This window comes from Micromonospora sp. NPDC005174 (genome assembly GCF_040608495.1).
Lineage (GTDB): Bacteria > Actinomycetota > Actinomycetes > Mycobacteriales > Micromonosporaceae > Micromonospora.
This window is the reverse complement of record NZ_JBEXIJ010000034.1, coordinates 1-56,114: the sequence shown is the minus strand read 5'-3', so window position 1 is coordinate 56,114 and position 56,114 is coordinate 1. Positions and strand designations below refer to the sequence as shown.

The following is a 56,114-nucleotide window of genomic DNA, read 5'->3' as shown; positions in this document are numbered from 1 at the left end:
GACCTTCCGATTTTCAGTCGGACGCTCGTACCAACTGAGCTACCTGGCCGTATTGCTCGGCTCATGCTACCCGTCAGCAGATCGAACTGCTGACAGGATCACACGCTCCGATACGCAGAACGCCGCGCTATGCGCGGCGTCAGCGCTGCGGTCCTGACGGGACTTGAACCCGCGACCTCCGCCTTGACAGGGCGGCGAGCACTCCAACTGCTCCACAGGACCTAGCTTGTGTTGCTCCGACTTGCGCCGGTCGTGCCCCCAACGGGATTCGAACCCGTGCTACCGCCTTGAAAGGGCGGCGTCCTGGGCCGCTAGACGATGAGGGCGGCCCCGCCATCATTGCACATTCGCAACTTCAAGCGGACTTGCTCCCATCCGGCCCCGCCGGAGGCTTGGAAAGCATACGTGATGCCTGGTCGGTCGACAAAACCGGTATGGCCGGGGTCGTCGTGGACCGGATAAACGCAGGTCAGGGTGCATCTACTTGAGGCGGGTGATGCCGTAGCGGTGCTTCAGGTCGGCGATCAGGTGGGGGCAGGCGGCGAGCGTCGCGGCCCGGTTACCGCCCCCGTCGTGCAGCAGCACGATGGAGCCGGGACGTGCCGCGTTGTGGACCCGCTTGGCGATCGTGGTGGCGGTGGGCTTGTCCCAGTCCTGCGGGTCGACGGCCCAGTGCAGCGGGCGCATGCCGAGCTCCTTGGCGACGTTGAGGACCTCCTGCGTCCACCGACCGCCGGGCTGGCGGTAGAAGGACACCGGGGTGCCCGGCGCGGCCGTCTGGATGGCCTTGTTGGTGCGGGCCAGATCGGCCTTGATGTCGGCGACCGGCCGGCGGGCGAGGTCGAGGTCGTGACGCCAACTGTGGTTGCACAGTTGGTGGCCCTCCCGGACGATCCGCCGGATCAGCTCGGGGTGTCGTTGGGCTTCGAGGCCCACCACGCAGAAGGTGGCCGTGACGTGGGCCGCCTTCAGTTGGTCGAGCACCTTCGGCGTCCACGCCGGGCTGGGCCCGTCGTCGAAGGTCAGCGCCACGGGTCGTACGCCGGTGTTGCGCCGCAGCCCGGCTGGCAGCTTCGTCGGCAGGGGCCGCAGCGGTGGCTTTGTGGGCTTGGCATGGGTGGCACTGGGTGACGGGGTGGGCTTCGGAGTGGGTCCGCTGGTCGACTGAACGGGCTGCGGTCGGCCGGCGGCGTGGATGGCGCTGTCTGGCTGAGCGCAACCGGACAAGACCAGCACCACGGCGAGGACGGACGCCAGGGCGGCGCGGGCTTGCATCTGTTCGCTCCCGGAGGGTCGGGGTGGGCGGACCTCTCGACGGTAGTGGACGCCCCCGGGGAGCCGACAGGTCGGTCAGGCCTCCCGCGACTGGTCCAGCGAATCACGGACCGCCACCGCCAGCGAGACCGCCTCGGCCAGGTCGACCGGCCGGACCACCCCGGCGGGCAGGCCCTCGGCTCGCCAGCCTGGGCCGGCGGCGAGGATCAGCAGCGGGCGGCGGGGCGCGGCGAGGAGGGCGCTGAGCTGGGCCGGGTCGGCGGTGGCCCTGGAGTGTGACCAGAGCACCACCGCGGCGGGCCCGGTCCGGTTGACCGCCTCGACGAGGGCTGCCACCGGCATACGGGCACCCAGCATCCGGTAGCTCACCCCGGCCTCGGCGAGCGCGGCGGCAAGTGCTTCCAGGGGGAGGGTGTGCTGCTCCTCGTCCGCGCAGGAGAGCAGTATCCGGGCGGGTCCGGCGGGCGCGGTGGCCCGGCCGGCCGCGGCGAACGCCTCCGACACGCACCGGGAGACCAGATGTTCCACCTCGATGAGGCCGGAGGTGGCGACATGTCGGTCACCGATGCCGGCCAGCACGGGCCGCAGCAGGGTCTCCCAGGTGGCGACGACTCCGCTGGTGGCGATGGTGTGCGCGATCGTGTCGTTGATCGCCGCCGCGTCCAGCCGCATGGCGGCGCGGGCCAGGCCCCGGGCCGCCGGGCCGGCGCGTCCCACCGGGATCGCGCCGCCGCCGTCGCGGCTCGACGGTCGGGTCCGACCCCGGGCGACGGAGTCCACGGACGTCCGGTCCGGTGCCTGCCGGGCCCACCGGGCCGCCTCGGCGGGGCTGACGCCCTCGGCGGTCAACCGCCGCATCGTTTCGAGGCGAGCCAGGTCGGCCGGCGTGTACCGGCGGTGATGGCCGGGCACGTGCTCGCTGGGCCCGAGCCCGTAGCGCTGGTGCCAGGTACGCAGCGTGGTGACCGCGACCCCCAGCCGGCGCGCGACGGCGCCCGCGCTCAGCGCCTCATCGGCCACCCGACCGCTCCGCCGCGTCGTCCGCCGGCGATCCGGGCGGGGCCATGGTGGAGCCGGGCACGTCCGACGGAGAACCCGAGGGCCGCAGCAGACGGTTCACCACCCCGCCCAGCCAGGGTGCGTACGACCGGGGGTCTCGGTCGAGTTCGGTTTCCAGGGTGGCCGGATCGGCCCAGCGCAGTTCGGCCACCTCGTCCGGGTCGGGCTCGAGCGGCGCGCCGGGCAGGAACTCGCCGCGCAGCACGTGGTCGTACTCGAACTCGACGCGACCGGTGGCCGGGTCCTCGGCGTAGTAGACGTAGACGCCCACCTCGGTCAGCTCGGCCGGACCGGTGCCCAACTCCTCGCGCAGCCGCCGGTTGGCCGCCTCGGTGAGTGACTCGCCCGGCCGAGGGTGGCCGCAGCAGGAGTTCGCCCACCGCAGCGGAAAGCGGGTCTTGACCGCGGCCCGTCGTTGCAGCAGCACCTGGCCGTCCGGGTCGACGAGCACCACCGAGAAGGCCCGGTGCAGTTGCCCCGGCGGCTGGTGGGCTTCGGCGACGGTGGTGTCACCGTGGGCCTGCCCGGCGTCGTCGACCAGCTCGACGAGATGGTCCTCGCGGGTGCTCATCGTCCCTCTCCCGTGATCCGGCCGGCGGCCAGCTTGCCGGAGATCAACACCATCGGTACGCCCACGCCGGGTTGGGTTCCCGAGCCGACGAAGACGACGTTCGACAGACGGCGGTGCAGGTTCGACGGGCGGAACGGCCCGGTCTGGAAGAGCGTGTGCGCGGCGGCGAACGGCGTCCCGGCGGCCATGCCCTGCTCGGCCCACTCGGCGGGGGTGATCGCCTGCAACACCTCCACGCCGGCGCCGAAGCCGACGTACCCGCGCTCCTCCAGGGTGCCGATGAGCTGGTCGCCGTAGCGCTGGGTCAGGTCGCCGCGCCACTCGAAGGGCGCTCGAGCGAGGTTCGGCACGGGCGCGAGCACGTAGTAGGTGTGCCGGTCCGGTGGCGCCACCGACGGGTCGGTGCGGCTGGGATTGGTGACCAGCAGCGACGGATCGGTCATCAACTCGCCCCTGCGGATGACCTCATCGAAGGTGCCCTTCCACGCGCGTCCGAAGTGGATGTTGTGGTGGGCGATCTTCGCATAGCCCTGCCGCGAGCCGACGTGCAGGACGACGCAGGACGGCGAGTAGGTGAGGCGTCGTGCGGGCGCGGCGGGGAGCAGGTCCCGGTAGGCGACCGGCAGGTCCGGGTTGAGCACCACCACGTCCGCGGGCACCAGTTCGCCGTCGGCGGTGAGCACGCCGGTGGCCCGGCCGTTGGCGGTCTCCACCCGGGTCACCGTGGTGTCGTACCGGATCTGCACGCCGTGCTTCTCGGCCGCGCCGGCCATCGCCCGGGAGACCGCGTGGATGCCGCCCCGGGGGAAGTAGACCCCGGCCACCGAGTCGAGGTACGCGATGACCGCGTAGATGGCCAGCGCGTCGTGCGGCGCGAGGCCGGCGTACATCGCCTGGAAGGAGAAGATCCGCTGGGTACGAGGGTCCCGGAAGAACTGGTTGATCTTGGTCTGGAGGCGGCGGAAGGCCCCGCCGGTGAGCAGCTTGAGCAGGTTGCCGGTGAGCAGGTCGGTCGGCGCGTCCAGGTTGCGCTCGATGAAGTCGGCCCGCTCCATCCTCCACAGCTCCCGCGCGTAGTCGACGAAGCGCAGGTAACCGTCGGCCTCGCGGGGACCGCAGACCCGGGAGATCTCGGCCGCCATCCGGGTGGTGTCGGTGAGTACGTCGAGGGTCGATCCGTCCGGGTAGTACGCCCGGTAGGCCGGGTCCAGCGGAGTGAGGTCGAGCCAGTCGTGCAGCTCCTCGCCGACCGCTCCGAGCGCCTCGGCGATGAGGTCGGGCATGGTGAGCACGGTCGGGCCGGTGTCGAACTCGTAGCCGCCGACCGCGAGCCGTCCGGCGCGCCCGCCGGGGACCGGCTCGCGTTCCAGTACCGTCACCTGTCGGCCGCTGCCGGCGAGGTGCAGCGCGCAGGCGAGCCCGCCCAGCCCGGCGCCCACGACAACGACCCGGTCCGTCCGTCCGGTCACCGTGCGCACGTGACCACCTCCTCGAGATTTTCGGTCATCAGGCCCGCCGGCTCGTGGCAGCGGTGGCCAGTCCGGTCAGCGCGGTACGCGCTGTGTGGTCCACGGGCGCGCTGTCGAGCGCGGCCAGGGCGTCGCCCACCCGCTCGGCGATCATCCGCTCCACCCGGGCCACCGCACCGGTCTCGGCGACCAGGTCGGCGAGCCGTTCGGCCGGCTCGCCGTCCGTCTGCTCCAGAGCGCGGAGCTGGCCGGGCGTGGCCAGCTGCCGGGCGAGCATGAGCAGCGTGGTCGGCTTGCCGGTGCGGAGGTCGTCGCCGGCCGGCTTGCCGGTCGCCGCGGGGTCGCCGTAGACGCCGAGCAGGTCGTCGCGGAGCTGGAACGCCTCGCCGACGGCCAGGCCGTAGCGGGTGTACGCGGTGACCAGCGCGACGTCGGCCGTGACCCCGGCCAGGCAGGCGCCGAAGAGCAGCGGGCGCTGCACGGTGTAGCTGGCGGTCTTGTAGCGGGCCACGCGCAGTGCCCGGTCGACCGACCAGCTGTCGGGGTCGTTCTCGCCGAGTACGTCGAGGTACTGACCGGCGACCGTCTCGACCCGCATCTGGTCGTAGCAGCGACGGACCTCGAACAGCCGGGCCGGGGTGATGGTGGCGCGGGCGAGCAGCTTGTCGGCCCAGACCATGCAGAGGTCGCCGATCAGGACGGCGGCTGCCTCGCCGAACCGGTCGGGGTCGCCCCGGTGGCCGGCGGCGACGTGCTGGGCGGCGAGCGCGACGTGTGCGGTGGGCCGGCCGCGACGGGTGGTGGAGGCGTCCATCACGTCGTCGTGGACCAGCGCGAAGGTGTGCAGCAGTTCGAGGGCGGCCAGCGCGGGCAGTACCGGTGCGAGCGGCTCGTTGCCGTCGACCGCGCCGCGCCAGCCCCAGTAGGCGAACGTGGACCGGATCCGCTTGCCGCCGGAGAGCGCTGCCGCGCGTGCGGCGGACGCGAATCCGCCCATGGCTGCGTCGATCTCGCTGAGCGCGTCGACCTCGGCGGTGAGGAATGTGGAGAGCGTCTCGTCGACTGCCGTGACCAGGTCCTGGGTGTACGCGGCCAGGACGGCGCGGACCGGATCGTCCCGCTCGCCCGGGCCCGCCGGTGCCACACGTACCGCGTTGCCCGCAACTGCGTCGTTGGCCATGTGGGCGAGCGTACCCTAGGGTACGAGTTGCGTCGATTGGTGCGTCGATATTTGAGGAGGGCCGGTGGACACTGATCTCACCGCTGCCTATGACCGGTGCCGTGAGCTGCACAAACGCCATGGCCGCACCTACTATCTCGCCACCCGGCTGCTTCCCGCGTGGAAACGACGACATGTGCACGCTCTCTACGGATTCACGCGGTACGCCGACGAGATCGTCGACAGCACCGAGGACCTGCCGCCGGCCGAGCGGGCCGCCCTGCTCGACGACTGGGCCAGCAGGTTCGTGGCCGGCCTGCACGGCGCGCCGGTCGACGACGAATTGCTGCCGGCCGTGCTGCACACGATCGCCATCTTCGATCTCGACCGGGACGACTTCGCGTCGTTTCTCAAGAGCATGGCGATGGACCTGACGGTCACCTCGTACCCGACGTACGACCACCTGCTCGACTACATGGAGGGCTCGGCGGCGGTCATCGGGACGATGATGCTGCCGATCCTGGGCAGCACCGACCCGGCCGCGGCCCGTGAACCGGCCCGGCAGCTCGGCTTCGCCTTCCAGCTCACCAACTTCATCCGGGACGTCGCCGAGGACCTCGACCGGGGCCGCACCTACCTCCCCGACGAGGACCTGGCGAAGTTCGGCGTCACCCGCGAGGAGCTGCTCGAGGCCCGCGAGCGGGGGCGCGGCACGCCCCGCACGCGCGAGCTGATCGAGTACGAGGTGACCCGCGCCCAGGCGCACTACGCCGCCGCCGCGCCCGGCATCACCATGCTCGCTCCCGCCTCGCAGGCGTGCATGCGCACCGCGTACGCGCTCTACGGCGGCATCCTCGACGAGGTGGCCGCCCAGGACTACGACGTCTTCGCCCGTCGAGCCCTGGTACCGCAGCGGCGACGGATGGCTGTTGCCGCCCGCGCTCTGCTGACGTCGACGGGTACCCCGGTCACCATCCCGGGCCCGACGGTCCAGCCGGTGGCCCGGTGACCGGGGGCACCGCGGTCGTGCTCTTCACCCGCGACCTGCGGGTGCACGACCACCCGGCGCTGGCCACCACCTGCGCGGCGTTCGACCGGGTGGTGCCGTTGTACGTGCTCGATCCGGCCCTGGCCGGGTTGTCGGCCAACCGCACCCGGTTCCTGCATCAGGCGCTCGCCGACCTGCGCGACGCGCTGCGCGAGCGCGGCGGCGACCTGGTGGTGCGGCGCGGCGACCCGGTGGCGGAGACGATCCGGCTGGCCGGCAAGGTCGGTGCCACCGCCGTGGCGCTCTCCGCCGACGTCAGCCGCTATGCCCACCGGCGGGAGAGTCGGTTGCGTGCCGAGTGCGAGCGGCACCGGCTGCACCTGCGGCTCTTTCCGGGGCTGACGGTCATCGAGCCGGGCGCATTGCGGCCCGGCGGTGGAGGCGACCACTACCGGGTGTTCAGCCCGTACCACCGCGCGTGGGCCGCCGCGCAGTGGCGCGAGGAGTTGGCCGCGCCCCGCCGGGTCGCGCTGCCCGACGGGGTGAGCGTGGGTCGGTTGCCGGCCCCGCCGGTCGGGGAGTCACCGGACGCGGCCGTCGGCGGCGAACGTGTCGCCCGGCAGCGGCTCACCGACTGGCTGCCCGAGCTGGGCCGGTACGACGACCAGCACGACGACATGGCCGGCGACGACACCTCCCGGCTCAGCCCGTACCTGCGTTTCGGCTGCGTGTCGCCGCTGTCGGTCGCCAACCGCGCCGGCGACCGGTCCGGGCCGTTCGTGCGGCAGATCTGCTGGCGCGACTTCTACTACCAGGTCACCGCAGCCTTCCCGCAGATCTCCACGGCCGCCTACCGCACAGGCGTCACCGAAGAGTGGCGCTACGACGACGACGCTCTCGCCGCCTGGGCCGAGGGCCGCACGGGCATGCCGATCGTGGACGCCGGGATGCGGCAGATGCGGGCACAGGGTTGGCAGCACAATCGGGCCCGGCTGATCACCGCCGGCTACCTGACCAAGCACCTGAGGCAGGACTGGCGGCTCGGCGTGCAGGTCTTCTTCCGCTGGCTCCTCGACGGGGACGTGGCCAACAACTCGGGCAACTGGCAGTGGGTCGCCGGCACCGGCAACGACACCAAGCCGTACCGGGGGTTCAACCCGGTCCGGCAGGCCGAGCGGTACGACCCGGCCGGTGACTACGTCCGACGGTGGGTGCCGGAGCTGGCGCAGGTGGCGGGCAAGGCCATCCACCAGCCGTGGAAGCTGCCGGACGACCTCCGTCGCACGCTGGACTATCCGCCGCCGCTCTCCGTGCCCGGCACCGACCCGGTCTGGCTGCGCTGATCAGAGGCAGGAGTGCAGCACCTCGGCCAGCTCGTCGACCCGGTCGTGCTCGGCGAGCTGCGCCGTGACGTAGGCGAGCGCGTAGCCGCGTTCCGGGTCGGCCCACGCGCTGCTGCCGCCGAGGCCGCCCATGCCCCAACTGCCGTCCGGCTCCCACTGCATGCCCAGCGTCCACCGGACCCGGCGGTCGAGCAGCATGTCCGGGCCGTCGTACTGGACCCGGGTCGCCTCGTCGAGAAGGCCGGGGCTGAACAGCCGTACGCCGTCCAGGACACCGCCGGCCAGCAGACCCGCGTAGAGCCGGCCCAGGCCGACGGACGTGGCGTGCAGGTTGACCGCCGGCATCTGGGCGCCCCGCCACAGGGGGCTGTTCAGCACGGCGAGGTCCAGCCCGCCGGCCGGGTTGCCCAGCGCCCTCGCGCGTAGCGATTCCGGCTCGCCGAGCTTGCGGATCGGCCACTGCGGGTCGCCGTAGCGCAGGTGCGCGCAACGCCGCTGGTCCGCCTCGGTCAGCCCGAACCCGAGGTCGAGCTGCCACGGGCCGGCTATCTCGTCGGCCAGGAAGCGGCCCACGCTCCGGCCGTCCACCCGGCGGACCAGCTCGCCCACCAGGTGGCCGTACGTCCAGGCGTGCTCGGCGGCCAGCGTTCCCGGCGGCCATTCGGGGTCGGCGGCGGCCAGGTCGCCGACGAGCAGCGCCCAGTCCGCGATCGCGGTGGCCGGCCGGGGCACCGGGAAGGCCGGCAGCCCGGCGGTGTGCGACAGGACCTGTCGCACGGTGGCCGGGGTGCGGAACTCCGGCCAGTACTCCGCGACGGGCGAGTCCAGGTCGACGCGCCCCCGGTCGACGAGCAGCAGCAGGCACAGCGCGGCCACCGGCTTGCCGACCGAGTAGACGTTGACCAGGGTGTCCGGTCGCCACGGCTGACCGGACGGGCCGTCGCCGCTGCGGAATCCGCCGACCAGGTCGAGCACCTGCTGGCCGTCGTACCAGATGGTGAGGCTGGCACCGGTCTCCCGGCCGGAGGCCAGCAGGTCGTGGAAGCAGTCCCGGACGGGCGCGAAGCGTGCGTGCATCCGCTCACCGTAGGTGCTGCGGTGCCGTGACCCCGCCGACTTTCCCGGACCCCGGTGGTCGGGGTGGGGCCGCTGGGGGATGCTGTCGGGGTGGCAGAGCCGGAGCTGGTGGATGTTGTCGTGGTGGGGCTCGGGGTCGGCGGCGAGGAGGTGGCCGAACGGCTCGCCGAGGCCGGCCTGAGCGTCGTCGGCGTCGAACGGGACCTCGTCGGCGGCGAGTGCCCGTACTGGGGCTGCATCCCGAGCAAGATGATGATCAGGGCCGCGAACGCGCTGGCCGAGGCGCGCCGGGTCGACGGACTCGCGGGCACCGCGCAGGTGCAGCCGGACTGGGCGTCGGTGGCGAAGCGCATCCGCGAGGAAGCCACCGACAGTTGGGACGACAAGGTCGCGGTCGACCGGTTCACCGGCAAGGGCGGCCGGTTCGTCCGCGGCAGTGGCCGGCTCGACGGTCCGGGGCGTGTCCGAGTCGGTGACCAGGTGTTCCAGGCCCGGCACGGCGTCGTCCTGGGCACCGGCACCCGGCCGTCGGTGCCACCGATCGACGGTTTGGCCGACACGCCGTACTGGACCAACCACCAGGCGATCGAGGTCGAGGAACTGCCGGAGTCGCTGCTGGTGCTCGGCGGTGGCGCGATCGGACTGGAACTGGCCCAGGTCTTCGCGCGCTTCGGCGTCCGCGTCACGGTGGTGGAGGCGTTGGACCGGGTGCTGGCCGTGGAGGAGCCGGAGGCGTCCGAGGTGGCCGCCACCGCGCTCCGCGCCGACGGCGTCGAGATCCACACCGGTGTACGCGCCGAGCGGGTCGAGCACGACGGCGACCGTTTCACGCTGCACGGCGGTGGTGGGTCCGAGTTCACCGCCGAGCGACTGCTCGTGGTGACCGGCCGTCGGGCGCACCTGGAGGAGTTGGGGCTGGACACCGTCGGTGTGGACGCCACCCAGCGTTACCTGCCGGTCGACGACCGGATGCACGTCACCAGCGGCATCTGGGCAGTGGGCGACCTGACCGGCGAGGGAGCGTTCACCCATATCGCCATGTACCAGGCGGCCATCGTGGTCTCCGACGTGCTCGCCCACTACCGGCAGGCGACGGCCGGCCCGGACGCCAGCGGGACCGCCAGCGTCGTCGGCGGCGCGATGGGCTCCTCCAGTTCGCTGGCCGCCAGCGGATCGAGCGGGTCGGCCGGTACCGTCCCGCGCGCCGACTACCGCGCGCTGCCCCGGGTGACCTTCACCGATCCCGAGGTGGGTGCCGTGGGGTTGACCGAGCGGCAGGCCCGCGATCGCGGCATCAACGTGCAGGTCGGGTTCACCAAGCTGGGCAGCTCGACCCGGGGCTGGATCCACCGGGTGGGTGACGAGGGCTTCATCAAGCTCATCGCGGACGCCGACCAGGGCGTGCTGATCGGCGCGACGTCGGTCGGCCCGGCCGGTGGTGAGGTGCTGTCCGCGTTGGTGGTGGCGGTGCACGCGGCGGTGCCACTGAGCCAACTGCGGCACATGATCTACGCGTATCCGACCTTCCACCGCGCCATCGAGGACGCGCTGCGCGATCTGTCCTGACTGTCGGACGCCGAGCAGGAAGCGACAGTCGGGCCGCAAATCTTGCCCCAATCGCGGTTCATTTCTTTCAATCGTGTGACGTACGATTGCGGCCGTGACCAAGCGGTTGACTGAAGTTGCCAAGAAGGCGGGCGTCAGCGAGGCCACCGTCAGCCGGGTGCTCAACGGTCGGGACGGCGTCTCCGAGGCGACCCGCACGGCCGTGCTGACCGCGCTGGACGTGCTCGGCTACGAGCGGCCGACCAAGCTGCGCGGGGAGCGTGCCCGGCTGGTCGGCCTGGTGCTGCCCGAGTTGCAGAACCCGATCTTCCCGGCGCTCGCCGAGGTGGTCACCGGGACCCTCGCCCAGCGCGGCTACACGCCGGCGCTCTGCGCCCGCACCATCGGCGGCGTGTCCGAGATGGACTACGTGGAGATGCTCCTCGACCACCAGGTGTCCGGCGTGATCTTCGCCGGCGGCTCGTACGCGCTTGCCGACGCCCGGCACGACCACTACCGGCGGCTGACCGATCGGGGCCTTCCGGTGGTGCTGGTCAACGCCGGTGTGGACGAGTTGGGCTTTCCCCGGGTGTCGACCGACGACGCGGTGGCGGTGGAGCAGGCGTACGGACACCTGCGCTCCCTCGGCCACGAGCGGATCGGGATGGTGCTCGGCCCGGAGGGGCACGTGCCGTCCCGCCGCAAGCTGGACGCGATGGTCCAGGCCGCGGACTGGGGTGACGCCGAGCGGGAGTGCGTCGAGCGGTCCAGTTTCTCGATGGAGGGCGCGCGGGTCGCCGCGACCAAACTGGTCGAGCGCGGCGTCACCGGCATCATCTGCGCCAGCGATGTCCTGGCCCTGGGCACGATCCGGGCCGCCCGGCGCCTGGGTCGCGCGGTGCCGACGGACATCTCGGTGGTGGGCTTCGACGACTCCGCGTTCATGACCTGTACCGATCCGCCGCTGACCACCGTTCGGCAGCCGATCGAGACGATGGGACAGGCTGCGGTGGACCTGCTGGTGACCCAGATCGAGGGTGCCGGCGTCCTCCAGGACGAGCTGCTGTTCGAGCCCGAACTGGTGGTCCGCGGCTCCACCGCGCCCGCGCCCGGCCGCTGACCGTGCTCCCGACGTACTGATCGACCGCCTTCGAGGCCGTCGACCGCTCTCGCGGTCGGCGGCCTTTTTGGTGCTCAAGTCCGGACATACAGCACCCAATCCCTAGCTCTGTCGCCCCCTGCCGTCAGTCTGTCGTGTCTTTTCAGAACACGGTCGACACCTTGCTGAAATGAGTCGTCCTCGTTACAGTGACTCCACTCACACCTGGCTCCGGCGCAGCTACAGGGCGTCAGGTCGCATCACCGCAGATCAGCGCATCTCATGGAGACACCCGTTCCCGAAGGGATGGACAGATGTCCGTACCGCAATACCGAAGGGCTGCGACGCTGGCGCTCGTGGCCGGCCTGGGGCTCAGCCTCACGGCATGCTCCACGAAGAGTGACGACAAGGACACGTCCGTCGGCGGCAAGGTCACCATCACCGTGGACTGCCAGCCGGTCGGCGCCCAGAAAGAGCTGCTGAAGAACTGGAACGACGATGTCGCCGAGTTCCAGAAGCAGAACCCGGACATCACCATCAAGAGCGTGAGCGTCGGCGAGCAGTGCAACAACCCGCCGGACTTCACCGCCCGCCTGGCCGGCGGCACCGTGACCGACGTGTTCTACGGCTACATGACGGATCTGCAACAGGTGCTCGACTCCGGTCAGGCGATGGACATCTCCCAGTACGTCAACAAGGACACGATCTCCACCTGGGACAGCGTCGACCCGGCGCTCAAGGAGGTCTTCACCGACGGCGGCAAGCTCTACGCCGTACCGGTGAAGAACTACTCGATGGGCCTCGTCTACAACAAGGTCCTGTTCCAGAAGGCCGGGCTGGACGTCAACAGCCCGCCCAAGACCTGGGGCGAGGTCCGGACCGCCGCCAAGAAGATCTCCGGCCTCGGCAACGGCATCGCCGGTTACTCGGAGTACAGCGCCGGCAACACCGGTGGCTGGCACTTCACCTCGCTGCTCTACTCGCAGGGCGGTCAGGTGCTCACGGCCGACGGCAAGAAGGCCGACTTCAACAACCCGATGGGCAAGCAGGTCCTGCAGAACATCAAGGACATGCGGTACGGCGACAACAGCATGGGCTCCCGCCAGCTGCTCCAGTGGGGTGACCTGCTCACCAACGCCGGCGCGGGCAAGGTCGGCATGTTCATCGGCGCACCGGACGCCACCCAGGCGATCGTCAGCCAGTTCCAGGGCAAGTTCCAGGACTGGGCGATGAGCCCGCTGCCCGGCCAGGACGGTCCGGCGAAGGGCACGCTCGGCGGCGGCGAGGGTTACTTCTTCAAGAAGGGCCTGTCTCCCGAGCAGGTCAAGGCCGGTCTGAAGTGGATCGCCTACCAGAAGCTGACCCCGGGCAAGGGCCAGTTCGACTACGTGCGGGCCAAGCCGCAGAACTACCCGGTGGGTCTGCCGCAGCCGCTGCTGTTCGCCAACGGCAGTGAGGTCCAGAAGCAGGAACTCGAACTGCGCAAGGCCAACGCCAACGTCGACACCACCAACTTCGCGCTCTTCGAGGCGACCCCGGTGCCGATCAAGGGTGAGCCGCGCAACGCCCAGGCGGTCTACGCGGTGCTCGACGCCGCGATGTCCGGGGTGCTGACGAACCCGAACGCGAACATCGACGCGCTGCTCAAGACGGCCGAAGAGAAGGTCAACCAGCTCCTGGCCGCGGAGAGCTGATCCGCAGGTGTGGGGGCCGTCGCACCGGCCCCCACACCCCGCGCCGCACCGTCCGCCTCACCGACCTGCGCAGGAGTGTGTCGTGGCGATCACCGCCGCCCCCCAGGCCCCCGGGAAGCCGGGTCGCCCGATGCCGTCGTACGCGGCAGCGCCGAAGCGTACGAGCCTCGGCCGTAAGGTACGGGACAATCTCACCGGGCACGCCTTCCTGATCGGCGCCGTGCTCTGCTTCGTGGTCTTCTCCTGGTATCCGATGGTCCGCGGCGTCGTCATGAGCTTCCAGCGGACCAGGCGCGGCGAGACGACCTGGGTGGGCTGGGACAACTACTCCCGTCTCATCGCCGACCCCAGCTTCTGGCCCGCGTGGAAGAACACGTTCTACTTCACGCTGCTCGCGCTCGTGCTCGGGTACGCGGTGCCGTTCTTCGTGGCGATCCTGCTCAACGAGTTCCGACACGCCAAGGGCTACCTGCGAATCCTGGTCTACCTGCCGGTGATGCTGCCGCCGGCCTCGGCTCTCTACCTCTTCAAGTTCTACGCGTACGACCCCAGCGAGGCGGGGCTGTTCAACGCGATCCTCAAGGCGCTGCACCTGCCGACGTCGCAGTGGATGCAGTCGCCGCAGATGACGATGCCGGCCATGGTGATCGCGTCCACCTGGATGAACATGGGTGGCGCGGTCCTGATCTACCTGGCCTCGCTACAGAACATCCCCGGCGAGCTGTACGAGGCTGCCGAACTCGACGGCGCCGGGATCTTCAAGCGCATCCGCCACGTGACGATCCCGCAGACCCGGCTCATCCTCGCGCTCCTGGCGATGATCCAGATCGTCGCCACCATGCAGCTCTTCATCGAGCCACTGATCCTCGCCAACGGTGCGGGCGCGGAAGATTCCGCGACCACCGTGGCGTACCTCATCTACCAGCACGGGTTCTTCCAGAACGACCTCAACGGAGCTGCCGCACTGGGCGTGCTCATGCTCGTGGTGCTGGCCGGCTTCTCCGCCGTGTACGTGCGGCTGACTGCGAAACAGGACTAGGACGGCGCCCAATGGCACAGGATTCCGGAACCCGGACCCTCATCTCCCATGCCCAGATCAGCCGGGGGCGCGGGCGGATCATCTACTGGACGCTCCTGGTCGTCGTCGTGACGGCGTTCACGCTCGTCTTCCTCGGGCCGCTCTACTGGATGGTCACCGGCGCGCTCAAGTCGGGCCAGGAGATCGCGCAGACTCCGCCCACGCTGTTTCCGAAGGACCCGAAGCCGCAGAACTACATCGATGCCTGGAACAATCTCGAACTCGCTAAGCTGCTGTTCAACACGTTCTACTACGCGATCGGCGCGGTGCTGTTCCAGCTCGTCCTCGACGCGGCCGCCGCGTACTCGTTGTCGAAACTGCGACCGATCTTCGGCAACGTGATCCTCGGGCTGATGCTCGCCACGCTGATGATCCCGGCCATGGTGCTCATCGTCCCCCAGTACGTGACAGTGATCGACCTTCCGATCCTGCACATCAATCTGCTCGACTCGCCGTTCGCCATCTGGCTGCCACTGGTGGCAAACGCGTTCAACATCTTTTTGCTGAAGCGATTCTTCGACTCGATCCCCGAGGAGTTGATGGCGGCGGCTCTGGTGGACGGCGCGACGTCGCTGCGTACGCTCTGGTCGATCATCCTGCCGATGTCGCGCCCGATTCTCGGAGTCGTCGCGATTCTGGCCATGACGGCGGTCTGGAAGGACTTCCTCTGGCCGAAGCTGGTCATGCCCTCACCGGAGACCCGGACGGTCAGTGTCGGCATCTACTCCTTCGCCGGCGGTACGCCCATGAACGTCGTGATCGCCGCGTCGGTCATCGCCGCCATCCCGACCGTTATCGTCTTTCTGATCTTCCAGCGGAACATCATGTCTGGCCTGACCGCCGGAAGCATCAAGGGATAGCCATCCCCGCAGACAGCGGAGCGAACAACGGTCGTTCGTCCGACACACAATCGCCACCGGCGTACCCGGCGACGTACTGACGCAGAAAGCAGGTGCTCGTGTCCACAGCAGACAGCAGTCCGTGGTGGCGTGGAGCGGTTATCTACCAGGTGTACCCACGCAGCTTCGCCGACGGTAACGGTGACGGCATCGGTGACATCGCAGGTATCCGGTCCCGCCTGAACCACCTGTCCGCGCTTGGCATCGACGCGATCTGGTTCAGTCCCTGGTATCCGTCGCCCATGGCCGACGCCGGGTACGACGTGTCCGACTACCGCGACATCGATCCGGTCTTCGGCACGCTCGCCGAGGTCGAGGCGTTGATCGCCGAGGCGCACGACCTGGGTATCCGCACGATCGTCGACGTGGTGCCCAACCACTGCTCCGACGCACACCCGTGGTTCCAGGCCGCGCTGGCCGGCGGCCCGGGGGCGCCCGAGCGGGACCTGTTCTGGTTCCGTCCGGGGCGGGGCCCGAACGGCGACCAGCGACCCACCGACTGGGTCGGCGAGTTCGGTGGCGAGACCTGGACCCGCACCACCAACCCGGACGGCACGCCCGGCGACTGGTACCTGCATCTCTTCGCGCCCCAGCAGCCGGACTTCAACTGGGACCACCCCCGGGTGCGGGCCGAATTCGAGGACATCCTGCGGTTCTGGTTCGACCGGGGCGTGGACGGCATCCGGATCGACTCCGCCGGTCTGCTGGTGAAGGACGGGACGCTGCCGGAGGTCGAGCCCGACCGGCCGCACCCGTTCCACGACCTCGACGGTGTGCACGACATCTACCGGGGCTGGCGTCGCGTCGCCGACTCCTACGCCGATCGCGCGCTGATCGGCGAGGTGTGGCTGCCGGACCGGCAACGGTTCGCCAACTACCTGCGCCCCGACGAGCTGCACGCCGCGTTCAACTTCGACTTCCTCGGCTGCGCCTGGGACGCGTCGGCGCTGCGGGAGAGCATCGACGGCACGCTGAGCGCGCACGCGCCGGTCGGTGCGCCGGCCACCTGGGTGCTCTCCAACCACGACGTGACCCGGCACGTGACCCGCTACGGCCGGGCGGACACCACGTTCAGCTTCGCCGCCAAGCGCGAGGGGATACCGACCGATCTGGAGCTGGGCACCCGCCGGGCGCGGGCCGCCGCGCTGTTGTCGCTGTCGCTGCCCGGCGCTGCCTACGTCTACCAGGGCGAGGAGCTGGGCCTCTGGGAGGTCGAGGACATCCCGTACGCGCTGCGGCAGGACCCGATGTGGGAACGCTCCGGCCGCGTCGACCCCGGTCGCGACGGCTGCCGGGTGCCGCTGCCCTGGGCCGGTGACGAGCCGCCGTTCGGGTTCAGTCCCGAAGGCTCGGCAGCGCCCTGGCTGCCCCAGCCCGCCGACTGGAAGGACCGGACCGCGCTGGCGCAGACCGGCGACGCGGCCTCGATGCTGGAGCTGTACCGGGACGCGATCCACATCCGGCGGGCCGAGGCAGCGCTCGGCGACGGCGAGCTGACCTGGCTGCCCGCCCCGGACGGCGTGCTGGCGTTCAGCCGCGGCGGTGGCTTCCGCTGCCTGGTCAACCTCACCGACGCAGCGGTGCCGTTGCCCGCCGAGGGCGAGTTGCTGCTGGCCAGCGGCCCACTCGACGACGGGCTGCTGCCGTCGGACACCGCCGTCTGGCTGCGTACCCCCGAAGAGGTGGACGGACCGCGCGCGGACGCCGCCCTGACCTGACCCGGTCGACGTGGTGCCGGCGGTCCCGTCCCGACCGCCGGCACCACACCACCCACGCACCGCGCTCACGAAAGGAGTACGAGGGACCGCCACACCGCACCGACACGGGGGATCTGGCCTGCCTGACGAAAGGGAGAGCGCCGCTCATGGCCAACCACACCACCGGCACCCCGCACCATCTTCGCCACCCGGCCCGGACAGGGTTGGCCGCCATCGCCGCCACCCTGCTCGCCGCCACCTCGCTGACCGCCCTCGCGGTCACCGGCGGTGCCACCCCGGCCTCGGCGGCCGGGTTGTCCCCGTTCGACATCTCCGGCCGTGGCGCCACCGTCCCGTTCCTCGAACAGGAGGCGGAGAAGGCAGCCCACAACGGCACGAAGATCGGCCCGGACCGGCGCTACGGCACGCTTCCGTCGGAGGCGTCCGGCCGGGAAGCGGTCACCCTCGACGCCGTCGGTGAGTACGTCGAGTTCACCCTCACCGCCCCGGCCAACGCGGTCACCTTCCGGTACAGCCTGCCGGACAACTCGGCCGGCACCGGCCGGGACGCCGCCATCGACCTGCGGGCCAACGGCAACCTGCTGAAGTCGGTCCCGGTCACGTCGAAGTACGGCTGGTACTACGGCGGATATCCGTTCAACAACAACCCGGGTGACACGAACCCGCACCACTTCTACGACGAGACCCGGGCGTTGTTCGGCAGCACCCAGCCGGCCGGCACGAAGATCCGGTTGCAGGTGTCCTCGACGGCCCAGTCGCCCACCTTCACGATCGACCTGGCCGACTTCGAGCTGGTCGCGCCGATCGCCAAGCCCTCCGGTGTCATCGACGTGGTCACCGACTTCGGCGCGGACCCGACCGGTGCGACCGACTCGACAGCGAAGTTCCAGGCGGCGGTCGACGCCGGAAAGGCCCAGGGCCGGGCGGTGTGGATTCCGACCGGCACGTTCACCCTCTGGGACCACGTGGTGGTCGACGGGGTGACCCTGCGCGGCGCGGGCCCCTGGTACTCGGTGCTCGGCGGCCGGCACCCCACCGACCGGAAGCGGGCGGCGGGCATCTACGGCAAGTACGTCCCCGGCGGCGGTTACACCGGTGAGATCCGGTCGCACGAGGCGAACGGGCCGAGCCGCAACGTCACCCTGCGGGACTTCGCCATCATCGGCGACATCCGCGAGCGGATGGACGACGACCAGGTCAACGCGCTCGGCGGGGCGATGACCAACTCGGTGGTCGACAACCTCTGGTTGGAGAACACCAAGGTCGGCGCGTGGATGGACGGTCCGATGGACAACTTCACCATCCGCAACAGCCGCATCCTCGACCAGACCGCCGACGGGGTGAACTTCCACACCGGCGTCACCAACTCGACGGTGACCAACACGTTCGTCCGCAACACCGGTGACGACGCCCTCGCCATGTGGGCGCAGAGCGTGCCGAACGTCAACAACTCGTTCACGCACAACACGATCGGCGTGACGTTGCTGGCGAACCACCTGGTCAGCTACGGCGGCCGGGACATCAAGATCACCGATAACGTCACTGCCGACTCGTTGACCAACGGCGGGGGCATCCACGTCGCCAACCGCTATCCGGGCGTGCAGGGTGACACCGCGGTCCGAGGCACCTGGACGATCGCCCGCAACACCCTGATCCGCAACGGCAACTCGGACTACAACTGGAACTTCGGCGTCGGGGCGATCTGGTTCTCCGCCCTCAACGAGGCGTTCCAGCAGGCCACCATCAACATCACCGATACCGACATCCTGGACAGCTCGTACGCGGCGCTGCACTGGATCGAGGGCCAGACCAGCGGGATCAACCTCACCAACGTACGCATCGACGGCGCCGGCACGTACGCGCTCCAGGTGCAGGCGCCCAGCCAGGTGTCGTTCACCAACGTGCGGGCCACCAACATCGCGCAGAGCAACCCGATGCACAACTGCGTGGGTGGCGGCTTCCAGATCACCCAGGGCTCGGGCAACTCGGGCTGGTACACCCCGACCCCGTACTGCGGCCCGTGGCCGGAGCCGCAGTGGGGTGGCGGACCGAGCACCCCGCCGACCACCGGCCCGACCACCGCGCCGCCCACCACCGCCCCTCCGACCACCGCGCCCCCGACCACCGCTCCTCCGACGACCCCTCCGCCCTCCGGCGGGAACCTGGCGTTGAACCGGTCGGCGACCGCGACCAGCACCAACCAGAGCTACACCGCCGGCAACGTGGTGGACGGCAACGCCTCCACCTACTGGGAGAGCGCCAACAACGCCTTCCCGCAGTCGGTCACGATCGATCTGGGCGCGGTCCGCTCGGTCGACCGGGTGGTGCTCAAGCTGCCCGCCGGTTGGGAGCAGCGCACCGAGACGCTGTCGGTGCTCGGCTCGACCGACGGCTCGTCGTACGGCACCCTGGCGTCGTCCGCCGGTCGGGTCTTCGCCCCCGGCTCGGGTAACACCGTGTCGATCGGGCTGCCCTCCGGTAACCGTCGCTACATCCGGGTCACCGTGACCGGCAACACCGGCTGGCCGGCCGCCCAGCTCAGCGAGGTCGAGGTGTACGGCGGTACGCAGACCACGGCACCGCCCACCACCGCGCCGCCGACCACCACCCCGCCCCCGACCACGCCCGCCCCCAGCGGCAACCTCGCGGCCGGACGGTCGATCACCGAGACCAGCCACTCCGACGTGTACGCCGGGTCCAACGCGGTGGACGGCAACGCCAACACCTACTGGGAGAGCGCCAACAACGCGTTCCCGCAGTCGTTGACCGTCGACCTGGGCGCCGCCCGAACGGTGTCCCGGGTCGTGCTGAAGCTGCCACCGTCGTCGGCCTGGCAGACCCGCACGCAGACGCTTGCGGTGCTGGGCTCCACCGACGGCTCGTCGTACGGCACGTTGAAGTCGTCGACCGGCTACACCTTCAACCCGTCCAGCGGCAACACGGTCACCGTGACCTTCACGGCCACCAGCCAGCGATACCTGCGCCTGACCGTCACCGGCAACACCGGCTGGCCCGCCGGTCAGCTCAGCGAGTTCGAGGTCTACTCCAGCTAGGCCGGTGGTCCCCGCCCCGGCCAGGGCGGGGACCACCGCACCGTCCCCCACCTGTCGCGGCACGACGGGCGTACCCCTGCACCCGTCACCGGGCAACGCACCCCACACCACCCCCGAAAGAGGTGTAGCCACCGATGTCCAGAAACGGCCCTACCCGAGGCACCCCGCGAACCGGCTCGCCCGGTTCCGCCCACCCGACCGGTCGAGGACGTCGCCAGCGACTGCTCGCCGGCGCGCTCGCCGGACTGCTCCTCGCCGCCGTTCCCGCCGTCACCCCCGCGACCGCGGCACCGGCAGCCACGCCCGCCTCCGCCCCGGCGGGCTCCGCCCGCGCGGCCCTGCTCGCCGGACTCTCCGCGACCATGACCGCCAGCAGCTACAACCAGAACTACGTGGCGAGCAACGCCAACGACGGCAACGCCTCGACCTACTGGGAGAGCGCCAACAACGCGTTCCCCCAGTGGATCCAGGCCGACCTGGGTGCCACGATCGGCGTGGACCGGGTGGTGCTCAAGCTGCCGCCGTCGTCGGACTGGCAGACGCGTACGCAGACGCTCTCGGTTCTGGGCTCCACCAACGGCTCGTCCTTCAGCACCCTGAAGTCGTCGGCCGACTACACCTTCAACCCGAGCAGCGGCAACACCATGACCGTCAGCTTCACCGCCGCCAGCACCCGCTACGTACGGGTGCAGGTCACCGGCAACACCGGCTGGCCGGCGGCGCAGCTCTCCGAGGTCGAGGTGTACGGCTCCAGCGGCAGCACCGACACCCAGGCTCCCAGCGCTCCCGGCAACCTGGCCTACACCCAGCCGGCCAGCGGGCAGATCCGCCTCACCTGGTCGGCGTCGAGCGACAACGTCGGGGTCACCGGCTACGACGTCTACGCCAACGGCGCGCTGCGCGGCAGCGTCGGCGGCTCGACGCTGACGTACACCGACAGCCAGGCGGACAGCGCCACGGTCTCGTACTACGTGCGGGCCAAGGACGCGGCCGGCAACCAGTCGTCGAACAGCAACACGGTCACCCGCACCGGCACCGGCAACCCGCCCACCGGGAGCAACCTGGCGGTCGGCAAGCCGATCACCGCCTCCGGATACGTGCACACGTTCGTGGCGACCAACGCCAACGACAACAACGTGGCCACCTACTGGGAGGGCAACGGCAACCCGAGCACGCTGACCGTGCAGCTCGGCGCGAACGCCAGCCTCAGCTCGGTCGTGCTGAAGCTCAACCCGGACTCGGCGTGGGGTACGCGTACCCAGAACATCACCGTCCTCGGCCGGGACCAGGGCTCGTCGAGCTTCACCACCCTGGTCGGCGCGACGAACTACACCTTCAACCCGGGCAGCGGCAACACGGTGACCATCCCGGTCAGCGGCGCGGCGGCCGACGTACGCCTCTCGATCGCCTCGAACAGCGGCGCTCCGGCCGGCCAGGTGGCCGAGTTCCAGGTCTTCGGCACCCCCGCGCCGAACCCGGACCTCACCGTCACCGGCATGTCGTTCAGCCCGTCCGCGCCCGTCGAGACCAGCACCATCACGCTCTCGGCGACCGTGCGGAACGCCGGTTCGGCAGCCTCCGCCGCGACCAACGTCAACTTCTACCTGGGCTCCACCCGGGTCGGCACCGCGTCGGTCGGTGCCCTCGCGGCCGGCGCGTCGACCACTGTCAGCGCCAGCATCGGCACCCGCGACGCGGGCAGCTACCCGCTCAGCGCGAAGGTCGACGAGTCCAACACCGTCGTCGAGCAGGACGACACCAACAACAGCTACTCCAACCCCAGCCCGCTGGTGGTGAGCCCGGTCGCCACGAGTGACCTGGTCGCCTCCTCGGTCGCCTGGTCGCCGGGGAACCCGTCGGCCGGCAACACCGTCACGTTCTCCGTGTCGATCCGCAACGCCGGCAGCGTCGCGTCCGCGTCCGGGTCCCACGGCATCACGCTCACCGTCCTCAACGAGTCCGGCACGGTCGTCCGTACCCTGACCGGCTCGTACTCCGGTGTCATCAACGCCGGGGCGACGGTCGGCCCGGTCAACCTGGGCACCTGGACGGCCGCGAACGGCAAGTACACGGTCCGGGTCGTGCTCGCCGCCGACGCCAACGAACTGCCGGTCAAGCAGACCAACAACACCTCCGACCGTCCGCTCTTCGTCGGGCGTGGCGCCAACATGCCGTACGACATGTACGAGGCCGAGGACGGCGCGGTCGGCGGCGGCGCGGCAGTCGTGGGCCCGAACCGGACCGTCGGCGACCTGGCCGGTGAGGCGTCCGGTCGGCGTGCGGTGACCCTGAACTCGACCGGTGCCTACGTCGAGTTCACCACCCGGGCCAGCACCAACACGCTCGTCACCCGCTTCTCCATCCCGGACGCGGCCGGCGGCGGGGGCATCAACTCGACGCTGAACGTCTACGTCAACGGCACGTTCCACAAGGCCATCGACCTGACGTCCCGCTACGCCTGGCTGTACGGCAACGAGACCAGCCCGGGCAACTCGCCGAGCGCGGGCGGACCGCGGCACATCTACGACGAAGCCAACGTCATGCTCAACTCGACAGTGCCGGCCGGCAGCAAGATCCGCCTGCAGAAGGACGCGGCCAACACGACCACCTACGCGATCGACTTCATCAACACCGAGCAGGTCTCGCCGATCGCCAACCCGGACTCGGCGCGCTACGCCACTCCGACCGGTTTCACCCACCAGGACGTGCAGAACGCCCTGGACCGGGTCCGGATGGACACCACCGGCAACCTGATCGGTGTCTACCTGCCGGCCGGCAACTACTCCACCTCGTCGAAGTTCCAGGTGTACGGCAAGGCGGTCCAGGTGACCGGTGCCGGCCCCTGGTACACCCGGTTCAACGCGCCGTCCGGCCAGGAGAACACCGACATCGGCTTCCGGGCCGAGAACTCGGCGGCCGGCTCGTCGTTCAAGAACTTCGCGTACTTCGGCAACTACACCTCGCGGATCGACGGCCCGGGCAAGGTGTTCGACTTTTCCAACGTGTCGAACATCGTGATCGACAACATCTGGGCCGAGCACCAGGTCTGCCTCTACTGGGGTGCCAACACCGACTACATGACGATCAGGAACTCGCGGATCCGCAACCTGTTCGCCGACGGCGTCAACATGACCAACGGCAGCACCAACAACCTGGTCAGCAACAACGACGCCCGGGCCACCGGTGACGACAGCTTCGCGCTGTTCTCGGCGATCGACGCGGGCGGCGCCGACATGAAGGACAACATCTACGAGAACCTGACGTCGACCCTGACCTGGCGGGCCGCCGGGGTGGCCGTCTACGGCGGCTACGGCAACACGTTCCGCAACATCTACATCGCGGACACGCTCGTCTACTCCGGTATCACCATCAGCTCGCTCGACTTCGGCTACCCGATGAACGGCTTCGGCGCGAGCCCGCCGACCCGCTTCGAGAACATCTCGATCGTGCGGGCCGGTGGACACTTCTGGGGCGGACAGACCTTCCCGGCGATCTGGGTGTTCTCCGCCTCGAAGGTGTTCCAGGGCATCCGCGTCAGCGACGTCGACATCGTCGACCCGACCTACAGCGGCATCATGTTCCAGACCAACTACGTCGGTGGGCAGCCGCAGAACCCGATCACCGACACGGTCTTCACCAACATCTCCATCAGCGGCGCCCGCAAGAGCGGTGACGCCTACGACGCCAAGTCCGGCTTCGGCATCTGGGCCAACCCCATGCCGGAATCCGGGCAGGGTCCTGCCGTCGGGTCGGTCACCTTCACCAACCTGCGGCTGAGCAACAACGCCGTGGACATCCAGAACCCGACCACGACCTTCACCATCAACCGCAACTGACTCACCCGGTAGCCGACGCCGTCGGGGGGTCCCACCCTCCCGGCGGCGTCGTGCCGTGCCGGCCCTCGCCCGCGGCGAACCGGGCCGCGCCGGCCGCCGCGTCGGTGGCCAGCGAATCCATGCCGTACGCGAACTCGGTCGCGAACGCCTCCGCCGCTGGCCGCCCCGCGCCGACCAGCACGGAGGCCCGGTCGTTGCGCAGGCAGGTCTGCGGGTGCCGGGCGATCGCCGCCGCCAGTTCCTCGGCCGCCGCCCGCGCCTGGCCCGGCGGCACCACCCGGTTGACCAACCCCATGGCGTACGCCTCGTCGGCCGGTACCGCCCGCCCGGTGAGGATCAGGTCCATCGCGCGGCTCTCCCCGATCAACCGGGGCAGCCGGACCGTCCCGCCGTCGATGAGCGGTACTCCCCAGCGACGACAGAACACCCCGAGTGTGGCGTCGGATTCGGCGACCCGCAGGTCACACCAGAGGGCCAACTCCAGGCCACCGGCCACCGCGTACCCGGAGATCGCCGCGATGACCGGCTTGCTCAGCACCATCCGGGTCGGACCCATCGGGCCGTCCCCCTCCGGCTCGACGCGGTTGCCGCGCGGCGTGCCGATCGCCTTGAGGTCGGCACCGGAGCAGAACGTGCCACCGGCACCCCAGAGCACAGCCACCGCCGCGTCCGGGTCCGCGTCGAAGGCGCGAAAGGCGTCCGCCAGCGCCCGAGCGGTGGCCCCGTCCACAGCGTTCCGAGCCCCGGGACGATCCACGATCACAGTGCTGACGGCCCCGACCCGCTCCACGCGCACACCCATCCCGCCAGCATGCCCGCCGGGCTCGCCCCCCACAATCCTCGTCGATCTTGCAGTTCCGGTTGCCGGTCTGCGGCCTTTGCCCCGGTTCCTGTCAACAGAAAGTGCAAGATCGGCGCGAAAGGGGGACGCGGCAGGTTTGTCGCCGGTGGTCGGTTTGTGACGGCGATCGCCGGGAAGTCGGTACTCGTGCGAGAGCTATTGACGAAGGTTGAACAGGACTCCCGACTGGACCGCGCCGGTGACCGGTTGCAGAAGGTGGTCCTGGGGACGCTGCGACCGCGCCGGCTGCGGGACCTGCTGCACGGCGTGACGCTGGGCCACCCGCTGCACCCGGCCATGGTGCAGGTGCCGGTCGGGGCGTGGATCAGCGCCGCCGTGCTGGACCTGATGCCGGGGCAGCGCCGGCCGGCCACCGTGCTGGTCGGCCTGGGGACGGTCAGCGCGCTGCCGGCGGCGGTTGCCGGGTTGAACGACTGGGCGGCGCTCTCCCGGGACCAGCGCCGGGTCGGCCTCGTGCACGCCGCCGCGAACACCGTCGGTGTCGGGCTCTACGCCGGATCGCTGGCGGCGCGGCTCTCCGGGCGGAGCGGTGTCGGTAAGGCGCTCGGGTTCCTCGGCCTCTCCGCCGTCAGCCTCGGCGCGTACATCGGTGGACACCTGGCGTACAAGCAGGGCGCCCAGGTCAACCAGAGCGTGTCCGAGCTGCACCGGATGAGCGACGGGTGGCACTCGCTGGTCGACATGGCCAGCCTGCCGCAGCGCACGTTGATCACCCGCGAGGTGGACGACGACATCTCGGTGATCCTCTACCGCCACGGTGAGGAGGTCACCGTGATGCTGGAGCGCTGCCCGCACCAGAGCGGCCCGTTGGGCGAGGGCGAGGTCCAGGAGATCGACGGCCACGCCTGCGTGGTCTGTCCCTGGCACGGCAGCGCCTTCCGGCTCAACGGCGGTGAGGTCATGCAGGGGCCCTCCGGCAACGACCAGCAGATCCTGCCCACCCGCGTCCAGGACGGCGTCCTGCAGACCCGCCTGCCCTGACTCGCTCCGCCGAGCGCGACCGGACGCCGTCGGCTGGGGTGACCTCCACCGGACGCCGTCCGGCTGGTGTCGCTCTCCAGACCACTCGCCGCCGCGTGCCGTCATCCGCCGTCACTCGCCGCCGCGCGCCGCCGCGCGCCGCCGCGCGCCGCCACTCGCCGCCTCGTGCCGCCTCGTGCCGCCTCGTGCCGGCGCGCGACCGGTCAGCTCCGTCGGTGCCGCCCGCTCGACGGCTCATCCGGCACGGCATCCCAGCCGGGTCCGCCGGCGGGCAGTCCGCGCTGGTCACGACCCGTCCAGTCCTGCTCACCGGTCCAGCCCGGTTCGGCACTCGCGGCCGGGCCTCCGGTCGGCGGCGCTGTGCTCTCGGTGGCGGCGGCCGCACGGCTGGCAGCCCAGGCGGCACCGCTGCTCCGACCGCTGCGGGAGTTGCCGCCACTGCGACCGCTCTGGGAGCTGCCGCCGCTCCGAGCGCCGCGGGGGCTGCCGCCACTGCGATCCGCGCCGCGCCGGGGTGCGCGGGCAGCCGCGACCAACCGGGGGGTGGCACCGGCGGTGGCGGGGCGGCGGCGCAGCCCGAGAACCGCGCCGATCTGTGCGCCCACGATGCTCGCGACGGCCAGCACGGCGGACACCGCGAGCGGTCGGTTCACCCGGTCGGTGGTTCCGGCCCGAGCCGCGCCGACGGTCATCGAGGGCACCTGACCTGTCGACTCCGTACCGCCGGGGGGTGCCGGCGCGGTCTGCTCCGGCGCGGTCTGCTCGGGTGCCGGTCGCTGAGCCGGTGGCTTGGGCGCGGCGGGCCGGCCGACGAGTTTGCCGGTGGCGTGCGGGTGAGCGCCCTGGTCGGCGGCCTCTGCCGGCAGCCGGAGCAGTTGGCCGGGACGAATCCGATCCGGGTCGTCCAGCCGGTTCAGCTTGGCGAGCTGTCGATAGTCGTCGAACTCGTCGAGGTACCGCTCGGCCACCTCGCCGAGATAGTCGCCGCGCGCCACGCGATACACCGGCGCCGCCTGCTCACCAGCGCTCGGGCTGCCGGGCGCGACCAGGCCGAGCGGCCCACTCCCGGCCAGCCCGAGCGGCCCGCCTTCGGGCAGTCGGGCGGCGCTCGTCGACGTGCTCGACTGGGCGTACGCCGGACCGGTGTAGATCGCCGCGGCGCTGGCGGCGGCCGGGCTGGCCGCGAGGACCAGGGCGACCGAACCGACCAGCGCGGCGGCGGCCTTCTGCTGGCGGCTCATTCCGGGCAGCTTGGGCGCGGGCCGGCGCAGGATCTGCGCGACCAACTCGACGAGGACCGAGAAGGTGAACGTGGCCCAGCCGAACCAACCGGCGAGCGCCAGGGCCCGCAGGAAGAGTTGCCCGTCGTCCCGGCTGGTCAGGACGGTTCCCACCTCGGCGAGAGTGGGCAGATGGTCGGGCAGGGGATTGCCGGCGAAGGCGAGCAACGCGATCGGCGCACCCGCCACCAGAGCGCAGAGCACGACGAGCGCGCCGAGGCCGGTGAGGACGCGTCCCGTCCGCCGTACGACGGACCGACCCGATGCGGACATGGCTGCCTTCCTTCCTATGGGGCCGGGGCTGGGCCTGTGGTGATGGCCCGCGCGGTCGCCTCACCGGTGACGGTGACCTGGTCGGCCAGGCCGAACAGGCCGAGCATCGAGCGGCGGTAGGTGATCGTCAGGCGTACCCGGACGACGGTCTCCCCGGCGATTCGCGGGAAGCTCACGGTGTGGCTGGTGGTACCGGCGGCGGAGAGGTAGTCGGCGACCGCGACGCGGGCCTGCGGCTGGTCGATCCGCGTCGGCCCGCCCTCGATCGCGGTGGCGCGGTCGATGGCCTGCCCGCCCGCGCGGGCCGCCTCTGCCGCCAGGTTGTCGGCGTGCTGCAGCGTGCGGAGCTGGCCCGCGCCGTCGAACGAGAGCCCCACGATGGCCAGTACGCCGACCATCGCCACGGCCAGGAAGATGCTGACCCGGCCGTGGTCGCCGGAGAGCGTACGGACGTTCATCGTCGACTCCGGTAGCGGTCCAGTGGGGAGGTGAAGCTGGCCTCGATGCGGTTCTCGCTGGGCATCCCGGGTACGGCGTTGAGTCGCAGATCCCGGAAGGACACCCGGCACGCGACAGTGACGGTGACCGTCGCGTTCTGGCCGAGCGCGCTGCCGTAGGCCTCGTCGAAGCTGGTGGTCTCCCGGCCGACCGAGCCGCTGAACGTCAGGGTCGGAGTGTCGGTGCAACTGAGTCCTCGCCAGTCCAACTGCTGCTGAGCCGCGTTACGCGCATCCCTGCGGGCCTCGGCCGCAGTGCGGGAGATCGAGGCGGCGCGGGCCGCATCGTGCGCGGCGGCGTCGATGGTCTCTGCCGCCACGGCGCTGCGTCCGGCCACGCCGGCCAGCACCATCAACGCGATGAACGCGGGCGCGAGCACCGCGACCTCGATGGAGACCGAGCCCCGCTCGGCGGCCCGGATCACGGCGCTGTCACCCGCTCCACCGGCCCGTGCGCGGTCTGCCGGATCGCGAAGCGCACGCCGGGTACGACCGACAGGGACCGACCGGTCACCGTGCAGGTCACGTCGACCTCGCTTGTCACACAGTTCGGACCGCCGCCGGCGTCCCAGCTCAGCAGCCAATCGCCGGTGGTGGCCAGGAACCGGCGGGCGCTGGTCACCCCGGCGCCGTCGGACGCGTTGTAGCGCCGTTGCGCGTTGACCCCGCTCTGGGCGGCGTTCAACGCCGTGGAGCGGGCCAGGAAGACGGCAGCGATCTGGAGTGAGGCGAACAGGAGCACCAGGATCAGCGGCATCACCACGGCCAGCTCCACCGGGTTGGCACCCCGCTCCCGATCGCCGGCCACGAGGCGACGCCGGGCGGCGGGAACCGCTCGGCGCCACCTCGGGAAAGCGGCTCGGTGCATGCCGGTTACTGCGGGTTCGCGGGTGCCTGGATGGCGTTCATCCAGCCTCTGGCCCGGGCGAGGGCCAGGCCCGTGACGACGGTCGCCACGAAGACGAGACCCATGATGATCACGGCGGTCGGTACCGGGCTGTCGCCGCGCTCGCCGTCGCGACGGAGTTCGGCGAGGCGCGTCGTCAGCACGACGTGCAGGTAGGTGAGGATGGGCATGGCGTACTCCTTCTCTCGGGGGGCGATTCAGATGCGGACCACGAACGGGTAGACGACGAAGCCGAGCAGCACGAAGACGAGCAACGCGCCCGGAATGTCGAGCTTGCTGGTAACGCCCTCGGCGCGGGCCAGGCCGTCGGTGCGGATCTGGTCGCGCAGCGAGTCCGCCCGGCTGCGCAGGGTCTCGTGCACCTGTGCGCCCTCGCTGCCCGAGGAGCGCATGATCGCGCCGACATCGCCCAGCTCCGGAATGCCGATCTTGTCGGCGAGGTCGCGCAGCTCGTCCCAGGGCGCGTGCATCTGCATCTGGGCGATCCGCAGCGACTCCTGGAGGCGGTCGAACACCCAGCCGTCACAGACCGCGGCGGCCCGCTCCAGCGACTGCACCGGCCCGTGCGCCGCCGAGAGCTGCAACGCCACCAGATCCAGGTACGTGCACACGGCCTGACGGAACTCGTCGCGGGCGGCGTTCGCCTTGGTCAGCACCGACTGGTGTGCCAGCAGCCCGGCGATCAACGCCAGGCCGAGGCTGCCGAGCACCGGTACGGCCAGTGGCAGCGAGATGCCGAGGACGAACAGCGCCATCACGAGCAGGGTCGGCGCGGCCAGGCCGATCAGGGCGGACAGCAGCACCGACAGCGCGTACTGCTCGGAGGTCTGACCGATCAGGGCGAGCTGCCGGTGCGGCGGTCGCAGCCAGCGGGACAGCCCGGTCAGCCAGTCCAACCGGCGGGAGGCGGGAGCAGCCACCCGCCCGGTGCCCGGCGGTTGGTGCAGGCGGCGCAGTGCCGGCCCGAGCGCGGGAGTGGCCGGCACCAACTCGCGGATCACCAGGAACAGGCCCAACCCGATCGCCGCTCCACCGGACACGGCGATGCCGAGGAGCCAGTTGACGATCACCGCGAGCCTCCTGCGGACGCGGTGCCACTCACGCTCACGCGATGACCTCCTGGGGGTCGGGCGCCGGTAGGAACCGGGCCGGCCGCTGCGGCTGACTCATCGAGCGGACCCAGGCCAGCAGGCCGATGAAGGCGGCGCCCAGCGCGGCCATCACGACCTGACCGACCGGTGTCCCGTACGGCTTGATGTACTCGCTGTTGACCAGCCCGTACGCCAGTGTCGCCAGCGTCATCCCGGTGAGGAAGCGGACCGCGAAGCGGGGCTGGGTGCGCTTGGCCTCGATCTCCCGACGGGTCGCCACCTCGGCGGACGCCGCACCGGCGATGGACCCGAGTACGTCTCCGAGCCGTTCGCCCCGGTCGGTGAGGTGCAGGATCAGCGCCGCCACCACCTGGTCGCAGACCGGGTCGCCGATCTCGTCGGCGAACGCCAGCAGCGCGGAGCGGGCCAGCCAGCCGGCCTGCAACCGGGCGGCGAGCACTCGTACCTCGTCCTCGATCCCGGGCGGCACGCTGCCGATCGTGCTGATGATTGCCTGTTGGAGGCCCTGGCCGGTACCGGAGACGTCCTTCAGTCGCCGGGTCCACTCGCCGACGGCCTCGATCCGGGCGATCGCCCGCTGCTCGGCCTTACCGACCGCGAACAGCCACGGCGTGCCGGGCACCGCCACCGCCACGAGCAGGCCCACCACCGGCAGCCCGGTGAGCAGGAACGCCAACGCGCCGGCGACCACCGCCGCGAGCAGCAACGCCTGGTAGGACCGCCGCTCGGCGGGCGTGGCGCCGGAGCCGCGCCAGAGGCGGCTGAGGCCAGGCCCCGCCCCCGGAGCTGGGCCGGCGGGTCGACGGGTACCCACCAGTGCGACAACCGCCAGCAGGAGCCCTGCCACGCAGGCGGCCCCGGAGACCACCGCGATCAACTCCAGGCTGTTCCCCATCAGGTCACCGCCGGGCCAGTCGGGTCTGCCGGGGTCGCCGCCAGGCGCCGGTGCCCGCCTCGATCCACCGGGTCAGCAGTCGGACGTCGTACCCCACGCGGAGCAACTGGTCGCGGACCCGTTCGGGCAGGTGTCGGGGGACCGCGCGGCCGTCCGGACCGGGGCCGAAGACGGTGGTGGTGGTGATCCGTCCGGCCTCGCCGGCTCCGATCACCTCCTCCACGTGCGAGACGAACCGGTGCTTGCGCCCGCCGATCGCGCTCTCGTCCTCGACGGTGACGTAGACGATCAGGTCGAGGGCATTGCCGGCCATCCGGCGCGCCTGGTCGACGGTCATCTCGCGGCCGTGGGCCAGCGCCAGCTCGACGATCCGCTCGCCCACCCCGGCGGCCGTACGGGCGTGGATCGTGCACATCGACCCCCGGCTGGTGGTCATCGCCTGGAGCATCGGCACGATCTCGCGGGACCGCACCTCGCCCACGATGATCCGCAGGACGCCCATCCGCAGCGACAGCGGGATCAGGTCGGCGATCGTCACCTCGCCCGCCGGACGGCCGTCGAAGCCGCGCTCGCCGTGCCCCTCCCGGGCCTCGAAGCTCATCACCGCCCGGTGCCGCTCCCGACGGCGGGCCGGCAGCAGTTCCCGGCTCTCCTCCAGCAGCACGTACGGCTCGTCGGGCGGGATCTCGTTCATCAACGCGCGGATGATCGTGGTCTTACCGGCGCCGGCCAGCCCGGCGACCATGATGTTCAACCCGGCGCGCATCGCCGCACGCAGGAAGTCGCGCAGCAACGGGTCGATCATCTCGTCCAGGTCGCCCCGGCTACCGGCCACGTCGTCGAGGCTCACGTCCAGGGTGTTGTGCTTGCGGATCACCGCGTACGGGCGGTGGCTGACCAGGAACACCGCGGCCAGCCGACTGCCGTCGGGAAGTTGCAGGTCGAGGGTTGGCTTCACCGTAGACAGTGACCGTTCGGTCGCGCCGGCCCGTCGCGCCGCCGCCTGAAGGATCTCCACCAGCTCCGCGTCACTGTCGGCGATCGGCTCACCCCAGTCCACCCCGCCGCCGTGCCGGGTGATCCGCACCTGGTCACAGCCGAGGATGTGCACCTCCTCGATGGTGTCGTCGACCAGGAGGGTCTGTAGCCGGCCGAGCCCGACCAGCTCGGCGGTCACCTGGTCGAGCAGCAGGCGCTCCTCACCGGCGGCCATCGGTGTGCCGGCCCGGCGGACCGCGTCGGCGTACTCGGCGACCACCTGGACGGCCAGCCGAGCCCGCTCGGTGTCCTCCTCGTCGACGGTGAACTCGCGGCCGCGCTGCCACAGGGTGAGGCGTTCGGTGAGTTCCCGGCGCAGCTCCCGGACCACCTGGAAGTCCATCCGGGGCCGGGGCGCCGCGTCGGGTGGCGGCGTGGCCGAGGGGGCCGGCTGCGGCATCGGCGTCGCGTGGTGGTGCCGGCCGTTCGTCGGGGTCAGCGGCGGCGCGGTGGACGTCGCACCGGGCGGCTGCTGCCGCGGGTCGGCGGAGACGGGTTCAAACCGCATCCGGCACCCCCTGCTGCACCGGCCAGGCCAGTCGTGCCCGCCGGCGTTCCAGCAGCGCCCCGATCGGCACCTCCAGCGCAGTCGCCGCGCGCAGCAGCGGCCGTCCGGCCCGTACGGTCCCGCCGAGGGCGAGCACCCCTGCGGTACGCGGGTCGTGCGGCAGCCGGGCGATCACCGGCAGCTTCAGCCCGCGACTGATCTCGGCGCGCCCGTGTCCGTCGCCGACCAGCAGCAGCCGCAGGGTGCCCGGCGGCACCCGGTGTTCGGCAAAGTCCCGCTCGATCGCGGTGACCACCGCCCGCGTCCCGGACAGGTCGGGCAGTTGGGCCCGGGTCACCAGCAGCACCACCGAGGCGGCCCGCAGCAGTGGCCACGGTGGACCGGTGACGTGCAGTCGGCCGCAGTCGACAAGCACGTCGTAGCCGGGGGTGCCCTGGTCCAGGGCGTTGAAGTAGTCGGCGAAGCGTTGCCAGAGCGGGGTGACGCTGCCGGCCTGCGTCGGATCGACCAGGCCGGGCAGCAGCAGCCGTTCCCGGCGCGGCGCGTCCAGGTCGACCAGTTGGGACCAGAACGCCGTCTCCAGGTTGCCGTCGCGCAGCTCGCCGACGGCCAACTCCCCGATGCCGCGCGGGCCGTCCAACTGACCGCCCAGATATCCGGCGAGGATCGATCCGCCGGCCGGGTCGCACTCGGCGAGGACCAGCCGGCGATGCCACGTCAGCGCGCAGGCCAGCGCAGAGGTGGTCACGCCAGGTGACCCCTTCGCGGATACCAACGCGATGATCGCCATGCTCAGGCCGCCTCGGTCAGCACGACGGCGATCCGCTCCTGGGCGGCCAGCGCCACCACGGCGGGTACGTCCCGGACGAGGAGCGCCAGGTACAGCACCTTCTCGTCGTTCGTCGAGGTGACCATGTCGATGACGGTGGCGGCGAACCGGGTGCCCGGCGCGGCTGCCGCCCCGGTGGCGTTGTCGTCCGGAGTGCTGACCAGCAACACCTTGTCACCGGGGTGCAGCTGGCGAGCCGGCACCTGGGCGGTCTTCAGACCGAGCGCGATCTGCTGCTGCCCGGGGCCGAGCAGCGGGTCGTCGGTGACCTGCCCGAGGGTGAGCAGGGTGCCCGGCACCAGCGCCACGGCGGCGCGCTTACCGACCACCTCGTCCAGCCGTCCGGCGGGCACCGGGCGCAGCCCCTGGCCGCCGGCGACCTGCACGGTGATCAGGTCGGCCGCGCTGATCTCCCGTCCCACCTCCACCGGTCGGGCCACCGCGAGGTAGCTACCGGTGGCCCGGACCGAGGTGACCGCGAACGCGGCTCCCAGCCCACCGAGGGCGATCAGGAGGACGGCGAGACCCAGCAGTCCGGGGCGGACGCGGCGCTGCCGGACCACCTTCGGCGGGCTGACCGGCGCGTCCACCGGCCCGGTCGCGTTACGCGTCGCCACACTCACCGTTCGATCTCCATTCGTGACTGTGGGGCTCGCAGAACCGGCGCGTTCACCTGGTCACCACCTGGAGCTCCCTGATCTGGACCGGCACGGTGCCGCTGGTCCGGGTCTGCGCGATCGGGTCGCCCTCGACGCCGTTGTCGGTCCACCAGCGGACCGTCCAGTACGTGGTGGCACCCACCCGGTAGGTGCCGGCCTTCGGGTAGCCCCGGTCGTAACCGCAGTCCGGTGAGGTGCGGCCGGCGCGCCTGCCCTTCGGGTCGTACGGCGTGCCGGGCTTGGTGCAGGTGACCGTGTCGCCGTTGCCCATGCTCCAGACGATCCGGTCGACCTTGGCCTCGATCGAGACGGTCAGTCCACGGTCGCTCGCGGAGGCGTTCAGGGGGCCGAAGTAGCTGGCGCTCGGGGTGGCCCACATCCAGACCGGCAGCCCGACGAGGCCGGGGCCGATGTCCTTGCGGGGAGCGACCTTGAGTCGCGCCGGCAGCAGCTTGATCGACGCGAGGGCCCGACGGGCCAGCTCCTCCGGGTCCGGCGGTGTGCCGAAGCCGGCTGGCGGTCCGTCGAGCAGCACGTTGACCTGCGTGCCGACAGCGCCGCCGTTGCAGGTCTGCACGTACCACTGCTGGCCCTCGGGTGCCGACGGCTGGGGCACGGCGAGCTTGTAGTAGCAGCCGTCGCCGTTGTTGAACCAGCCCAGCAGGTCGTCGTAGCAGGGGATCGTCCGGCCGCCCCACTGGCAGACACCGCCACCGCCACCGCCACCGGAGTTGCCGCCGCCGTTGTCTCCACCACCGCCGGGGTCGCCCGGGTGGCCAGGCTCGTCGTCCCAGACATTGCAGTCCGGCTGGCCGGGCGGGCACTCCACACCCGGGCCGGCGCGCCGTGCGGCGGCGGCCGGCAGGGTCCCGCCGACCATCAGCAGCATCGCCAGGCCGACGCCCGCGAGGACCCGCCGGGTCAGCACGGCTGGTCCTGGTGCGCGGAACCGGAGCTGATCAGCCACCGGCCGTCCGGATAGCGGGTGGCGGTGGCAGTGGCCAGGTGCCTGCCGCCACCGCTGCCCGGGACCATCTTTTGGTCCTTGGTGTAGACCAGCCGGTATCCGGTCGCGTCCAGGCAGTCCTGGATCTCCACGGTGGCCGGGTCGGAGTCGAGGTCGACGGACGTCACGGTGGGATCGGATCTCAATGTCCCGGTACGCATCGCGCCGTGCTCCTTAGCGTCGCGAATGGACAATTGCACCCGAGTCAACAGTGGATCCGCGAGAAATCTGGACAGTTCCGGCGCGTGCGGATCGCTGCGCCGACTCGCCGTGCGCGAGGCCGTGAGATATCCGGAGTACGCCTCGAGCGCCGCCTTTTCCGCCGCGGCGCGTTCGGCGCCCGTATCCGTCCGTGCTCCGTCGCCCTGCCCCGATGCCGGTCGTTCGACCGCTTCCTGCTCGCTGCCGCAGGCGGTCACCGTCACTGCCGCCACGATCGCCAGCAGGCAGGTTGCCGCTCGTCCGAGCTGCCGTCCGCGCACCGCCGAACCCTCCTCGTGATCGCCCGACGTGGCGACGAGACGCCGTTGTCGAGCATGCGGAAGCGCGCCCGGATCAGTACATCCGACCGTTCATTTCGCTTCTGCATTCACCGTTGCGGATCTTCTACAAATGCAAGGTCCCGTGTTCTCCGGTCGTCGAGGTGAGGCTTGCGTCACACCCAAGGGGCGAGCATAAGCTCACGATCGCCGATGCAACAGAGGCAATTCAACCGAACACTCTGCGTGATGATGGGTGGTGGTGGCAGGTGTCCGAGCCGCACTCCGGACGGCGACCGATCGAGGGGTCGCCGACGGTCTGGCAATGTCGGCCCGGGTCGGTCCGTCGTGACCCCTGCGCCCCTTGCGGGAGTGGGACATCCCGCCCGTGTGCCGGCCTTCGACCCGCACCTCGGGTCACGCCTCGGCGCGTGCCGTTGGTTCTCACCAGAGGCGGGAGCCGCCGGTGGCAGACGTCCCTTTCCGCGCCATCCGCTACACCCGAGCGAACGTTCAGTCACGATCCGTGTTCACCTTTCGGGGCGGCTGCCGGACGTTCGGCGGGGTCGACGTGGCGCTGACGGCTGAACCACCCGGCCAACCGTCCGCGTCGGCCGACTCTGCGGGCACCGAGCTGGAGCCGGTCACGGGTACCCGTTGGCTCCGGCTCGCGTCCGTGCTGGCATCCCTGCTCGTCACCCCGCTGCTGCGGCTGGCCGTCGTGCGTCACGCCGTACCCTCGAACGCTCCCAGCCGGACCGGCTGCGACGCCTGCGGGGCCGTGGTCAGCCTGACCAGGCCGTGGCCCGCGCTCGGCCCGGCGGGCCGGTGCGGCCGGTGTCACGCCCGGGTCGGGCCGCCGCCGGGCGCGATCGAGGTTGCCGCGCTCGCCGCCGTGGCGCTGCTCGTGCTCGCGGGCCCGCCACTCGGAGCGCTGCCGGCTCTGGTGTGGTGGCTGGGCTGGACCCTGCCGGCGGTGGTCGTCGATCTGGCCGTGCACCGGCTACCCGACCGACTCACCCTGCCCGCGGCTGCCGGGACGTGGCTGCTGCTCGGCGCGGCGGCGCTCACCGACGCCGGCGTGGGCTCCTGGGCGCGAGCTGTCACCGCCGGCGCGGGGTTGGCGCTGTTCTTCGCCGCCAGCACTCTGCTGCTCGGTCGTCGGGGCTTCGGGCTGGGCGACGCCAAGTTGGCGCTCAGCGTGGGCGCGCTGCTCGGCTGGTACGGCTGGCCCGTCCTCGTGCTCGGGCTGCTGCTCACGTTCGGGCTGTCCGCGCTGGTGAGCCTGGGGCTGCTGGCAACACGGCGAGTCCGATGGACCACCCACCTCCCGTTCGGACCGTTCCTGCTCCTCGGCACGGCGGGCGCGCTCCTGGCCACCTGAACTCTCGCGGCTCTACGGGCGGGGTCGGCCGGCCAGGTCGGGTACCGGACGACGGGCATCGGTGCGGCGACGCAACGCCTCGGCGACCGGGCGGGCCAGCAGTGGGGTGGCGACCAGGGCGACCAGGGCGCCGAGCAGCAGCCCGACGGCCACGTCGTGCGGGTAGTGCACGCCCACGAAGACCCGGGAGAACGCGGCCAGTACGGCCAGCGGCAGCGCGAACAGCCCTAGCCGCCGGGACAGCAGCAGGGTGGTGATCGCCAGCGCGCCGGCCAGGGTGGCGTGGTTGCTCGGGAACGAGTAGTCACCCGGCGGTGGACAGGCGCCGGCGATGATCGCCCGGCCCACCGTCCGGCACGGCCGGTCCTCGTCCACCACGGTCTTGAGGAATTCGCTGCTCCCGTACGCCAGGAGAGTCGGCAGTGGCGCGACGAGGGCGAGTGCCCGGTCGTGCGGGCCGCCGGCCAGGCGGCGCAGCGCGGCCACCACCAGCAGTGCGCCGAGCAGCAGGATCACCCCCTCGGTGGCGTGCTCGACGAACCACTGCACCGGGTGCGGGGTGCCGGCGGCGGCATCGACGATGTCGTGGTACCACTCGGCGCTGATCTCTGGGACGTCCGTACTGCCGTTGTCGGCCATGACTCACCTCACCACACGTTCATACCGCGTTCATCTTGGAGGCACCTTGGAAACGCGGCAGCGCATGTGTCGGAGGGAGCGCCTGTGGATCGCCGGCGTCGGGCCGCTCGGCGTGGGCTCAGGTCGGCGCGGGGCCGTCGGCCACGCGCTGGGTCGGGCCGGGCCCGCCGGCCATGCGCTCCCGGACGGCCTCCAGCGCCTCGAAGGCGTACGCCCAGTTGTGGCACTTGAAGCTGCGCAGGCCGTCGATGGCGGTGTGGCAGTCGGCGCAGTGCACCCCGGGGATGGCGTCCGGGACCTCGGTGTTGACGTACTTGTGGTCGCCGAGGATGACCTCGGCGATCATGCCCTTGTCGTGCAGGCCGGTTACCGCCGAGGAGACGATGTCGTACCAGGTGATCCGCCGGCCGCACTTCGGGCAGTCCGGTTCGTCACCGCTGACCCAGAGCGGGGCGCCGATCGTCCGCGTCGGCATGCCGAGCAGCTTCTCCAGACGCCGGACGTCCGACTCCGGGGTGGTCCACCGGTGCCGGCCGGGCAGTGACGCGGGCGAGTCGTATACGGCGCGGAACAGGTCGTGGTCGACCCGTACGGTCTCCCGTTGACTGGTCATCGGCGTCTCTCCTCGGTGCGTCGGTGCCCCCACCGTGGTCGGCGCTGACCAGGGGTGCAGCCGGATCAACGACAGGAGGGGCGGGCGGGTCGTCGCCTCGGGCGCTCCCATCGGCGGCGGGGGTCGGCGACGTCGCGGAGGCGCTTTTGCCTCCGACTGCGGGTCCCGGGTGGTACGACGGACAGATGGCGAGCAGGCCCGAACGGCTGCTACGGGGAAGCGACGCATCGCTCAGCGCCTCGTTCCTGGAACTCTTCTTCGATCTGGCGTTCGTGCTCGCCCTCAGTCAGACGGCCCAGCACCTGCTGCACAACTTCACGCTGGGCGGTGCCCTGCGTACCGCCCTGCTGCTGGCCGCCGTCTGGTGGATCTGGGTGGCCACCACCTGGACCGCCGACTGGTACGACCCGGAGACTCCGGTCATCCGAGCGGTGCTGATCGTCGCCGCGCTGGGCAGCCTGCTGGCCGGGGTGGCGGCCCCTCAGGGACTGCACGGTCGGGCCGCGCTCTTCGCTGGCGCGTACGTCGGGGTCCACCTCGTCCGTGGCGTGGTCACCGTCACGATGCTGCGCGGTCACCCGCGCCAGCGCCGGGCGCTGCGGATCCTCTGCTGGTACAGCGTCACCGCCGTGGTGTGGCTGGCGGGTGTGCTCCTGCCGGCGTGGCGGGTGGCGCTCTGGGTGTTCGCTCTCGTCATCGACCTGACCGGCCCACGGCTCGGCTGGCCCACGCCAAGGCTGGGTCGCGCGCGGCGGCACGAACTGCACCTCACGGGCGGGCACCTTGCCGAGCGCTATCAACAAATCATGATCATCGGGCTCGGTGAACTCGTTCTGGTGGCCGGCCTGTCGTACGCCGGCACCGGCCTGGACCTCGCCGGGACGGTCGCCTTCCTGCTGGTCTTCGCCACCGCCGTAATGATCGGTCTGCTCTACGTGACCCCCGCTGGGCAGCGTCTCGGCCCGGCCCTCGATCGCGCCGACCCGTCGCGGCTGGGCGTCGTGACCGGTGACCTGCACCTGGTGATGATCGCGGGCATCGTGTTGACGGCTGTCGGGGCCGAACTGAGCATCGCCCACCCCACCGAGAAGGGCGACACGGCCTCCGCCCTGGTCATCATGGGCGGCCCTGCGCTGTTCCTCGTCGGGCGCATCCTGTTCTCCCTGACGATCCACCGGCGGATCTCGTGGCCCCGGGTCGCCGCCCTGTTCGTACTCGGCGGTGTGGCGGTGGCCCTGCGTCCGCCGCTGCTGGCGCTCAGCGCGGTCGCCACGGTGGTGGTGCTCGCGGTGGTCGTCCTGGATCGCGCCGGCATCCTCTCCTATCGCAGTGTCCGACAATCTGACTAAAGTCAGAGGTATGGACTCCGCGCTCGTCGCCGCCGTACGGCGGTTCAACCGGACGGTCACCCAGCGGGTGGGTGCGCTTGACGACGAGTACATGGCCCAGGGGCGCCCGCTCGGGCAGGCGCGCCTGCTGTGGGAGATCGGCCTGGCGGGTGCCGAGGTCGCGGCGCTCCGAGCCCGGCTGGGCCTCGACTCGGGATATCTCAGTCGGCTCCTGCGTGCCCTGGAGAACGACGGGCTCGTCACCGTAGGGCCGGCCGACCAGGCAGGCGGCGACGGCCGGGTCCGCACCGCCGCCCTCACCGACGCCGGCCGCAGGGAGTGGGCCGAACTCGACCGGCGGTCCGACGAGCTGGCCGCCTCGATCCTCGAACCGCTCACCGCTCAGCGCCGGGACCGACTCGTCACCGCCATGGCCGAGGTCGAACGGCTGCTCGTCGGGTCGATGGTGGTGGTCGAACCGTGCCCGCCAGGCGATCCGCGGGTCCGCGCCTGCCTGCGGGCGTACGCCCGGGACGTCGGTCGACGGTTCGACGACGGATTCGACCCGACGTTGAGCAACGCGGTCCACGATGAGGCACTCACACCGCCGGCCGGTGTAATCCTGCTCGCCACCCTCAACAGCGAGCCCGTCGGCTGCGGTGCCGTGAAACTGCACCGCGACGGGCCCGCCGAGATCAAACGCGTCTGGGTGGCGGACACCGTGCGTGGGCTGGGCATCGGACGGCGACTGCTGGGCGAGCTGGAACGGTACGCCGCCGAGCGTGGCGCGACCACCGTGCGGCTGGACACCAACCGCAACCTCACCGAGGCGATCGCCCTGTACCGCTCGGCCGGTTACCGGGAGATCCCGCCCTACAACACCGAGCACTACGCCCACCACTGGTTCGAGAAGTCGCTCGCTCAGTGAGCGGAAGGACGCTGTTGCTCGTCGGTCTGATCTACCTGCTCTGGATGGCCTCCGGCCGATCGTCCGCGTCCGCTCGGCGGGCCCAGCCGAGGAACCGGCCGTACAGACTGTCGGCGGGGACGTGGGCGAGATCGCGGGTGGCGTCGACGAGTTGGGCGGCCAGGTAGAGGGTGAGTGACACCTGCGCTCCGGCGTACTCCCCTCGCAGCTCTCGCCGACGGGCGCGACACGGCCAGTCGACGCCGCAGCCGCGGCAGGTCCAGGCCGGCGTGCTCGGAAGGTGGCTGGTCATCGTGGCCCCTCCTGGCTCGGCCAGTGCGCGTGACTGATCGGAACCCGATGCCGCGTCCGGCAGGGCAGGCCGTTGCCGCAACGGCAGACGTACCGCCACCGAGGCCAGGACCAGACCGGATGGTGCCGCCGCGCCAGGGTCATCGCCACGGCCACCAGATATTCCTCGTACGACACGCGGGGCATCGAAGCTCCCTCTGGCTCTGTCGATTCGGCGAACGGCCGGTTCGCATGCCTGCCGTCGCCGCAGCCGATATCACCGTAACGACGTAGGACTGTAGATACAATAAGACGTAGAACTGTTGTCTACGTAGCGTCATTCTGGTGATCGACCCCAACGCGGATCGCGCCGTGTTCCGGCAACTCGCAGACCTTCTGCGTGACCGGATCACTTCTGGCGATCTGGCACCCGGGGCGTCGCTCCCCAGCGAGCTGCGGTTGGCTCAGGAGTACGGGCTGAGCCGGACGAGCGTCCGACAGGCGGTGGCGCTACTCCGGTCGGAAGGGCTTGTGATCGTGGAACCGCCGCGCGGGACGTTCGTCCGCGCCGACGAGCCGACTGAAACTGTCACCCTCCTCAAGGGCGACACCGCTACCGCGCGGATGCCGACGCCCGCCGAGCGGCGCGAACTGGAGATCGGCGAGGGCATTCCGGTCATCGTGATCTTCCGTGCCGACGGGTCCCGTGAGCTGTACGCCGCCGACCGCGTGCGAGTCGGACGCTGACGCACGGGTCCCGACAAGGCTGATGCCTCAGAGGCATATTTATGACTCTGAGGCATCAGCCTCGCCGACGCGACCATCCCCGCACACGACGGATTCCGGCAGCTACACGATCAGGCGACTCCGGTACTGGCGGCCCTCCAGGTGTGAAAGTTTGTCCTAATCTCGGCACGTTCCGACCTGCTCGTCCGAACCCTGACCAGGGACTTCGGATCGGGCAGTGTCCTCGGATCGTCCCGGGTGAAGAGTGGCGATGAGCGGCAGCAGACGGATCGATCAGATTGCCCGACGTCAGTTCGTCAAGCTGTCCGGGGTGGCCAGCGCGGGCGGGCTTCTCACCCTGGCCGGGGCGGACGGCGGAATGGCCGACGGTGGTGACGGCTCACCCCAACCCCCGCCGCCGAACCCGGGCGGCACCGCCTGCCCGACCCCGTCGGCCCTGTGCGGCTATCCCACCGACACCGGCGGCCGGTTCGACCTCTGGGACCGGGTCCAGGTCTGCCTGGGTAGGCGGACCACGCCGCCGACCAGCTGCCTGCACACCACGTCCACCTACGTGGTGTTGAACGGAGCCCCGCCGAACACCCACAACTATCTGCTCGTGCCGACCTGCCGCGTGAAGGGCATCGAGTGCCCGTTCATCGCGACCACCGCCGCGCCGAACTACTGGCTGGACGCCTGGATCAACGCCCAGCCCGGGCAGCCGTCGCATGTGGTGTACCCGAACATCGGGCTCGGGATCAACTCGGCCGACGCCCGCCAGCAGGACCAACTGCACATCCACCTGGCGGGTATCCAGACCCCGCAGGACCAGCCCGGCGGTACGGGGACCGTCGACTTCGTGCTCGCGTACACCTGATCTCCGCAGGTCAGCCCTTAACCGCTCCGGCGGTCAGCCCTTCGGTCAGGAAGCGCTGCCCGAGCGCGTACATGATCACCACGGGGATGCTGACGAGCAGCGAGGCCGCGGCGAGCTGTCCCTGCGGTACGACGTCTCCGGCGATCATCGACTGCATCCCCACCGGCAGCGTCTTGTACTCGTCCTTCGTGATGAACACGAAGGCGAACAGGAACTCGTTCCAGGCGTTGGTCAGGGTGAAGAGCGCAACCGCCAGCAGCCCCGGCCTGGCCAGCGGCAGCACCACCCGGCCGAACGCCTGTAGGCGGGTGCAGCCGTCGACGAGCGCGGCCTCCTCCAGCTCCACGGGGATCGAGGAGAAGTAGCCGACCAGCAGCCATGTGGCGAACGGAAGCGTGAACGTCGGGTACGTCACCACCAGCGACCACAACGAGTCGGTGAGCCGCACGCCGATGAGCATCTGGTAGAGCGGGATGAACAGCAGCGCGCCCGGCATCACGTAGGTGAGCAGCACCGTGACGGTGAAGCCCTGCGCCCCACGGAACCGCAGCCGGGCCAACGCGTACCCCGCGAGGGCGGCGCAGACCAGGGCCACCGCCGTGGACGCCGCGGACACCAGCAGGGTGTTGAGGTACCAGCGACCGAACGGCTGGTTGGCGAACAGCGCGGTGAACTGCTCCGTGGTCCAGGGCGTCGGCCACAGGTCGTCCGTACGCATGACGACCTGGCCCTCGGACTTGAAGGCCGTGACGCTGATCCAGTACAGCGGGCCCAGCACGAAGAAGAGCAGCCCGGCGAGCGCGACCCAGGAGCCCAGGCTCGACACCGTCGACGACGCCCGACGACCGCCGCGCGACTGGAGGGTCGACACCACCCGACCGACCGCCGCCGCGATCAGCAGGATCACCCCGAGGACGACCGCTGCCTTCCAGAAGATGTCCGGCGACGCCCAGATCAGCAGGCCGGTGACCACCGCGGTGATCACCCACGGCAGGGCCTTGCGTGCCCGCGTACCGATCCGGAGCGCCGCGCGTCGCGCCCGGGGCAGTTTCGCCCCCGAGTCCTGGCGCAACAGCCGGACCAGGACGAACACCAGCCCGCCGATGACCGGCAGCATGACGAGCGTGACCGCCGCGCCCGCGCCGTACTGCAACTGCAGGATCGCCTTCGAGTACGCGACGAGCACGTAGGGCGCTGTCACGTCACCCGGGCCACCCTGGGTCAGCAGCCAGACGAGGTCGAAGTTGTTGAACGTCCAGATCGACGACAGGGTCACCGTCACGGTGATGACGTGGCGCAGCCCGGGCAGCGTCACGTTGGCGAACCGCTGCCACGCCGAGGCCCCGTCGATGGTCGCCGCCTCGTACAGGTCGGCCGGGATGGCCTTCAGCCCGGCGAGGAAGCACACCGTGAAGAACGGCACCCCCTTCCAGACGTTGACGAGGATCACCGAGGGCATGGCCAGGGACGGGTCGGACAGCCAGCCCGCGGGCCAGCTGTCGACCAGGTGCAGGTCGACCAGCAGCGGTCCGATTCCGGTGGCGGTGAGCAGGTTGTTGACGCTGCCGAAGATCGGGTCGAGCAGCGCGCGCCAGCTGAACGCCGTCACCACGGTCGGCACCACCCACGGCACCAGGAGCAACCCCGCCAGCACCGCACGCCCGCGGCGTCGGTGGTGCAGCAGCAGGGCCGCGGCCAGCCCGAGCACGACCTTGAAGATCTCGGCGTACGCGGTGAAGACGAACGAGTTCACCACGCCCGTGTGGAACTGGTCGTCGCCGACGAGGTGGAGGTAGTTGTCCAGGCCGACGAACACGGACTCCTGCCCGTGCCGTTCGGTGGTGCTGGTGACGATCGACCGGGCGATCGGTACGAGGACGAGGCCGCCGACCAGCACGGCCATCGGCGTCAGGAACAGCGCCGCCATTCGCCAGTCACGACCCAGCCGGCGCTGGGTCGCCGTGAGGGAGCCGGATCCCGGCGACGAGGACGTCCTCGCCGCCGGGACCCGCGCGGGGCGGAGCGTTCTCACTGCGGCAGCCCCTGCTGGTTGAAGATCTGCACCATCTTCGTGTGGGCCGCCTTCACGGCCTGTGCGGGCGCGGTGCCCTGCGCGACCTGCTGCATCATGTCGGTGAGAACGTAGGCCGAGCCGACGGCCTGCTGGCCGGCGCTCGCCTTCTGCGGGAAGGCCAGGCCGTTCTTCGTGTTCAACGGCAGCTGCAACTGGGTGATCCTGCGTAGCATGGGGAACGCCGGGTCGCCGCTGGTGAAGAACGGGTCCGCGTCCCAGACCTTCTCCCAGGCGGGCATCACCAGACCGGGTGCCTCCTTCGCCACTCCGAGCAGCGCGGGCGCGCTGACCAGGTACTGCGCCAGGAGCTTGGCGAGCGCGGGGTTCTTGGCGCCCTTGAAGATGACGAAGCCCTGCGACTGGCCCAGCAGCAGCGGATTGTTGGTGGCCGGTCCGATGCAGTCGGAGAACACGTGGGTGTTGGCGTGCACCGGGTTCTTCTTGGTCCGCGAGTCCGCGTAGACGCTGAACTGGTTGCGGGTGTAGCCGAGGATGCCGGCGAGCCAGTTCTCGTTGTTGCTGGTGTCGGTCCAGCTCGCGATCCCCGGCGGCAGCATCGGCTTGTACTTGGGATTGGTGTAGATGTCGCCGAGGAAGGTCACCGCCTGCACCGTCTCCGGTGACTCGAACGTGACCTTCCGGCCGTCGTTGGAGGCGATCGACCCGCCGTACGCGTTGATCAGCGCCTCGATCATGCCGTTGGCGTCACCGGACCGGTTGATCGTCATGCCCCAGCCGAACCGGCGCTTGCCGGGGTCGGAGATCTCCAGGCAGACGTCCCGCAGCTCCTCCCAGCTGTAGATGTCCTTGGGCGTGATGCCCTTGTCCTGCATCCAGTCCTTGCGCAGGAACGACCCGATTCCGATGAAGTGGTAGGGGATCGCGAACCACTTGCCGTCGAAGACGCAGAAGTTCTTGGCCTCCGCGCACGGCTCGCCGTACTTGGCGGTCAGCGCCTGGACGACGTCGGTGACGTCCTCCAGGTCGCCGAGCGCCTGGAACTGCGCGACGAACCGGGAGTCGGTCATGAACGCCAGGTCACGTGCCACGCCGCCCTTGACCTCGGCGTCGATCTTGGCGACCACGTCACCGGCATCGGCCTGGACCAGACTGTTCTCGATCTTCGTTCCGGTGGTGTCGGCGAACTTCTTGATCGAGCTGTCGAGGGCGTCGTTCGCCGCCGTCGAGTAGAGCTTCTGCGACAACATCCCCATCGAGGAGCCCTTCATCGACGCGGCGGCGTCGATCAGCTCCTGCGGGACCTCGGCCTGCACCTTGGTCGGCGATTTGGAGGTGTCCCCACACGCGGCCAGACCGGCCGCGCCGAGCACTCCCACCCCCATCCCCAGAACGCCGCGCCGAGACCAACCCATTTTGTCCTCCATGGACACCCGCCTCCTTCATCTCCCCGCGCACGGCTGCACGCCGAAGGCGTACCTGGCGAACGCCGCCGTGTTTCCAGTTGGGTTTCCTGTTGCGGCGACCACGGAGGTCGCCCGCCGAGATCAGTTCGTTCGATGCTCGCCACGGTGGCGCGATGAGGTTGAGGCGATCGGCGACGAGGCCGAGACAGTGGCGCTGACGTTCCAGTTCGGTCGTGTCACGTGACCACCCGCCGTTCGAGATTTCGAACTAGGTTCGATATACCGCATCGAGTGGTGCGACGCTAGAGCAGCCCGGCGACCGATGTCAATGTTTCGATGGTGTTTCGAACCGAAAGCGGGAGGTTCGTTACCGGGACTGGACCCGGTAGCCCATGCGGGCGGACAGCGTGGCGGCGCCTTCGCGAACCAGCCCGGTCCACTCCACCTGCACCTCGGGCGTCCACCGGATGATCGGCGCGGACAGGCTCATCGCGGCGATGACGGTGCCGGAGTGGTCCCGGATCGCGGCCGCGACGCAGCGCATCGCGGTGTCCGACTCGCCGACGTCGACCGCGACGCCGTCCGCCCGGACACGGTCGAGGTGCGCACGGAGCAGCTCCGGGTCGGTGATGCTCTCCGGCGTCATGCCCGGCAGGGGATCCTTCAACAGGACGGCGTCCAGGTCGGCCGGATCGAGAGCCGACAGCAGGACCTTGCCGACCGCCGTGCAGTGCGCGGGCAGCCGCAGCCCGACCCCGGACACCATCCGAACCGGGTGCGTGCTGTCGAACTTGACGAGGTAGATGACGTCCGCGCCGTCGAGCACCGCCACGTGCACGGCCTCGTCACACCGGGCAGCCACGTCCCGCGCGACGCCCTGCGCCTCGCGTACCAGATCGAGCCGGCCCGCGAACGCCGCGCCGAGCTGGAACAGCGGCATGCCGAGCCGATACTGCACCGGCTGACCCGGCACCGAGATCAGGTACGAGCGAGCCTCGAGCGTCACGAGCAGTTCGTGGACGGTGGTACGCGGCAGGTCGAGCCGCTCCATCACCTGGCGGGCCGACAGTTGAGGGCAGTCCAGGAACAGTTCGAGGACGTCGAGTGCGCGGATAACTGCCGGTACCACACGGGGCATGTCGCTGGTCCCTTCGAAATGCCGGACCCGCGTCAACGATCTCCACACGGGCCAGCATTTGAAGAGGATAGCCACGTGCGCCGTCCGCGCCAGGCTCCGAACGCCGTTGACAACTCCCGCGACCGACCAGTCGGCGGTCCGGGGGTGCCGGTGCGGCACCGACGGCATGACGTGGCCGCATCAGACCGACCAGGCACGCACGATGTCGTCAGGACCCCAGACGAGATCCACAGCCTCGCCCGGGAGGGCGGTGCCGGATCGGCTGACGACGACCAGGCCGCTGGTCCCGGGTTCGAAGCCCGGGATCGCGGGGGCGTGGTGGCGTAGTTCGTCGAGGTGGCGCCGATCGAACGGCCCGTCCTGCCATTTGATGGAGCCGGCGAACGCGATGTGTGAGGCGATCGGGGCGCGGTCGGCTCCGACAAGATCGATCTCCGGGTTGGACTGCCGGTTCCACCAGCCGCCGACCTCCCACGTTTCCGTCCAGGGCAGGTCGCCGGCACCGGCCGCGATGGCGAGCGCGTCGCGGATGATCGGTTCGACAGCGTTGCCCCGCCAGGTGGACCACCGACTGTCCAGAACGGCGCGCGCGGCCGCTGTCCGGTCACGCAACACCAATTGCTGCACATCTCGCAGAATGGCCAGGTAGAGACGCAGATTGCTGTCGGCGATCCGGTACCGCGCCAGTTTGCTGGGCTTGGTGGAGAGCGGCTTGTCGACGGCGAGGATCTGTTTCTCCTCGACGAGCCGGTGCAGCAGCGGGGAGAGAGTGCCGGAGCTGACCGGACCGCCGCGGTCGCCAGCGGTCGCGGCGATGTTGCTGAACGTGCGGCTGCCCGCCCCGCCGACCGCCTCGAGAATGCGCCGGGCAGTGTCCGGGGCCGGAAACTCCGACGCCAGGGATTGTTCGGGAATGGTGAACAACGCCGACGTCTTGTGGGAGATCTGCTGGCTCAGGAAGTCGGTGGGAGGCGTTCCCGGTGACCATTCCAAGGCGATGCCCGGCAGTCCACCGGTGATCAGGTGCGCGTCGATGGCATCCGCCCCGCCCAGCCCCGTGAGAGCGGCGGTTTCGGCGAGGTTGAACGGACCGAGAACCATATTGGTGGCCCTGCCGTAGAACGGCCGGTCGTATTCGGTGAATCGTTGCATCATGTGCAGATCGCTACCGAGCAGCAGTAGCAGTACCGGTTTGCCGGAGATCAGACGGTCCCACGTGACCTGCAGGTGCCCGTCGAATGTCGCGTCCTGCTCGGAGATCCATGGCAGCTCGTCGAGGACGACCACGCTCGGCGTATCGGGCAGGACTCCCGCCAGTACCCGCAGCATGTCTCCCCAGCCGCCGGCTGTCGGCTGGGAGGGCAGAATGTCGCGGCTGCGGGAGCTGAGCAGAGACGAGTCGCGGAGGGCGCTGAGGAAGTAGCTCACCGCTTCGATGCTCGACGCGCCCTTGACGGCGGTGTAGAAGCAGTACGGCAGATCGACCTGGTCGCACAACTCCTGCACCAGGCGTGACTTTCCCACCTGTCGTCGCCCGCGAATCGCGACGGAGCGGCCCTTCCCGGTGCGCTTCACGTGGTCAAGCTGCTGGGCGAGCAGGTCGAGTTCCGCGCGCCGACCGACGAACATCGACCCCTCCGAAGCTAGATTGCATCTTACTTCGGCTCAGTCTAGCTGCGTTGCTCGTTGACCTGGGACCGTCAGCATGGATAGCGGGCTTCCGACCGCGCCGGTTCCGCTCACACTCGTTCGGGGGTTCGGATGCCGAGCAGGTGCAGGCCGTCTGCGCCGGGCCAGGGTCGCCCAGCGCTCGATGTCGCACAGCTCTGGAACCCTGCTCGACGTGACGACGACAGATCCGCTGCCCTGCGACCTGACCAGCCTGCGCGCCCATGTCGCTGAGGGCGGGCGTCCCTGGGACGAGCAAAGCATCGGTCTGGTCGTCGCCGGCAATGTGGCGAAGTTCAACCAGCACCCCGACCTCGGGCGGTACCTGTCTGGCACGGCTAACCGGATCTTGGTGGAAGCCAGCCCCGTGGACCGCGTCTGGGGCATCGGACTGGCGGCTGCGGACCCGCGCGCCGAGGACCCGGCCCGGTGGCGCGGCCAGAATCTTCTCGGGTTCGCCTTGATGCGCGCCCGCACACAACTCGACAAGCGATGACCTTGCCGCATTCGCGCGCCGGAAAATGAGGCGCGGGCAATGATCTTCGCTGGCGATACTGGTGCCCATGAAGCTCGCTGAGGCCTTGGCGGTGCGCGCGGACGCGGCGCGCCGCGCCGAACAACTCCGTGCCCGCATCACCGCCAGCGCTCGCTTCCAGGAGGGCGAGAATCCGGCCGAGGACGCCTCGGCTCTGCTCGTCGAGGTGGGCGAGACGCTCGACGAGTTGGAGTCGTTGATTCGGCGGATCAACCGCACGAACGCCGCCAGCGTCGTGGACGGCGCCACGCTCACCGACGCACTCGCCCGGCGCGACGTACTCCGTCTGCGGCACAACGTCGTCACGTCGGCCGCGGCGGCCGCCGCTGGTGAAGGCCAGCGTCAGTACCGGCAGTTGCGGTCGGAGTTGAAGATGATCCCGGCGCTGCCGGTGGCCGAGTTGCGCCGACAGGCCGACGACCTGGCCCGGCAGCTTCGCGAGGTGGACACGCTGATCCAGCGTACGAACTGGGAGGTCGACCTGCTGGACTAGGAGTTGCGGAGCAGGTAGCCGACGTGGAGGCGTGCACAAACCCGCAAGCCGGCGGGCAATCCGGCTACCTCCTGGCGCGCCGTGGGCAGGCGCAGGGGTTCGATTCCCCACCACACATCGCATGCCCAGCACAGCACACAGGTGACGGCGCACAGGGCACGGCACACCACCATGTGCAGATCCACGACGGTGAGGGTGGGACAGGGGACTTCCGCAACCTGACACAACAGATCCTGAAAGGATCCGGCCTCCCCGTGACGACGGTCACAGTCGCGAGGCACCCGATTACGCGGAGACGGTCGTCTTACCTGGCGTGAGACGAAGTCTGGACGCGGCGGACGAGCAGGAACTCGTCCGCCGGGTGGCCCACGGTGACCGGCGCGCGTTCGACGAGCTGTACCGGCGTACCGCGCCCTGGTTGGAGGTGCGGCTGCGGCGCCGCTGCGCCGACGCGGACGTGGTCGCCGACGTCCTCCAGGAGACCTACCTGACGGTGTGGCGGGCGGCGGGCAGCTTCGCGGGCGACCAGGTCAGCGGTAGCGCCGTCGGCTGGTTGTGGACCATCGCCGCGCACCGCCTGGTCGACGCGTTTCGGCGACGCTCCCGGCAGGCACGGGTGCCGCAGGTACATCCGGTCGAGATGGTCGTGCCCGCTGCCGAGGACGAGGTGCTGGCCGGTCGGGTGGGGCAGGAACTCGAACAGGCCCTCGCCGTGCTGCCACCCGAGGTCCGGGCGGTGCTGCGGGCCACCGTCCTGGACGGCTTCACCGTCCGCGAGACGTCCGTGCTGCTGGGCGTACCCGAGAACACCGTCAAGTCCCGGATCCGTCGCGCCCGGATCGTCCTGCGGGAGGCCCTGTCATGACCACGCATCCCACCCTCAACGACATCGACCGGTACGCCGACGGCGATGCCGGCCTCGACGAGGCGACCGTCTGGTCGATCGAGGTGCACCTGGAGACCTGCGCGGACTGCCGCGCCCGCCTCGCCGGCAGCACCACGGCCGAGTCGCGCGCCCTGGTCGCCGAGGTCGCGGCAGCCGTCGACCGTTCGATCGCCGCCGGCCCCGCCCCACGGTCCCGGAGCTTCCTCCGTACGCCGCTGCGGCAGCGCTGGTTCGTGGCGGCGCTGCTGCCCTGGGTCGCCATGACCGCCGGCGTGCTCGGCACCGCGGCCACGCTCACGTACTTCCTGTCCGAGTTGCCGTCGATCGTGCTGCTGCTCGCGCCCCTGGCGCCGCTTCCCGGCGTCGCGGCGGCGTGGAGCAGACGCGGCGACCCGGCCTGGGAACTGGTGGTCGGCACCCCCTCGGCCGGTCTGGTGATGCTCCTGCGTCGTACCGCCGCGGTGCTCGTCCTCGTCATCCCGGTGCTCGCCGCGTTCGCCGCCTACGGCGCCAGCCGGGTGAACCCGGCGCTGATGCTGTTGCCGTGCCTGGCCTTCACCGCCGCCACCCTGCTGCTCGGCTCCCTTGTCGGCGTCCACCGCGCCGCGGTCGGCCTGATGGTGGCCTGGGCCGCCGTCGTGGTCGCGCCCAGCCTCGCAACCGCCGAACTGCCGGTGCTCCTGGAACCCGCAGCCGTCGGCGGCTGGGCCGTCGCCACTGTCGTGCTGGCCGCCCTGACTCTCCTTCGCGCCAACAGCTTCCGGCGCCTCACCTCGTTCTGAAGGGAACAACCATGCGAGCGGTGAGCATGGCCGAGACGGCCACCACCATCCACCCCTGGGCCATCCACGCCGAGGGGCTGAAGGTACGGGCCGGCCGGCACCTGGCCGTCGACGGGCTCGACCTGAGCCTGGCCACCGGCGTCCACGGCCTGCTGGGGCGCAACGGCGCGGGCAAGACGACGTTGATGCGTGCCCTCGCCACGGTGCTCAAGCCGTCCGGAGGCCGGCTCACCCTGCTCGGCAGTTCGGTCGACGGCCGCGCCGACCTGCGCCAGGCCCGGCGGGGACTGGGCTATCTGCCGCAGCACTTCGGCTACTACCCGCGGTTCACCGTGCGCGAGTTCGTGTCGTACATGGCCTGGTTGAAGGAGATGCCGAAGCCCGACATCCCGACGGCCGCGCAGCGCGCGATCGACCGCGTCGGGCTCAGCGCCAAGGCCGACGCCCGCCTCCGGACACTCTCCGGCGGGATGCTGCGCCGGGCGGGCGTCGCCCAGGCCATCGTCAACGACCCGCGGGTGCTGCTGCTGGACGAGCCGACCGTCGGCCTCGACCCCGAGCAACGCCTCGACCTGCGGGAGCTGCTGCGGGACCTGGGTACGGACGCCTGCGTGCTGGTCTCCACCCACCTCGTCGAGGACGTGGTCGCCGCCTGCACCGAGGTGGTGCTGATCAACGAGGGCCGGCTGGTGTGGCAGGGCACCCCGGCCGCCCTGGCCGGCGAGGGCGACGAACGGCACCCGGGCGACAGCCCCGCCGAACGCGGCTACTCCGCGCTGCTCCGCCGCCACAAGGAGGCCACCCGATGAGCGTCCTGCGGATCGAACTCCGGCGCTCCGCCGCGGCCGGTGCCGCGCTGCTCGCGTTGGCGGTCGGCGTCGCCGCCCTCTACATCGCCCCGGGACGCTGGTCGGAAGGATGGATGTCCCTCACCCTGACCATCAAGGAGTACATGCTCCTGCTCTGGCCGATCGCCCTCGCCGCCGGCGCGTGGCAGGGCCGCCGCGAGCACCGGGCCAAGGTCGGGGAACTGTTCGCCACCACACCCCGGTCCCGCGCCGGCCGGATGCTTCCGCTCCTCGTCGCGATGGGAGCCGCGCTCGGGCTCGCGTTCCTGCTGGTTCTCGGCGCGGGCGGCATGCGGATCGCCTCCACCGCCGCGTACTTCCCACCGGACGTCGTCGCCATCGCGATTGTCGGTGCGTTCTCCCTGGTCGCGGCCGTCTGGCTCGGACTGGGTATCGGGCGGCTGCTACCCGCTCTGGTGACGGCCCCCGTGCTCGCCGTGGCAGGTGTGCTGCTGGTCTTCTTCACCGCGATCATGCGGCCGGACTGGATGGGCGCGATCCTGTCACCCGCGTACGGCAGCACCCCGTTCTACCCGTTCCAGACCATCGACCCGCGGGTCACCGCCGTGCTCGCCATCTTCATGGCCGGGCTCGCGCTGACCGGCGTACTCCTGCTGGTTGCCCAAGGTCCCCGGGCCTCGGTGGCCGCCGTACTGCCGGTGCTGCTCGGCTTCGGCGTCGCGGCGGCGATCGTCCCCCGCGACGAGGCGGCGCTCGTCGCGCCGGTCGACCCCGTCGCCCGTGAACTCGTCTGCACCGACGACGCGCCGAAGGTCTGCGTCACCCGGGTCAACGCGAACGTGCTGGACGCGCTGACCCCGCTCGCCCGCCAGGGCCTCTCCACCCTCGCCAAGATGCCGCACGCCCCCACGCAGGCGCACGAGGACAGGCGGGCCTTCCTCATCGGCGAGGTGCCCGGCCGCGACGCCGACATCGTCGAGATCGACGTCCGGATCGACGACCACGGCGGCCTGGCCCATCCCGACGCCGTGGTCCCGGAGATGGTGTTCGGCCTGGGCGCCGGATACGGCGGCCCGGACTGCGAGCGCAACAGCGCGGTCGAACGGGCCGCCGCCTACCACCTGCTCGGCCGCGAGCCGGTCTCCGACGTCGGTGTCATCCCCGAAATGATCGAGGAGGATCCGCAGCTCAATGCCGAGGCGGTCGCACTGTGGCAGGGCTTGCAGAAGCTGCCGGCCCCGGAGGCGCTCTCCCGCGTGACGGCGGTACGCGACGCGATCCTGGCGTGCCAGGATTCCACCGGACTGCTGTCGCGATGATCCTGCACCTCCGCGCACGACGCGTACCCCTGGCGCTGGCCGCGTCCGTGGGCGCCGCAGCCCTGATCTGGGCGCTGTGGCTGACGCTCGCGAAAGAGCGCGACGCCATCCTTCTGCTCGTCGTCCTGACGGTCATGCTGATGGTGGCCGTCCTGTCGACCACCCTGGCCGCCCCGGACGAAGACCTGGAACGCACGGCCGCGCTGTACTGGCCGTGGCGGCGAGCCCTGCACCTGCTGGCCGCACTGGCGCTCGTACTCGTCGTGCTCCTCGCCACCCAGGCCACCGGCGCCCGCTTCGGCCCCGCCGCGCTGGTGGTCCGCGACGCCGTCGGCCTGCTGGGCCTGACCGCGCTCTGCGCGACGGTCGCGGGCGCGGCCCGCGCCTGGTTCCTGCCCATGGGGTGGGCGGTCGTCGCCGCCATGTTCCCCCAGCCGGGCACGTGGGGCGCGCTCGCCACCTGGCCGGGACAACCCCACGACAGCCGGTCCGCGGCGGCGGTCGCGGCCGTCCTGGCTGTGACGGGCATCGTGGCGTACGCCATCCGCGGAGCCCCCCGACGCGAGTGACGGTGCAATCGACTCCCGCTCGGTCGCCAGCGCTCAGGACACCGCAAGCAGTCGGAACTCGCAGCGGGCTCCGCTGGCCTTGGCGAGCCGACCATCACCGGTCACGAGTGGGCAGGCCAACAACTCCGCCGCCGCGACGTAAGCCGCGTCGTACGCCGTGACATTGCCCCGCAACTGCCACATCCGGTCGAGCAGCACAGCGACGGCAACCTCGTCGATAACCAACGAAGGCAGGGTGCTGATCGCCTCCTGAGCTCGGGCAAGGCCCAGCTTGCCGCCGAGGACCTTGCCCCTGATCACGGACATGACCTCGACCAGCAGATGGCTCGGTGCGGCCCAGTGCGGATCTGCGGTCAACTCCGCTCGCGCCGCGTCGCCGACCGGCCCGTCGTCGACCAGGGCGTCGGCCAGAACAGACGCATCCACGACGATCATGCAGCGCCTCCCCATGGTCCGCGCTGCTCCCGTTGCTCGTCCAACTCGGCCGCGCTCTCCCCCGGCAGGGCGCGAGCACCGTCAGATCGGCCGGCGAAGCGATCGAGGGCAGCCGTGTTGCGCAGCCGCCGAGCCTGCGTCTCCACCAGATCCAGCAGGTACGCCTGGAGGGACTGCCCGCGCGCCTTGGCCTGCGCCGCCAGGGCATCTCGTACTTCCTCCGGCACGTCCCGAATCTGGAGAGCAACCATGCATTCATTATGCATGCAGCACCGCTCGTTCAGCAGGAGATACGAGGGCGGCCAATTGAACTGCGGAAGAGTGGGCCGCCAGGGACTCGAACCCTGAACCTATGGATTAAAAGTCCACAGCTCTGCCATTGAGCTAGCGGCCCGTATCGGACACGATACCGGACCTCGGCGAGGTCACCCATCCGCTGGGCGTCCTTGCCGTCTCGGCATGGGCCGTGCGCTGTTTCTGCAGGTCAGCCTCATTCTTGCAGAACAGGGTGGATTGGGCGCGTGGTGGTGATCTGCGAGATGGCGCCCCGCCGTACGCCCGCGATCCGGGGGCTTCGGCCAGCCGTTGCGTTGCTCTGCGTAACCGAAATCGAGGATTCTCTCGCTCAACGTAGCGGCACGTTGCCGACACGCGAACACCCAAGAGGCACCCACCGGTACACAGTGGACGAGGTAGAGCCCTGTTTGCGCAGGTGAGAGCGTTGCTTCAAGTTTGAAATTTTGACACCTTGAAGTCTTTTAATCCACAGGTTCGGGGTTCGAGTCCCCGGCGGCCCACCTGAATCGTTCTCCTGCGGAGGTCTCCCAGACGTGCCGTCTACGGCGCCTGATCGGCGTGGTACCAGCGCAGCGGCGGCTTCGGCCTTGGCGCGTTCGGACTCGAGTTCGTGCACGACCGAGGTGTAGGTGTTCGCCGCGACGGTGATACTCGAGAGCCCGAGTACCTCCTGGATGTCCTTGAGGTCGGACCCGGAGGCCTTGAGGAACGTCGCGGCGCAGTGCCGTAGGTCGTGCAGTCGGATCGGCGGCAGCCCGGAAGCTGCGACGAGTCGCTCGAAGCGATCGCTGAACTGCTCAGGATGCCACTGACGACCGTCAGGTCGCACGAAGAACAACCCGGTCTTTGGCCAGGCGGCGTCGGCCTGCCGGCGTTCCCGCCGCTCCTGGTAGATGCGTAGCGCCGTGGTTGTGGAGGCGTCGAGCGCGATGATGCGGTCACCGGCGTAAGTCTTGACGATCTTGATCACTGGTCGATAACCGAGGGTCGTGAGCTGCTGGTTGATCGTCACGGTCCGCCCCGTCAGGTCGACGTCGCTTTCGCGCAGGCCGAGTGCTTCGCCGCGACGCAGGCCCCGGTGCAGGATGAGCGTGACGATGGGGTAGACGAAGACGTCATGGTCCTCGACGTGATCGAGGAACGCGCCGGCTTGCTCGGGTGTCCACACCATGACGCTGCTGGGCCGACGTCCCGTCTTCTTCCACTGCTGCGTGGCGGCGGAGGTCCATACCCGCGGCCTCGGGGCTTGTACCGACGGCAACTCAACGTACGCGGCGGGGTTGAACTCGATCAGTCGATGGGTGCGTATCGCATCGTTGAGTGCCTTACGCAGGGTCGCGCGGATGCGTTGCATCGTTGCCGGACTCGTCCTGCGGGCACCTCTGACCGACGCCCGGACCTGGACGTCATCACTGCAGCGGGCGAGGTCGACCTGGAGATTGCGGTCGCTGATGCTGTCGAACATCGACTGGAGATGGCCGACTCGGAGCCGATCGATCGGGATGTGACCAAGGTGTGGAATGAGATGAACACGGATATGGGTCTCGTAAGTGACCAATGTGGTGGGTTGGATCTTGCGACGGCTGGCGTGCCACTGCCAGAGGTAGTCGCCCAGGGTCATCGCTGCAGATGCCACGAGCCCGGCGCGGACGCGGCGGGCCACAGAATCCCGATCGGGAAACGGTCTACCGCTCTTAGAGCGCGTTTGGTTTGTGGGTTGGGCGGGTGTGTCGCACAGCCGGTCCGATCGATGAGGGTGATTCGGTCGGTAGACGGGTATGGATCGAGTGC

The 56,114-nt window shown here is 70.5% G+C and carries 53 protein-coding genes, 4 tRNA genes and 1 pseudogene (1 of these 58 running past the window's edge); 24 read left to right on the top strand and 34 right to left on the bottom strand.

All coding sequences use genetic code 11. The features are described from left to right. The 8 genes from ABZU91_RS27830 to ABZU91_RS27795 form a co-directional block, all read right to left on the bottom strand. A tRNA-Phe gene (locus ABZU91_RS27830) sits at positions 1-49 on the bottom strand; it reaches 25 nt to the left of the window's first position. A 99-nt stretch (positions 50-148) separates the two neighbouring features. Then, positions 149-222, bottom strand: a tRNA-Asp gene (locus tag ABZU91_RS27825). A gap of 31 nt (positions 223-253) precedes the next feature. Then, positions 254-326 (bottom strand) — tRNA-Glu (locus ABZU91_RS27820). Positions 327-480: 154 nt separating this feature from the next. Continuing rightward, a complete protein-coding gene (locus ABZU91_RS27815; protein WP_355246524.1) occupies positions 481-1,275 on the bottom strand; it encodes a polysaccharide deacetylase family protein in 795 nt (264 codons plus the stop codon). Positions 1,276-1,350: 75 nt separating this feature from the next. Further along, positions 1,351-2,295, bottom strand: coding sequence for a MerR family transcriptional regulator (locus ABZU91_RS27810; protein ID WP_355246521.1), 945 nt, complete (start codon positions 2,293-2,295; stop codon positions 1,351-1,353). Continuing rightward, complete coding sequence (gene idi, locus ABZU91_RS27805; protein WP_355246518.1) at positions 2,285-2,905, bottom strand: isopentenyl-diphosphate Delta-isomerase; 621 nt, start codon at positions 2,903-2,905, stop codon at positions 2,285-2,287. The genes ABZU91_RS27810 and idi overlap by 11 nt, the downstream gene beginning before the upstream one ends. Beyond that, on the bottom strand, positions 2,902-4,383 hold the full coding sequence (gene crtI, locus ABZU91_RS27800) for a phytoene desaturase family protein (protein WP_355246516.1): 1,482 nt from the start codon (positions 4,381-4,383) through the stop codon (positions 2,902-2,904). The genes idi and crtI overlap by 4 nt, the downstream gene beginning before the upstream one ends. Before the next feature lie 28 nt (positions 4,384-4,411). Then, the gene (locus ABZU91_RS27795) at positions 4,412-5,554 is read right to left on the bottom strand and encodes a polyprenyl synthetase family protein (RefSeq protein ID WP_355246514.1); all 1,143 of its coding nucleotides are present in this window, start codon (positions 5,552-5,554) and stop codon (positions 4,412-4,414) included. Positions 5,555-5,618: 64 nt separating this feature from the next. Here ABZU91_RS27795 and ABZU91_RS27790 point away from each other — a divergent pair, with 64 nt between their 5' ends. Next, positions 5,619-6,542 carry a phytoene/squalene synthase family protein gene (locus ABZU91_RS27790; protein WP_355246511.1) on the top strand — a complete coding sequence of 308 codons (924 nt, stop codon included), beginning with the start codon at positions 5,619-5,621 and terminating at the stop codon, positions 6,540-6,542. Then, positions 6,539-7,864 (top strand): deoxyribodipyrimidine photo-lyase, encoded by a 1,326-nt coding sequence (locus tag ABZU91_RS27785; protein WP_355246508.1) that lies wholly within the window; start codon positions 6,539-6,541, stop codon positions 7,862-7,864. The genes ABZU91_RS27790 and ABZU91_RS27785 overlap by 4 nt, the downstream gene beginning before the upstream one ends. Here ABZU91_RS27785 and ABZU91_RS27780 read toward each other — a convergent pair whose 3' ends face one another. Continuing rightward, on the bottom strand, positions 7,865-8,941 hold the full coding sequence (locus tag ABZU91_RS27780) for a serine hydrolase domain-containing protein (protein ID WP_355246505.1): 1,077 nt from the start codon (positions 8,939-8,941) through the stop codon (positions 7,865-7,867). Between the two features lie 90 nt (positions 8,942-9,031). Between ABZU91_RS27780 and ABZU91_RS27775 the strand changes: the two genes are divergently transcribed. The 8 genes from ABZU91_RS27775 (at position 9,032) to ABZU91_RS27740 (ending at position 23,863) form a co-directional block, all read left to right on the top strand. Further along, entirely contained in the window at positions 9,032-10,507 is a 1,476-nt protein-coding gene (locus ABZU91_RS27775; RefSeq protein WP_355246502.1) for an FAD-dependent oxidoreductase, read from the top strand. A 94-nt stretch (positions 10,508-10,601) separates the two neighbouring features. Further along, positions 10,602-11,606 carry a LacI family DNA-binding transcriptional regulator gene (locus ABZU91_RS27770; RefSeq protein ID WP_355246500.1) on the top strand — a complete coding sequence of 335 codons (1,005 nt, stop codon included), beginning with the start codon at positions 10,602-10,604 and terminating at the stop codon, positions 11,604-11,606. A 293-nt stretch (positions 11,607-11,899) separates the two neighbouring features. Then, positions 11,900-13,279, top strand: a complete 1,380-nt coding sequence (locus ABZU91_RS27765; RefSeq protein ID WP_355246498.1) for an extracellular solute-binding protein — start codon at positions 11,900-11,902, stop codon at positions 13,277-13,279. Positions 13,280-13,361: 82 nt separating this feature from the next. Beyond that, positions 13,362-14,318: a sugar ABC transporter permease gene (locus ABZU91_RS27760; protein ID WP_355246495.1), complete on the top strand. Its 957-nt coding sequence runs from the start codon at positions 13,362-13,364 to the stop codon at positions 14,316-14,318. Positions 14,319-14,329: 11 nt separating this feature from the next. After that, complete coding sequence (locus tag ABZU91_RS27755; protein ID WP_355246492.1) at positions 14,330-15,217, top strand: carbohydrate ABC transporter permease; 888 nt, start codon at positions 14,330-14,332, stop codon at positions 15,215-15,217. A gap of 98 nt (positions 15,218-15,315) precedes the next feature. Continuing rightward, a complete protein-coding gene (locus tag ABZU91_RS27750) occupies positions 15,316-16,974 on the top strand; it encodes a glycoside hydrolase family 13 protein (protein ID WP_355246489.1) in 1,659 nt (552 codons plus the stop codon). A gap of 146 nt (positions 16,975-17,120) precedes the next feature. Then, the gene (locus tag ABZU91_RS27745; protein ID WP_355246486.1) at positions 17,121-20,027 is read left to right on the top strand and encodes a discoidin domain-containing protein; all 2,907 of its coding nucleotides are present in this window, start codon (positions 17,121-17,123) and stop codon (positions 20,025-20,027) included. A gap of 134 nt (positions 20,028-20,161) precedes the next feature. After that, positions 20,162-23,863 (top strand): discoidin domain-containing protein, encoded by a 3,702-nt coding sequence (locus ABZU91_RS27740; protein ID WP_355246483.1) that lies wholly within the window; start codon positions 20,162-20,164, stop codon positions 23,861-23,863. A gap of 1 nt (position 23,864) precedes the next feature. Here the strand turns inward: ABZU91_RS27740 and ABZU91_RS27735 are convergent, their stop codons facing one another. Continuing rightward, on the bottom strand, positions 23,865-24,665 hold the full coding sequence (locus ABZU91_RS27735; protein WP_355246481.1) for a crotonase/enoyl-CoA hydratase family protein: 801 nt from the start codon (positions 24,663-24,665) through the stop codon (positions 23,865-23,867). A 186-nt stretch (positions 24,666-24,851) separates the two neighbouring features. Between ABZU91_RS27735 and ABZU91_RS27730 the strand changes: the two genes are divergently transcribed. Beyond that, entirely contained in the window at positions 24,852-25,706 is an 855-nt protein-coding gene (locus ABZU91_RS27730) for a DUF2231 domain-containing protein (protein WP_355246478.1), read from the top strand. A gap of 554 nt (positions 25,707-26,260) precedes the next feature. On the opposite strand, the pseudogene ABZU91_RS27725 reads toward ABZU91_RS27730, so the two are convergent. The 12 genes and pseudogenes from ABZU91_RS27725 to ABZU91_RS27670 all read right to left on the bottom strand — a co-directional run. Beyond that, positions 26,261-27,259: pseudogene (locus tag ABZU91_RS27725) on the bottom strand (LysM peptidoglycan-binding domain-containing protein); the annotation flags it as partial. 14 nt (positions 27,260-27,273) lie between these two features. Then, positions 27,274-27,717 (bottom strand): hypothetical protein, encoded by a 444-nt coding sequence (locus ABZU91_RS27720; protein WP_355246475.1) that lies wholly within the window; start codon positions 27,715-27,717, stop codon positions 27,274-27,276. After that, complete coding sequence (locus tag ABZU91_RS27715) at positions 27,714-28,181, bottom strand: TadE/TadG family type IV pilus assembly protein (RefSeq protein WP_355246472.1); 468 nt, start codon at positions 28,179-28,181, stop codon at positions 27,714-27,716. The genes ABZU91_RS27720 and ABZU91_RS27715 overlap by 4 nt, the downstream gene beginning before the upstream one ends. Beyond that, positions 28,178-28,624 carry a TadE family protein gene (locus ABZU91_RS27710; protein WP_355246469.1) on the bottom strand — a complete coding sequence of 149 codons (447 nt, stop codon included), beginning with the start codon at positions 28,622-28,624 and terminating at the stop codon, positions 28,178-28,180. Before ABZU91_RS27710 ends, ABZU91_RS27715 begins: the two co-directional genes overlap by 4 nt. A 5-nt stretch (positions 28,625-28,629) precedes the next feature. Then, complete coding sequence (locus tag ABZU91_RS27705; protein WP_355246466.1) at positions 28,630-28,833, bottom strand: hypothetical protein; 204 nt, start codon at positions 28,831-28,833, stop codon at positions 28,630-28,632. Positions 28,834-28,860: 27 nt separating this feature from the next. Further along, positions 28,861-29,730, bottom strand: a complete 870-nt coding sequence (locus ABZU91_RS27700; protein WP_355246584.1) for a type II secretion system F family protein — start codon at positions 29,728-29,730, stop codon at positions 28,861-28,863. A gap of 37 nt (positions 29,731-29,767) precedes the next feature. Beyond that, on the bottom strand, positions 29,768-30,670 hold the full coding sequence (locus ABZU91_RS27695) for a type II secretion system F family protein (protein ID WP_355246463.1): 903 nt from the start codon (positions 30,668-30,670) through the stop codon (positions 29,768-29,770). Between the two features lie 4 nt (positions 30,671-30,674). Next, positions 30,675-32,216 (bottom strand): CpaF/VirB11 family protein, encoded by a 1,542-nt coding sequence (locus ABZU91_RS27690; RefSeq protein WP_355246460.1) that lies wholly within the window; start codon positions 32,214-32,216, stop codon positions 30,675-30,677. Then, the gene (locus ABZU91_RS27685) at positions 32,206-33,006 is read right to left on the bottom strand and encodes a ParA family protein (protein WP_355246457.1); all 801 of its coding nucleotides are present in this window, start codon (positions 33,004-33,006) and stop codon (positions 32,206-32,208) included. The genes ABZU91_RS27690 and ABZU91_RS27685 overlap by 11 nt, the downstream gene beginning before the upstream one ends. Before the next feature lie 2 nt (positions 33,007-33,008). Further along, positions 33,009-33,668 carry an SAF domain-containing protein gene (locus ABZU91_RS27680; RefSeq protein WP_355246454.1) on the bottom strand — a complete coding sequence of 220 codons (660 nt, stop codon included), beginning with the start codon at positions 33,666-33,668 and terminating at the stop codon, positions 33,009-33,011. Positions 33,669-33,714: 46 nt separating this feature from the next. After that, entirely contained in the window at positions 33,715-34,593 is an 879-nt protein-coding gene (locus ABZU91_RS27675; RefSeq protein WP_355246581.1) for a hypothetical protein, read from the bottom strand. Between the two features lie 32 nt (positions 34,594-34,625). Beyond that, entirely contained in the window at positions 34,626-35,192 is a 567-nt protein-coding gene (locus tag ABZU91_RS27670) for a hypothetical protein (protein ID WP_355246451.1), read from the bottom strand. Between the two features lie 631 nt (positions 35,193-35,823). Between ABZU91_RS27670 and ABZU91_RS27665 the strand changes: the two genes are divergently transcribed. Beyond that, entirely contained in the window at positions 35,824-36,573 is a 750-nt protein-coding gene (locus ABZU91_RS27665; RefSeq protein ID WP_355246579.1) for an A24 family peptidase, read from the top strand. A gap of 12 nt (positions 36,574-36,585) precedes the next feature. Here ABZU91_RS27665 and ABZU91_RS27660 read toward each other — a convergent pair whose 3' ends face one another. Together ABZU91_RS27660 and ABZU91_RS27655 are read right to left on the bottom strand one after the other, a co-directional pair. After that, positions 36,586-37,212: a phosphatase PAP2 family protein gene (locus ABZU91_RS27660; protein WP_355246448.1), complete on the bottom strand. Its 627-nt coding sequence runs from the start codon at positions 37,210-37,212 to the stop codon at positions 36,586-36,588. A gap of 118 nt (positions 37,213-37,330) precedes the next feature. Next, the gene (locus ABZU91_RS27655) at positions 37,331-37,825 is read right to left on the bottom strand and encodes a hypothetical protein (protein WP_355246445.1); all 495 of its coding nucleotides are present in this window, start codon (positions 37,823-37,825) and stop codon (positions 37,331-37,333) included. 185 nt (positions 37,826-38,010) lie between these two features. On the opposite strand from ABZU91_RS27655, the gene ABZU91_RS27650 reads away from it, so the two are divergent. Continuing rightward, positions 38,011-39,174 carry a low temperature requirement protein A gene (locus ABZU91_RS27650; RefSeq protein ID WP_355246442.1) on the top strand — a complete coding sequence of 388 codons (1,164 nt, stop codon included), beginning with the start codon at positions 38,011-38,013 and terminating at the stop codon, positions 39,172-39,174. Positions 39,175-39,184: 10 nt separating this feature from the next. Further along, positions 39,185-40,081 (top strand): helix-turn-helix domain-containing GNAT family N-acetyltransferase, encoded by an 897-nt coding sequence (locus ABZU91_RS27645; protein WP_355246439.1) that lies wholly within the window; start codon positions 39,185-39,187, stop codon positions 40,079-40,081. Between the two features lie 31 nt (positions 40,082-40,112). On the opposite strand, the gene ABZU91_RS27640 is transcribed toward ABZU91_RS27645, so the two are convergent. Both ABZU91_RS27640 and ABZU91_RS27635 read right to left on the bottom strand, forming a co-directional pair. After that, a complete protein-coding gene (locus tag ABZU91_RS27640) occupies positions 40,113-40,373 on the bottom strand; it encodes a flavin reductase (protein WP_355246437.1) in 261 nt (86 codons plus the stop codon). Beyond that, positions 40,370-40,558, bottom strand: coding sequence for a hypothetical protein (locus ABZU91_RS27635; RefSeq protein ID WP_355246434.1), 189 nt, complete (start codon positions 40,556-40,558; stop codon positions 40,370-40,372). Before ABZU91_RS27635 ends, ABZU91_RS27640 begins: the two co-directional genes overlap by 4 nt. A 138-nt stretch (positions 40,559-40,696) precedes the next feature. On the opposite strand from ABZU91_RS27635, the gene ABZU91_RS27630 reads away from it, so the two are divergent. After that, on the top strand, positions 40,697-41,098 hold the full coding sequence (locus ABZU91_RS27630) for a winged helix-turn-helix domain-containing protein (protein WP_355246431.1): 402 nt from the start codon (positions 40,697-40,699) through the stop codon (positions 41,096-41,098). Between the two features lie 250 nt (positions 41,099-41,348). After that, positions 41,349-41,954 (top strand): CDP-diacylglycerol diphosphatase, encoded by a 606-nt coding sequence (locus ABZU91_RS27625; RefSeq protein ID WP_355246427.1) that lies wholly within the window; start codon positions 41,349-41,351, stop codon positions 41,952-41,954. 10 nt (positions 41,955-41,964) lie between these two features. Here ABZU91_RS27625 and ABZU91_RS27620 read toward each other — a convergent pair whose 3' ends face one another. Both ABZU91_RS27620 and ABZU91_RS27615 read right to left on the bottom strand, forming a co-directional pair. Next, the gene (locus ABZU91_RS27620) at positions 41,965-43,881 is read right to left on the bottom strand and encodes an ABC transporter permease subunit (protein ID WP_355246424.1); all 1,917 of its coding nucleotides are present in this window, start codon (positions 43,879-43,881) and stop codon (positions 41,965-41,967) included. A 101-nt stretch (positions 43,882-43,982) separates the two neighbouring features. Beyond that, the gene (locus ABZU91_RS27615; RefSeq protein ID WP_355246421.1) at positions 43,983-45,413 is read right to left on the bottom strand and encodes an extracellular solute-binding protein; all 1,431 of its coding nucleotides are present in this window, start codon (positions 45,411-45,413) and stop codon (positions 43,983-43,985) included. Between ABZU91_RS27615 and ABZU91_RS27610 the strand changes: the two genes are divergently transcribed. Then, the gene (locus ABZU91_RS27610; RefSeq protein WP_355246418.1) at positions 45,412-45,636 is read left to right on the top strand and encodes a hypothetical protein; all 225 of its coding nucleotides are present in this window, start codon (positions 45,412-45,414) and stop codon (positions 45,634-45,636) included. The genes ABZU91_RS27615 and ABZU91_RS27610 overlap by 2 nt on opposite strands. 123 nt (positions 45,637-45,759) lie before the next feature. Here ABZU91_RS27610 and ABZU91_RS27605 read toward each other — a convergent pair whose 3' ends face one another. Both ABZU91_RS27605 and ABZU91_RS27600 read right to left on the bottom strand, forming a co-directional pair. After that, entirely contained in the window at positions 45,760-46,530 is a 771-nt protein-coding gene (locus tag ABZU91_RS27605; RefSeq protein WP_355246415.1) for an IclR family transcriptional regulator, read from the bottom strand. Positions 46,531-46,710: 180 nt separating this feature from the next. Beyond that, on the bottom strand, positions 46,711-48,159 hold the full coding sequence (locus tag ABZU91_RS27600; protein WP_355246412.1) for an ATP-binding protein: 1,449 nt from the start codon (positions 48,157-48,159) through the stop codon (positions 46,711-46,713). Between the two features lie 76 nt (positions 48,160-48,235). On the opposite strand from ABZU91_RS27600, the gene ABZU91_RS27595 reads away from it, so the two are divergent. The 7 genes from ABZU91_RS27595 (at position 48,236) to ABZU91_RS27565 (ending at position 53,591) form a co-directional block, all read left to right on the top strand. Beyond that, a complete protein-coding gene (locus ABZU91_RS27595) occupies positions 48,236-48,694 on the top strand; it encodes an NADAR family protein (protein ID WP_355246409.1) in 459 nt (152 codons plus the stop codon). Positions 48,695-48,761: 67 nt separating this feature from the next. Beyond that, positions 48,762-49,226, top strand: coding sequence for a DIP1984 family protein (locus ABZU91_RS27590; protein ID WP_355246406.1), 465 nt, complete (start codon positions 48,762-48,764; stop codon positions 49,224-49,226). A gap of 313 nt (positions 49,227-49,539) precedes the next feature. Further along, on the top strand, positions 49,540-50,091 hold the full coding sequence (locus ABZU91_RS27585) for a sigma-70 family RNA polymerase sigma factor (protein WP_355246403.1): 552 nt from the start codon (positions 49,540-49,542) through the stop codon (positions 50,089-50,091). Then, positions 50,088-50,894: a zf-HC2 domain-containing protein gene (locus tag ABZU91_RS27580; protein ID WP_355246400.1), complete on the top strand. Its 807-nt coding sequence runs from the start codon at positions 50,088-50,090 to the stop codon at positions 50,892-50,894. The genes ABZU91_RS27585 and ABZU91_RS27580 overlap by 4 nt, the downstream gene beginning before the upstream one ends. 11 nt (positions 50,895-50,905) lie before the next feature. After that, positions 50,906-51,703, top strand: a complete 798-nt coding sequence (locus ABZU91_RS27575) for an ATP-binding cassette domain-containing protein (RefSeq protein ID WP_355246397.1) — start codon at positions 50,906-50,908, stop codon at positions 51,701-51,703. Continuing rightward, positions 51,700-53,022, top strand: coding sequence for a hypothetical protein (locus tag ABZU91_RS27570; protein ID WP_355246394.1), 1,323 nt, complete (start codon positions 51,700-51,702; stop codon positions 53,020-53,022). The genes ABZU91_RS27575 and ABZU91_RS27570 overlap by 4 nt, the downstream gene beginning before the upstream one ends. Further along, positions 53,019-53,591 (top strand): hypothetical protein, encoded by a 573-nt coding sequence (locus ABZU91_RS27565; protein ID WP_355246391.1) that lies wholly within the window; start codon positions 53,019-53,021, stop codon positions 53,589-53,591. Before ABZU91_RS27570 ends, ABZU91_RS27565 begins: the two co-directional genes overlap by 4 nt. 33 nt (positions 53,592-53,624) lie before the next feature. Here ABZU91_RS27565 and ABZU91_RS27560 read toward each other — a convergent pair whose 3' ends face one another. The 4 genes from ABZU91_RS27560 to ABZU91_RS27545 form a co-directional block, all read right to left on the bottom strand. Then, positions 53,625-54,041, bottom strand: a complete 417-nt coding sequence (locus ABZU91_RS27560; RefSeq protein ID WP_355246388.1) for a type II toxin-antitoxin system VapC family toxin — start codon at positions 54,039-54,041, stop codon at positions 53,625-53,627. Continuing rightward, complete coding sequence (locus ABZU91_RS27555) at positions 54,023-54,277, bottom strand: hypothetical protein (protein ID WP_355246385.1); 255 nt, start codon at positions 54,275-54,277, stop codon at positions 54,023-54,025. Before ABZU91_RS27555 ends, ABZU91_RS27560 begins: the two co-directional genes overlap by 19 nt. A gap of 71 nt (positions 54,278-54,348) precedes the next feature. Further along, positions 54,349-54,420, bottom strand: a tRNA-Lys gene (locus tag ABZU91_RS27550). A 231-nt stretch (positions 54,421-54,651) separates the two neighbouring features. Then, positions 54,652-55,944: a tyrosine-type recombinase/integrase gene (locus tag ABZU91_RS27545; RefSeq protein WP_355246382.1), complete on the bottom strand. Its 1,293-nt coding sequence runs from the start codon at positions 55,942-55,944 to the stop codon at positions 54,652-54,654. Between the last annotated feature and the right edge of the window lie 170 nt (positions 55,945-56,114).

Excerpts from the sequence above, each read along its gene's own strand:
- ABZU91_RS27610 (WP_355246418.1), top strand. The coding sequence starts at position 45,412 with ATGGACACCCGCCTCCTTCATCTCCCCGCGCACGGCTGCACGCCGAAG.
- ABZU91_RS27685 (WP_355246457.1), bottom strand. The coding sequence starts at position 33,006 with ATGGCGATCATCGCGTTGGTATCCGCGAAGGGGTCACCTGGCGTGACC.
- ABZU91_RS27590 (WP_355246406.1), top strand. The coding sequence starts at position 48,762 with ATGAAGCTCGCTGAGGCCTTGGCGGTGCGCGCGGACGCGGCGCGCCGC.
- ABZU91_RS27675 (WP_355246581.1), bottom strand. The coding sequence starts at position 34,593 with ATGCTGCTGATGGTCGGCGGGACCCTGCCGGCCGCCGCCGCACGGCGC.
- ABZU91_RS27565 (WP_355246391.1), top strand. The coding sequence starts at position 53,019 with ATGATCCTGCACCTCCGCGCACGACGCGTACCCCTGGCGCTGGCCGCG.
- ABZU91_RS27595 (WP_355246409.1), top strand. The coding sequence starts at position 48,236 with ATGGATAGCGGGCTTCCGACCGCGCCGGTTCCGCTCACACTCGTTCGG.
- ABZU91_RS27575 (WP_355246397.1), top strand. The coding sequence starts at position 50,906 with ATGCGAGCGGTGAGCATGGCCGAGACGGCCACCACCATCCACCCCTGG.
- ABZU91_RS27655 (WP_355246445.1), bottom strand. The coding sequence starts at position 37,825 with ATGACCAGTCAACGGGAGACCGTACGGGTCGACCACGACCTGTTCCGC.
- ABZU91_RS27650 (WP_355246442.1), top strand. The coding sequence starts at position 38,011 with ATGGCGAGCAGGCCCGAACGGCTGCTACGGGGAAGCGACGCATCGCTC.
- idi (WP_355246518.1), bottom strand. The coding sequence starts at position 2,905 with ATGAGCACCCGCGAGGACCATCTCGTCGAGCTGGTCGACGACGCCGGG.
- ABZU91_RS27555 (WP_355246385.1), bottom strand. The coding sequence starts at position 54,277 with ATGGTTGCTCTCCAGATTCGGGACGTGCCGGAGGAAGTACGAGATGCC.
- ABZU91_RS27690 (WP_355246460.1), bottom strand. The coding sequence starts at position 32,216 with ATGCGGTTTGAACCCGTCTCCGCCGACCCGCGGCAGCAGCCGCCCGGT.
- ABZU91_RS27600 (WP_355246412.1), bottom strand. The coding sequence starts at position 48,159 with ATGTTCGTCGGTCGGCGCGCGGAACTCGACCTGCTCGCCCAGCAGCTT.
- ABZU91_RS27545 (WP_355246382.1), bottom strand. The coding sequence starts at position 55,944 with ATGACCCTGGGCGACTACCTCTGGCAGTGGCACGCCAGCCGTCGCAAG.
- ABZU91_RS27560 (WP_355246388.1), bottom strand. The coding sequence starts at position 54,041 with ATGGGGAGGCGCTGCATGATCGTCGTGGATGCGTCTGTTCTGGCCGAC.
- ABZU91_RS27615 (WP_355246421.1), bottom strand. The coding sequence starts at position 45,413 with ATGGAGGACAAAATGGGTTGGTCTCGGCGCGGCGTTCTGGGGATGGGG.
- ABZU91_RS27735 (WP_355246481.1), bottom strand. The coding sequence starts at position 24,665 with ATGGGTGTGCGCGTGGAGCGGGTCGGGGCCGTCAGCACTGTGATCGTG.
- ABZU91_RS27605 (WP_355246415.1), bottom strand. The coding sequence starts at position 46,530 with ATGCCCCGTGTGGTACCGGCAGTTATCCGCGCACTCGACGTCCTCGAA.
- ABZU91_RS27795 (WP_355246514.1), bottom strand. The coding sequence starts at position 5,554 with ATGGCCAACGACGCAGTTGCGGGCAACGCGGTACGTGTGGCACCGGCG.
- ABZU91_RS27745 (WP_355246486.1), top strand. The coding sequence starts at position 17,121 with ATGGCCAACCACACCACCGGCACCCCGCACCATCTTCGCCACCCGGCC.
- ABZU91_RS27580 (WP_355246400.1), top strand. The coding sequence starts at position 50,088 with ATGACCACGCATCCCACCCTCAACGACATCGACCGGTACGCCGACGGC.
- ABZU91_RS27755 (WP_355246492.1), top strand. The coding sequence starts at position 14,330 with ATGGCACAGGATTCCGGAACCCGGACCCTCATCTCCCATGCCCAGATC.
- ABZU91_RS27570 (WP_355246394.1), top strand. The coding sequence starts at position 51,700 with ATGAGCGTCCTGCGGATCGAACTCCGGCGCTCCGCCGCGGCCGGTGCC.
- ABZU91_RS27740 (WP_355246483.1), top strand. The coding sequence starts at position 20,162 with ATGTCCAGAAACGGCCCTACCCGAGGCACCCCGCGAACCGGCTCGCCC.
- ABZU91_RS27720 (WP_355246475.1), bottom strand. The coding sequence starts at position 27,717 with ATGAACGTCCGTACGCTCTCCGGCGACCACGGCCGGGTCAGCATCTTC.
- ABZU91_RS27645 (WP_355246439.1), top strand. The coding sequence starts at position 39,185 with ATGGACTCCGCGCTCGTCGCCGCCGTACGGCGGTTCAACCGGACGGTC.
- ABZU91_RS27635 (WP_355246434.1), bottom strand. The coding sequence starts at position 40,558 with ATGCCCCGCGTGTCGTACGAGGAATATCTGGTGGCCGTGGCGATGACC.
- ABZU91_RS27640 (WP_355246437.1), bottom strand. The coding sequence starts at position 40,373 with ATGACCAGCCACCTTCCGAGCACGCCGGCCTGGACCTGCCGCGGCTGC.
- ABZU91_RS27765 (WP_355246498.1), top strand. The coding sequence starts at position 11,900 with ATGTCCGTACCGCAATACCGAAGGGCTGCGACGCTGGCGCTCGTGGCC.
- ABZU91_RS27695 (WP_355246463.1), bottom strand. The coding sequence starts at position 30,670 with ATGGGGAACAGCCTGGAGTTGATCGCGGTGGTCTCCGGGGCCGCCTGC.
- ABZU91_RS27710 (WP_355246469.1), bottom strand. The coding sequence starts at position 28,624 with ATGCACCGAGCCGCTTTCCCGAGGTGGCGCCGAGCGGTTCCCGCCGCC.
- ABZU91_RS27625 (WP_355246427.1), top strand. The coding sequence starts at position 41,349 with ATGAGCGGCAGCAGACGGATCGATCAGATTGCCCGACGTCAGTTCGTC.
- ABZU91_RS27620 (WP_355246424.1), bottom strand. The coding sequence starts at position 43,881 with ATGGCGGCGCTGTTCCTGACGCCGATGGCCGTGCTGGTCGGCGGCCTC.
- ABZU91_RS27705 (WP_355246466.1), bottom strand. The coding sequence starts at position 28,833 with ATGCCCATCCTCACCTACCTGCACGTCGTGCTGACGACGCGCCTCGCC.
- ABZU91_RS27815 (WP_355246524.1), bottom strand. The coding sequence starts at position 1,275 with ATGCAAGCCCGCGCCGCCCTGGCGTCCGTCCTCGCCGTGGTGCTGGTC.
- ABZU91_RS27660 (WP_355246448.1), bottom strand. The coding sequence starts at position 37,212 with ATGGCCGACAACGGCAGTACGGACGTCCCAGAGATCAGCGCCGAGTGG.
- ABZU91_RS27780 (WP_355246505.1), bottom strand. The coding sequence starts at position 8,941 with ATGCACGCACGCTTCGCGCCCGTCCGGGACTGCTTCCACGACCTGCTG.